This window comes from Granulicatella sp. HMSC31F03 (genome assembly GCF_001807725.1).
Lineage (GTDB): Bacteria > Bacillota > Bacilli > Lactobacillales > Aerococcaceae > Granulicatella > Granulicatella adiacens.
On record NZ_KV790849.1, the window covers coordinates 100072 to 157742 of the forward strand.

Sequence of the window (57671 nt, forward strand, 5' to 3'; positions counted from 1 at the left end):
AAGGAGAGAAATATCACTTCAATAAACAGACGAAGACGGAAAACGGTATTACGACTCACTATTACGATTTAGTAACAGGCGATAAGCCTACGGTTGAGCCAAACGAAAAAGAAGAAAAAGCGGTGACCCGTTTTGTGACGCTTCAAGGCACACAAGAAGTCGAAGTAGCTCCAACTGTCGAAGGAACGCAAGCTGCGCCAACATTCTTACAAGGCGAAAAATACTACTTCAATAAACAAACGAAGACGGAAGATGGTATTACCACTCACTACTATGATTTAGTAACAGGCGACAAACCAGCTGTTGAACCAAACCAAAAAGAGGAAAAAGAGGTGACGCGCTTTGTGACGCTTCAAGACTCACAAGAGGTAGAAGTAGCGCCAACTGTTGAAGGAACTCAACCAGCACCAACGTTCTTACAAGGAGAGAAATATCACTTCAATAAACAAACGAAGACGGAAGATGGCATTACGACGCACTACTATGATTTAGTAACGGGAGAGAAGCCTACTGGTGACCCGAATGAATCTTCACCAAAAATCGTGACGCGTTTTGTAACGATTGAAAATGAACAAGAAGTGGAAGTAGCACCAACCGTTGAAGGCACTCAAGCTGCTCCAACCTTCTTACAAGGAGAGAAGTACTACTTCAGTAAGAAGACGAAAACGGAAGACGGCATCACAACTCATTACTATGATTTAGTGTTAGGGGCTAAGCCTTTAGAAGATCCAAATCGTAAGGAAGAGTTGAAAATCACTCGTTTTGTAACGGTTGAAAACAATCAAGAAGTAGAAATTGCGGAAACGGTCGTAGGAACGAAACCAGCTCCAACCTTCTTACAAGGTGAAAAATACTACTTTACGAAGCAAACAAAAGTAGAAGATGGGATTACAACCCACTATTACGAATTAGTCGTAGGTGAAAAACCAAAAGACGCGCCAAGTGTAGAGTTACCAGAAGGTGTGATTGGTGAGGTGCCAAATGATGCGCCAAGCTATGATCTTCCGGAGTTAACACTGCCACAAGATCCAGACAAAGTAGAAGAAGTTCCTAAGACTGAACTTCCACGAACTAGTGCCCAAGATTTACAAATATTCAATTTATTTGGATGGGCAATTGGACTTTCTGCTTTTGGACTCGTGTTTAAACGCTCTAAAAAGGCAAATCATTAATAGAATTCCCATAAGTTAGGCTCGTTTCTAACTTATGGGGTTCTTTTATTCTATGAGAAAGTGACGGTAAAATTTTACATCAATTGTAACGAGCGTTCAGAACCTTTATAATAGGAATAAATTACTTTTAAGGAGCACTTATGTCACAAGGAGTTATTATTAAAGCGTTGAGTGGATTTTATTACATTGAATCCGATGGAATAATTTATCAGACTCGTGCGCGTGGAGTTTTCCGCAAAAGAGGACAATCGCCTCTAGTAGGAGACGTGGTTGAATTTGAAAGTAGTAATCTTCAAGAGGGAACGCTCACGAAAATCCTACCACGAAAAAACACAATAGTCCGACCACCTGTAGCCAATGTCGATGTTGGCATTATTGTGATGTCTGCGGTTGAACCAGAATTTTCAACGCATCTCGTGGATCGATTCCTCGTATACCTTGAAGGATTACAGGTGCATCCAATCATCATGGTTACTAAGACCGATTTGTTAACAGCGCAAGGTTTAGAAAAGCTTGAAGACATCCGGAAACAGTATCAAAAAATCGGATACCCTGTCTTTTTTGGACAAGAAGTGATGAACGATAAAACTCCATTTTTGGAAGCTTTGAAAGGTCAGAAAGTGATTTTTCTTGGACAATCTGGAGTAGGGAAATCAACGCTTCTTAATGAAATGATTCCTGAATTAAACCAAGAAACGGGAGAGATTTCGAATGCGTTAGGGCGTGGGCGTCATACGACTCGTCACGTATCGCTTCATGAAATCGAAGGCGTATGGATTGCGGATACACCGGGATTCAGTACGGTTGATTTTATGGATATTGAAAAAGAAGACTTACCGCATTTATTCCCAGAGTTTGTCGAAGTAGAGCATGAATGTAAGTTCAGAGAGTGTTCGCACCAACATGAGCCAAACTGCGCTGTGATTGCAGCAGTGGAATCAGGAGACATTTGGCAAGAGCGATACGACCATTATTTGAGTTTCTATGAAGAACTGGACCAAAGAAAACCAGTATATAAACGAAAAAAGTAGATAGAGGAGATAGAACATGAAAGTAGCACCATCAATTTTAAGCGCAAATTTTGCAACATTAGGAGAAGACGTTAAGAAAGTCGAAAAATTAGGAGCAGACTGGATTCATATCGATGCCATGGACGGACAATTCGTTCCAAACTTAACATTAGGACCAAACATCGTTGAAGGATTACGTCCTGTAACTGATTTAGTATTAGACTGCCATTTAATGGTACAAAACCCAGAACGATTCATTCCACAATTCGCAAAAGCAGGAGCAGACTACATCTCTGTTCACGTGGAAGCAACTCCACATATCCACCGCGCGCTTCAAGCGATTAAAGCAGAAGGCGTAAAAGCAGGTGTCGTAATCAATCCAGGAACACCAGTGAGTGCCATCTCAGCAGTCTTAAGCGAAGTGGACTTAGTATTAGTAATGACAGTAAACCCAGGATTCGGCGGTCAATCATTCATTCCAGAAACATTGGATAAAGTGCGTGAATTAGTAGCGTTACGCGAAGAAAAAGGCTACCACTACTTAATCGAAGTAGACGGCGGAGTGAACGGCGAAACAGCAAAACTTTGCTCTGCAGCAGGGGTAGACGTTGCCGTTGCCGGTTCATATGTATACTACGCAGAAGATATCAAAGCTGCGATTGATTCAATCAAAGAAGCATAAGAGGGACGAAGATGGAAGTTGTGATTGTCTTGGGAGGACCAAACACTAAAGAGGACATCAAGGCGCTCTTAGAACATCGATACGGGAAAGTTTATGAAGACTTCCGTTTTGTCGGCGTCGACGGTGGAGCTCTTCGGTTATTAGACCAGCACCTTCTCATGGAAGTAGCGATTGGAGACTTTGATTCTGTCACAAAAGAACAGCGCGACTTGATTCATGAAGCAGCGGGCACTGTTGTCCAGCTCCCTTCTGAAAAAGACGACACTGATTTTGAGGCAGCCTTGCTATGGGTGAAGGAGCATTACGAAGGTGTACCGATTCACGTACTTGGTTCATTTGGCGGGCGCGTGGACCACGCGATTAGTACTTTATGGACGATGATGCGACCTGACTTAGCACCGCTTATTCCATACGTGGTATTCGAAGATGCAACGAATGTCGTTAATTTCATCCAGCCAGGCACATACACGATTGAAAAGATGGACTTTACGAAGTACCTTTCCTTTATTAGTATGACTCCTGTGGAAAATTTAACTCTACAAAATGTTAAATACACCCTCGATTCAAAAAGCTACGCGTACCCAGTGGCACTTGTCAGCAATGAATTTACAAGTGATAAGATGACCATCTCCTTTACAAAAGGACTTATCCTAGTCGCCCAAACCCGAGATCATTGGAGATAAAATAAAATATCGCACAATTAGGATGAATTACCTACACCAAAAAAGAAAAAATAATTAAATCCTTCACTTGTAGAGCTGGGAATTTATAATTTGTCGAGGAGGAAACATGAATTTTAATAGGATGATTCCTGAATTGTCAGTTTTTGATATTGAACGGACTAAAAAATTTTATAGAGAATTAAGATTTAAAATTGAATATGAACGTACTGAAGATAAATTTGTTTTCATGTCATTTCAAGATAGTCAGTTTATGTTTGAACAAATTCACGATGATGGTTGGAATATAGGTGAACTAGTATATCCATTAGGAAGAGGAATAAATTTTTCAATAGCTGTTGATGATATTGAAGAGCTTTATAAATTAGTGAATAATTTGAATATAGAATTATACAGAGAACTAACTAGAAACATATATCAAGTTAATGGGATAGAAGAAATGCAAATAGAGTTTTTAATACAAGATCCAAATGGGTATTTGTTGAGATTTACAAATTAACAAATACCAGTTTCAATGGTTGCAGAGGATAAAGCAACATATAATATAAAATAGAACAAAACATCGCACTGTTTCGTGCGATGTTTTTTCACAATCTTAGTTGAAATTCCAAAATTCACTTATAAGTGAATTTTGGAATTTTTTCGTTCACCGTTGTTTTCAATAATAGAGCCTCTATCATCCTTATTTTTAAGCTTTTTGTAGCGGATAAAACCTCAACAGACGGATAAATTTACAAATAATGAAAATAGATTTCTTTCCTTTGAGACTGCTTCAAACCTCTATCTTATAACCTTTTCACAAACTCCATTTTTTTGAAAAATAAATCAAAAAAATGCACACCCACCTAACTCCATGAGAAGCACCACCCATGGTCCCTTGGTTTCCTGGCATTAATCTCAGGTAAAGTAGAGTTGAAAAGAGTGGCGGATCCTAACTCTTTGGTTTATAAGAGGCTTGAAAAGAGCGAAAACTTCTAGAGACAGAAAAAGATATTTGAGGAAATAGCGGTTAGTGTAATGAATAAGTAACCAATGTGAATTATCAAGGCTTAGCGACTTGTCGCTTAGCCTTGGTTTGAAGCTTGGTAGGCGAGGAGACTTTAGGCTCCTGCCGGTACCATTACACTAAATTCCGCTATGCATTCCTTCAAATATCTTTGAATGTCTTTTAGCAGTTTCATTTATCTTTTCAAGCCTTCGGCTTATTTATTTTTAGAAAAACAAAAAGAGCTTAGGGATATCGCCTAAGCTCTTTTTAATAGTGCTCTGTATTAAACACGTTCTACTTTACCTGATTTTAATGCACGAGTTGAAACCCATACTTTTTTAGGTTTGCCGTCGATTAAAACACGAACTTTTTGTAAGTTTGGTTTCCAAGTACGGCGGTTAGCGTTCATAGCGTGAGAACGAGTGTTACCTGTTTCAGAACGACGTCCAGTGAAATAACATACTTTAGCCATTTTCATTCTCCTCCTTTATTTAATTCATTATCAGCTGATATAATTTTGAACTAAATCATATACTTAAATAATTTAGCATAGTTGAAGTAAGATTGCAAGTGAGTCGGTTATAGAGATTAACCCCTTTTTAAAAATTGATAAAAAGCTAGGTAATCGTGTAGGAATGTGATATTATAGTATAGAAATAATGTGTCAATCTGTCTAAAAATAGGCAGAAACCTTTATACATTCAATGGGAGGTATTCGTATGACAGTAAAAATTCAAACAGAAAATGGACAAATTGAACTGAGCAATGAAGTCATTGCAACGGTTGTTGGTGGAGCTGCAACAGACAACTATGGGGTCGTTGGGATGGCTAGCCGCAATCAAATTCGTGATAACTTAAATGATATCTTGAAGAAAGAAAACTTTTCTCGTGGCGTAGTAATCCGTCAAGAAGATGAAGGCGTTGCGGTTGATGTTTACATTATTGTTGGATACGGTACTAAAATTTCTGCGATTTGTAGAAATGTACAAGAACAAGTGAAATACAACTTAGAAACAATGTTAGGATTCTCTGCGAATACAGTGAATGTATATGTTCAAGGAGTTAAAATCATCGAAGCGTAATGCTTGTTGATTCTAGTCAGGAGGAAGTAAGAAAAATATGGCAACTATGAAAACTATTACGGCTCAAGATTTCCGCGCAATGGTAGAAATCGGTGAAATGCGTTTATCTGAAAATGCAGAATTCGTAAACTCATTAAACGTATTCCCAGTACCAGATGGAGACACAGGAACAAATATGATGCTCTCTTTCAAATCGGGTGCGGAGCGTGTTGCAAACTCTACAGCAACAACTGTAGGGGACTTAGCACAAGATTTAGCAAAAGGATTATTAATGGGTGCTCGTGGGAACTCAGGAGTTATCTTATCTCAATTATTCCGTGGATTCTCTAAAGCGGTTGTTGGGAAAGAGGTTATCACTGGTGAAGAATTAGCCCAAGCATTTACAAACGGTGTGGAAACAGCTTATAAAGCCGTTATGAAACCTGTTGAAGGAACCATCCTTACTGTTGCTCGTGAATCTGCAAAACGTGGTGTTCGCAAACTAGAAACTTCAAACGACATCATCGAAGTAATGGGTTCAGTGTTACGTGGAGCTGAAAAATCTTTAGCAAAAACTCCAGATTTACTACCAGTATTAAAAGAAGTAGGCGTAGTGGATTCAGGCGGTCAAGGTTTAGTATTCATTTACAACGGATTCTTCGAAGCATTAACAGGGGAAGCCGTTCCAGTTCAATCATTACAAAGCAATAAAATCGATTTAACTTCAGTGGCTCACCACGAATCAGGCGTTGACTACGAACATGTGTCAACTGGCGACATCAAATTCGGTTACTGTACTGAAATCATGGTGAAAATCGGTGAAGGTGAAACAGTCGTAGATACTTTTGACTACGATACTTTCCGTAACTACTTAAACGAACTTGGAGATTCTCTATTAGTAGTAGCAGACGATGAAATCATCAAAGTACACGTGCATACAGAGCGTCCAGGTGAAGTGATGAACTACGGACAACGCTTCGGTTCATTAATGAAAGTGAAAGTAGACAACATGCGTCTCCAACACGAAGAAGTGCTAAAAACAGACTACACTGCAAAGGTAAAAGAAGCAGCGCAAAAACAAAAAGCAGAATACGGAATCGTAGCGGTTGCTGCAGGTGAAGGTGTTCAAGAATTATTCAAGAGCATGGGTGTAACAACGATCATCAACGGTGGTCAAACCATGAACCCAAGTACGGAAGATATTCTTCAAGCTGTAAAAGAAGCGCATGCTGAAAAAGTCATCGTATTACCAAACAACAAAAACATTCAAATGGCTGCAAACCAAGCGGCTGAAGTATCAGAAGATGCTGCCGTTGCCGTTGTTGCAACTCGTACTATTTCAGAAGGATTAGCTTCATTATTAGCCTTCAACCCAGAAGCAAGCTTAGAAGATAACCAAGCTGCAATGAGCGAACAAATGGCGCTTGTATCAAGTGGTCAAATCACAAATGCAGTTCGCGATACAAACATTGATGGCGTTGAAATTAAAAAAGACGACTTCATGGGGATTGTTGACGGCAAGATTTTAGTAAGTATTGCGGACCGTAAGGAAGCAACTCTTGCGACAATCGATAAGATGATCGACGACGATTCAGAAATCCTAACAATCATCTATGGTGAAGACGCAGACGCAAGCGAAGTGGAAGAAATCACTGAAGCTGTAGAAGCGAAATACCCTGATGTAGAGGTTGAAGTCCACGAAGGAAACCAACCAGTATACACTTACTTATTATCTGTAGAATAATAAATTTAAAATAATCGAAAGACTAAAAAAGAGTACTAATATCCTTCCGGATATACTTTATAGTCATCATTAAAGCTGTAACGGGACAAGCCTTGGTCTTGTCCCTTTCGAGCCTCAAACAGATGCTAAGAAATAAATTTCCAAGCATCTGTAATTCGCATCGAATACTAGTCGCTATGATGATGACTATAGAATCCGGTAAGGATATTTTTGTACTCTTTTTTTACATAAGTAAATGTATATGGTGGCCGGGACTGCGAAGGGTGTGTGCTTTTCATGCGCAGTTTCCATTTCGATAGAATCCGTAAGTTTCTCCGTCTTTCGCTTTTTCGTCTAATAATAAGTAAGTGTAACTGGTTGGGTTTCGTGCTCACATCAGGGTATTTCGCTTTGATAGAGAGTGCTTTCTAAATTACGCTTGCTTCTGAGTCTTCACTCGCCTCCAAATGGGAAAAAGGGAACTGAGTGAGTGCTCCTCAAGAATCGTAGTGCTGCAAGGGCAAGCTCTGTATTTGGTGGGACGCACATATAAAATCCCTGTACTGTAACGGTCAAGGAGAGAGGAAGGAAAGTTGAAGGAGCGAAGATTCTTTTTGGCTTTACTCGATGTAGACTGGGAAAACTGCACTTTGTGGAATGCACATCAAAACTCCCTGCACTGTAAAGGGTGAGGAGGGAGGAAGGAAAGTTTAAGGAGTGAAGTCTCTTTAGGATTTCATCGGAATCACAGTACCGAGTAAGCAACCAATGTGAATTAGCGAGGTTTAGGAATTTATTCCTTAGCCTCGCTTTGAAGCTTGGTAACCCTGAGACGAAGACTCAGGGAGGTGCCGGATTTGTGATACCGATGAATAAATCCTAAAGAGAATCTTCACGACTGTTGGAACTTTCCTTCCCCTTGACGATTAAACGGAACTTGAATTACACTTATTAAAGTAGAAAGGATGTGATTGGATGAGTGAAGTCTTTCAAAGTGTGCAAGTCTTGCCGGGCGTTGGACCAAAACGATTAGAGCCATTAGCAGAACTTGGCATCGAGACGGTCTATGACCTATTAACGCATTTTCCGTTTCGTTATGAAGATATTCAAATTCGTGATGTGCAAACGATTATGGATCAAGAAAAAGTCACGCTTAAAGGGCTTGTGGCGACGCAACCGGTTGTGAGCTACTACGGCTTCAAGAAGAATCGATTGGCGTTTCGCATGGCGATTGAAAAGCAAGTCATCCAAGTCGCGTTCTTTAATCAGCCGTATTTAAAAGATAAAATTGTTCAAGGTGAAGAGATTGCCATCTATGGAAAATGGGATGCAAAGCGAACGACGTTGATGGGGATGAAAATCTTATCGAACCGAAATGTGGAGGATGAAGAAGGGGACCAAGTTGAGGCGGTTTATCGCACGAATAAATCGTTGAAGCAGGCGACGATTCTAAAACTCGTTCAAACGGCGATGGAGCGTTTTGAAGATAAAATTCCAGAAGTATTGCCGAAAGAGTTGACGGCGTCGCACCACTTGATGGGGCATAGAGATGCTGTACGGGCAATGCATTTTCCAAAAGATGAACTGGAAAGACAGAGTGCGCAGTATCAGCTCGTCTACCAGGAACTCTTCTTATATCAACTGCGCTTGCAATGGATGCGTCAGAAGCGCCACCAGCAAACAAAAGGGCAAGCGGTACTGTATGATAATGCCACGCTGAAGACGTTTATTCAGACATTGCCGTTTGAACTCACAGATGGGCAAAAGAAAGTCGTGAATGAGATTTGCTTTGACCTACGTGCGCCTTACGAGATGAATCGTCTCTTACAGGGGGATGTAGGGAGCGGGAAGACGATTGTAGCAACGATTGCCATGGTCGCAACGGCTCTAACAGGAAAGCAAGCAGCCCTCATGGTTCCGACAGAAATACTAGCGGAACAACATATGCTGACGATTGAAAAATTAATTCAGGGGACATCTTTGAAAGCAGTGTTGTTAACCGGAAGTATGAATCGTTCGCAGAAGAAGCGAAAAGAGTTACTCGCAACGATTGAGAGTGGGGAGGCAAACCTTGTAATCGGGACACATGCCTTGTTCCAACAAGATGTGAACTTTAAAGACTTAGCTTTTGTCGTGATCGACGAACAGCATCGCTTCGGGGTGCAGCAACGTCAGGCGCTCGCTGGAAAAGGTGCAGGCGTGAACGTGCTTCAAATGACGGCAACGCCAATTCCTAGAACACTTGCGATTACGGCCTTTGGGGAAATGGATATATCTATCCTTGGGGAGATTCCTCGTGGTCGTCAGCCAATCAAAACGACTTGGGTTCGTGAGCAAGAAATGGAACAAATTTTTGACTTCGTGGAGCGACAAATTCAAAAAGGGCGCCAAGCCTATATGATTTCACCTTTAATCGAAGAGTCGGAACATCTTGATGTGCAAAACGCCGAAGAGATTTACCGCATGATTTCAGCGCATTTCTCAGACCGCGTCAAAGTGGGACTCCTGCACGGGAAAATGCCAGCTGACGAAAAAGAAGCGGTGATGGCGGACTTCAAAGCCAATAAACTACAAGTGCTCGTCTCTACAACGGTCATCGAAGTTGGGGTGGACGTGCCAAATGCTACGGTGATGGTCATTCTGGATGCGGACCGATTTGGATTAGCGCAACTACATCAATTGCGTGGACGTGTTGGTCGTGGACAACATGCTTCAACGTGTATTCTAGTGGCAAGTCCAAAAACCGAAAATGGGAAAGAGCGCATGCGCATTATGTGCGAGTCGACAGATGGATTTTATCTCAGTCAAAAAGACTTGGAACTACGCGGTTCTGGGGATGTATTTGGCGTGAAACAGTCCGGTATTCCAGACTTTAAGATTGCCGATTTAATACGAGATTATGATATACTAGAACAAGCACGTAAAGATGCAATCCTTTATGCCTCGGAAGATCCAGCAGGAGAAAAAGCCGAGACGAAACGCATGAAGGCATTTATCGAACAAACAACGAAAGAAATCAATGGATAACTTCATGGCCACGTGGCTAGAAGAGGAGGAACAACAATGGTAAGAATTGCAGTAGACGCGATGGGTGGAGATAACGCTCCTAAAGAAATCGTCCAAGGGGTCGTCCTTGCAGCAAAGGAAATGCCAACTGTCGAGTTTCAATTATATGGAGACGAAGCAAAAGTGAATGCATGCTTGGAGGAATCCCTTCCAAATATTCGTGTGATTCACTGTTCAGAAAAAATCAACTCTGATGACGAACCGGTTAAAGCGATTCGTTCGAAGAAAGATGCTTCAATGGTCGTTGCAGCTAAAGCAGTCAAAGAAGGAGAAGCAGATGCGCTCTTCTCTTGCGGAAATACAGGGGCTCTTCTAACGGCTGGTTTATTAGTGGTTGGCCGTATTAAAGGAATCGACCGTCCAGGACTGATGCCAGTGTTGCCTGTTCTTGGAAAAGACAACCGTCAATTTATTATGATGGACGTAGGTGCGAACGCGGAATGTAAACCGAAAAATGTTCACCAATTCGGTATTCTAGGAAGCTATTATTCAAAATACGTTCTTGGTTACGAAAACCCAACAGTCGGCTTATTAAATAATGGAGCTGAAGAAGGAAAAGGGAACGAACTCGCAAAAGAAGTTTACGGACTCTTGAAAGAAGATGATAGCTTAAACTTCGTTGGGAACGTGGAAGCTCGTGACATCTTAACAGGTGCTGCGGATGTCGTGGTGACAGACGGATTTACTGGAAACGCCGTATTGAAAACAATCGAAGGAACAGCGCTTGCGATGATGGGTCTTCTAAAAGAAGGAATCAAGGGGCAAGGAATCCAAGGAAAACTTGGAGCGCTCTTACTCAAGAATACCTTCTACGGATTAAAGAATACATTGGACTACTCACAATTTGGGGGTGCGGTGCTCTTTGGTCTTAAAGGAGCAGTTGTGAAATCACACGGTTCTTCAAAATCAGACAGCGTGTACCATGCCATGAAACAAATCGACACAATCGTATCCAGTGGAGTTATCAACGACTTAGTAGCTCACTTTGAACAAACAGCGGAATAAAGAATGAAGCTCTCTTTCAGATTGGAAGAGAGCTTTTTTATAGAAAATTATAAATTTCATAAAACTGCAATAAATTCTTAGGAATTCTCACAAAAAAAGGGTACAATGGGAAAGTACAAAATGTTGCAAGTGCAACTAAAGGAGGAAAGTCTATGTTCAAAGAAGTGAACGAGCAAATTTTAAAATTAATTGAGAAAAATAGTCGTTTAACTCCAGAAGAAATTGCCTCTCTATTAGAAATGGATGTGGAAGAAGTCACACGCCGTATTAAAGAGATGGAAGAAGCTAAAATTATTTGTGGCTACCATACATTAATCAACTGGGAAAAAACTGATAACGTCAATGTTTCAGCGATTATCGAATTAAAAGTAAATCCTCAAAAAGGGAAAGGATTCGACCGTATTGCAGAAAAAATCTATCATTTCCCAGAAGTAGAAGCAGTGTACTTGATGTCTGGTGGATACGATTTTATGGTGCAATTAAAGAAAGCACCAATGCGTGAAATCGCAAACTTCGTATCTTCACGTCTTTCAGTGATTGAAGAAGTACAATCTACAAAAACACATGTTGTATTAAAACAATACAAAGATCACGGCACTATGTTTGTCGGTAAAGCAGATGATAAACGTCAGGTGGTTACTCCATGAATTTAGAAAATATGTTAAATAATAAAATTAAGGACTTGAAACCTTCAGGGATTCGTCGTTTCTTTGATATGGCGAGTGAATACAAGGATATTGTTTCACTAGGGGTTGGAGAGCCTGATTTTGATACGCCTTGGCATATTCGTCAAGAAGCGATTAAAGCGTTGCAAGAAGGCCGTACATTCTATACAGCCAATGCAGGGTTAAAAGAGCTTCGTGAAGAAGTATGTATCTTTACAGAAGGTCGTCATGGGGTAAAATACGATCCAATGCATGAATGTGTCATCACTGTTGGTGGAAGTGAAGCCGTTGATATTTCAATGCGTGTGCTTTTAAACCCAGGGGATGAAGTGATTATTTGTGACCCAGGGTATGTTTCTTATGTCCCAGCGGTTACAATGGCCGATGGAACTCCAGTGATTCTTCCGTTAAAAGAGGAAAATCAATTCCGTTTAACACCTGAAGATTTAGAAGCAGTGATTACACCGAAGACAAAAGCGATTCTAATGAACTTCCCGAATAACCCAACTGGGGCAATTATGGAACGTGAAGATTTAGAAGCGGTTTGTGATGTATTAAAACGTCATGATATTATCGTTGTTTCAGACGAATTATATGGAGAATTAACTTACACTGGAAAACCTCACGTATCCGTTGTGGAAATTGAGGGTATGCGCGATCGTACAATTTTAATCGGAGGATTCTCAAAAGCATTTGCGATGACGGGATGGAGACTGGGGTATGCTTTAGCTCCAGAGCCAATTATGGAACAAATGTATAAAATTCACCAATTTGCGATTATGTCAGCTCCAACTCTTAGCCAATATGCGGGTGTGGATGCCCTTCGTAATTCTGAAGAAGACATTGTTGAGATGCGCGAAAGCTACAACCAACGTCGCCGTTACTTGGTGAAACGTTTCAAAGACTTAGGGATTCCTTGCTTTGAGCCATTTGGAGCTTTCTACATCTTCCCAAACATTTCTCAATTCGGATTAAGTTCAGAAGAATTTGCTATGCGCTTGGTAGAAGAAGAACGTTTAGCCGTTGTTCCAGGAACCGCTTTTGGGGAATCTGGTGAAGGCTTTCTACGTATTTCTTATGCATATTCGATTGAAGATTTGAAGACAGCGTTAGATCGCATCGAGCACTTCATTACGAAATTAAGAAATGAAAAATAGAGATTAAAATGAGGTACAACTACACCACTTTTGGAGTCGTTTAAATCGATTCCCAAAGAGGCGTAGTTGTATTTTTAATTTTGATTAAAATATGATTAAAATTTAATTGATAAAAGAATGATCCTATGCTACACTATGCTTACTTAAGAGGAAAGGAGACCATGCTTGAAAGAACGTTTTACAAAGTTTATTGATACCATAATTGCTCTCGATAAAGGCGATCATACATTAACGGACAAACAATGGATGAAAAAGCAAAAATGGATGTTCGTCTTGAAGTTGTTTTGGGTGATTGTGCTAGTAGCGACCTTTCTTCTAGCCGTTAATGTCTCCGTGAGTTACTTTGTTTATTTCTTCTATTTTGCTGGAGTTCTCTATGTACTCACTAAAGTACTCGAGTTTTGTATCCAACGAAGAATGACACAATTAGCTAAGGAGGAATAGAACAATCCAATGAGAATTATTTATTTTGTGATAGCTTGGGTTTCATTAGCAATAGGGTTATTAGGAATTGTCCTTCCGGTACTTCCAACAACTCCCTTTCTTTTGTTAACCGTATTTTGTTTCTCAAAGAGTTCAAGGCGCTTTGAAGAATGGTTTCAAAAAACTAAGTTATACCAGCTTTATGTCGCAGATTACCGCGAAACGAAGTCAATTGCGCGTAGTCGTAAAAAGAAAATTATTGTTTATATCTATATTTTAATGGCCATTTCTATTTACTTCGCTCCAATTATTTGGGTGAAAATTGGACTTGGCGCGTTGACAGTGTTTATTACTTACTATCTATTTTGGGTGATTCCGGATAAAAAGTAGGAGGGATTCAGATGGTTGAGAAGTTTAAAGCGTTAATAGAAGATTATAAAGTGACAAGAAATGAAAACGAAGATTTTGTCTGGTGGTACGTCCAACGAGTAGCGCCCTTTAATTTACGCTACGTAATTGCAGCGGTGTTAGTGCTATGTATAGCGGCTATTTATTTGAATATTAAATACGTGCTCACAACGGTGCTCGTCTTATGGGTGATTGCCGCGACGATTACCATCGCAGAATGGGTTTATCGAAAACGAAAACAAAAATAGAAGATACAAAAGAATCTAGTTTACGCTAGGTTCTTTTTTTACCTATCATTAGGAAGAAAATAAGGATAAATAATAGAGAGGAGCCCTTTGAGAAAAAGTGCGAATAGGGCTATAATTTAAGTGTAGAAATAAAGTAAATGGAGGTAATTGTTATGAGATTTGACCAAGAACATGATTCATGTACAACCATTCTTGTTGGCAAGAAAGCTAGCTATGACGGTTCCACGCTTGTAGCCCGTACGGAAGATTCATGTAATGGAGAGTTTACTCCAAAGAAATTCATTGTCGTACGTCCCCAAGACCAACCACGTCACTATAAATCCGTGATTTCAGGATTTGAAACAGACTTACCGGATAACCCAGTTCGCTATACAGCCATGCCAAACGCCATCAATAATGAAGGGATTTGGGGAGCTGCTGGGATTAACGCCTATAATGTTGCTGTCAGTGCCACCGAAACGATTTCGACCAATCCACGTGTATTAGGAGCCGACCCACTTGTGGAAACAGGAATTGGGGAAGAAGACATCTTCACGCTCGTATTACCTTATATTATAACGGCGCGCGAAGGTGTCGAACGCCTAGGACATTTCCTGGAAACGGCAGGAACATACGAGTCAAATGGGATTGCGATTTCTGATGTGAATGAAATTTGGTGGTTAGAATCTATCGGGGGACATCACTGGATGGCACGCCGCGTACCCGATGATGCGTATGTCGTAAATCCAAACCAACTCGGCAGCGATTTCTTTGATTTTGAAGATAAAGAAAACTTCATGTGTGACCCTGATTTGAAAGACTTTATGATTCGTCACCACTTGAACTTGAACTTTGACGGAGAATCATTCAATCCACGTTACGCATTCGGTTCACAACGAGATAAAGACCGCTTGTATAATACGCCTCGTGCTTGGGATATTCAACGCATGTTTAACCCTGAAGTGGAACAATCTCCAACAAGCTTTGAAATCCCTTGGGCACGTGTTCCTTATCGCAAAATTACGGTCGAAGATGTGAAAGAATCGATGAGTACGCATTACCAATTTACACCATATGATCCTTATGGGAACTTAGGCGATGGAAAGAGCAATCGTCGTTTCCGTACGGTAGGAATTAATCGTACGAGTCAAACGGCGATTCTACAAATTCGTCCAAATCGTCCGCATGATACAACAGGAATTCAATGGGTCTCTTATGGGTCAATGCCTTTTACGACGGCCGTTCCTTTCTTTACGCAAGTGGAAACAACTCCAGCGTACTTTGCCAACACTACCGCGAAGGTTTCAACGGATTCCTTCTACTGGTCAAGCCGATTAATTGCAGGACTTGCGGATGCGCATTACTTGGAACATCAAGCGGATATTGAAAGTTATCAAAAACATACATTGTCTCGTGGAGAAGCCATGATTGCCCAAGTAGATGCTCGTCTTGAAAAAGGAGAAGTAGTCGACTTCGAAGCGGAAAATCAACAAATGAGTGATTATATCGAAGAGAAGACAGCTGCATTACTCGATAAAGTATTGCTTCGTGCAAGTAATTTAATGGTCAACCACTATTCAGTGAGTGATTAATGGCAGGTTGGGTTTAGGAGGTTAGAACATGGAAGAAAAAAATGAAAAACAACTGAGTTGGCTGATGATAGCTCTCATTGCATTTAATTTTGTATGGGGGCTCGGGAACGTTGTCAATAACTTCGCCCAACAAGGGATTGTAGTCATTACATCGTGGTTGATTATTTTAGTGATTTACTTTATTCCGTATTCATTGATGGTTGGACAACTTGGTTCAACTTTCCAAGATAGTGAAGGGGGCGTCAGTGACTGGATTAAACATACGTCCACAAAGAAACTGGCTTATTTTGCCGCATGGACATTTTGGGTGGTTCAGATTCCTTATTTAGCGCAAAAACCACAGACGATTTTGATTGCGCTTGGTTGGGTATTCCAAGGACACTCAGGAATTGTGGATGAACTTCCGATTCCGCTACTCGTTACGGTCTGCCTAGCATTCTTTCTTTTCATCCTTTATGTTTCAACGAAAGGAATTCGGGTATTGAAATTCTTAGGAACAGTTGCGGGGAGTGCGATGTTTGTCATGTCTATTTTGTTCATCCTATTAGCCGTGGGTGTTCCACTCATTAAACCGGATTTACAACTAGCGACTGCGAATATGGATAAGCTTGAAACGTATATTCCAAAATTTGATTTCTCCTATTTTACAACGATTGCGCTTCTTGTTTTCTCAGTCGGTGGAGCGGAGTCTATGTCTCCTTATGTTCGTAAGGTAAAAAATCCAACGAAGGAATTTCCAAAAGGAATGATTGCAATGGCTGTCATGGTGGGGATTTGTGCGGTCTTTGGATCCTTTGCGATGGGAATGATTTTTGATAGCAACAATATTCCTCAGGACTTGATGAGAAATGGGGCCTACCAAGCGTTTGCGGTACTTGGAAAGCATTGGAATATTGGGAATGTTCTTGTCACGATTTACGCATTGACGCAATTTATCGGACAAACAGCGACATTGGCACTCTCTATTGATGCGCCACTTCAAATCTTCCTTGGTAGTGCTGACAAAGAATATGTTCCTCGCTGGCTTCGTACACGCACAAAGAACGGAACATTAAAGAATGGATACTTACTTACAGGAATTTTAACAGGTGCACTCATTATCATGCCAGCACTAGGGCTTAAGGAAATTGATACAGTGGTAGTATGGATGACAAACTTGAACGCCATCGTATCCCCAATGTGCTTCTTGTGGGTATTTGTCGCCTTTATGTTCTTGTATCGTCATTGGGACAGATATAAAAATGCCGAATATAAATACATTAGCAATAAGACACTCGGATTCTTAATGGGCCTCTGGGGCTTTGCTTTCACCGCATTTGCATGTATTCTCGGAATGGTACCACAAGTAGATTATGCGCAAAATCCATCTGAATGGTGGTTTGTCTTAATTTCAAATATCATTATGCCATTTGCGCTTCTTGGACTCGGACTCATTCTTCCATGGATTGCACGAAGAGAACAAAAACAACATGCATAAAAATGAGTCTTAAAAAGTCCTCCTTCTACAAAAGGAGGGCTTTATTTTTTTAAATGTAATAGGGTGTCTAACTGACAATTTTACCGAAAAATGGTATAGTAATGAAGATAAATTTACTTGAAACGAGAGGTGCACCCCATGAAATTATTAACCGTTGCAGTCCCTTGCTACAACTCTCAAGAATATATGCATTATTGTATCCAAACACTCCTTTCTGGTGGGGAAGAAGTCGAAATTTTAATCATTAACGATGGTTCTAAAGACGATACTGCTCGCATCGCTGACCAATATGCAGCTGCTTATCCAACGATTATCCGAGCGATCCATCAAGAAAATAAAGGACATGGTGGAGCTGTGAATACAGGGATGGCGAATGCAACAGGGAAGTACTTCAAAGTGGTCGATAGTGACGACTGGGTAGATGTGCGTGCTTATTTAAAAATCATAGAACAATTACAACGCTTCGAAGAAACTGGAGAAGAAGTAGATGTGTTCATTACGAACTTCGTCTATGAAAAAGAAGGCGCGAAAACGAAGAAAATCATGCGTTACACTTCCGCATTCCCTGAAAATCAAGTGTTTACTTGGGATGATGCTAAGTCATTAAAACGCGGGAAATACATGATGATGCATTCGCTCATTTACAATATGAAGTTGCTTCGTAAATCAGGCTTACAACTGCCAGAGCATACGTTCTACGTGGATAATTTATTTGTCTTCGTACCGCTTCAATATAGCAAGACCTTATTCTATATGAACGTGGACTTCTACCGCTACTTTATCGGACGTGAAGATCAATCCGTGAACGAAAAAGTGATGATTAGCCGTATCGACCAACAAATCCGCGTGAATGAACTATTGATGGCGAATTACCATAGCGATAGGCAATTTCCAACCGTCTTGAAGAACTACTTAATAAACCACTTAGAGATTACAACGGTGATTTCTTGTGCGTTACTCAATAAGGGTGGCCAAGTAGAGCATCAAGAGAAGAAGGAAGCCTTACTTGCTGATTTAAAAGAAGCGAATCCAGAAGTTTTCCAACTCATTAGCAAAAATGTGGTCAGTAAAATTGCGATGTCCAAAAATAAACCGGGACAAGTTCTGTCAAACGGAATTTACACCGTCACACAACGATTCTTTGGATTTAACTAAATAGAGTTTCGAACTACCAGGCATGAAGTGCACCCTAAAAGTTAGATTTTCTGTCTACCTTACATAAGCCGGTGGATATTTATTGCAAATCAGACTGAAAGTTCCAAATTCTCTATTTATTTTATTGATATTTCTTATCAGAAGATGTATGATATTTTATATATTTAAACTATACTATATCGGAGGTATTGGTATGAAATTTTCTAATCGTTTATTGTTGTTCCTTACAGGAGTTGTTTTTGTCTTTTTAGGACTTTTGCTATTTACAAACCCAGTAGCTAATCTTGTTGCTTACAGCTGGTGGATTGCATTTGGTTTACTGGTTTCTTCTATAGCAGCTATTTTAGGCTATTTCTCTGCACCAAAAGAGCTTCGCTCACCTGTTTATCTTTTCCAAGGGATTGTTAATCTTCTCTTAGCTCTTTACCTCGTGGCTTATGGCTTTGTGACCCTGCCGGTCGTCATTCCGACCATTGTAGGAATTTGGTTAATTGTAGAAGCCATTATTGCTTTCTTTAAAGGCAATCGTCTAGGATTGATTTTCCCTATTATTGGTAGCAATATCACGTGGGTAGCCTTGCTTGCATTTTTACTAGGTCTAGTGATTCTGTTCAATCCAGTGGCTACAGGTGTCTTTGTCGTTTATGTCATTGCCTTTTCATTTTTAGTTACTGGCTTCACCTACATTATTGAGGCCTTTCGTAAATAGTCTAGTTGCTATTTCTATCGCATTCAAAAAAGCTGGGAAATCATATTCTCAGCTTTTTCGTCTCTTTAATTATCACTTTTTCGCATTCCATTCTGCGTAGAATTGCTCCAAGTATTCTTCCAAAAAGTGATGGCATAGTGCTCTAGCATTCGATAAGTTGCAATAATAACCGGTCGAGAACGGGGCATCGACTCAATCATACCGAAAATAAAAGAGCGAATGTTATCTGCAAAAAGAAAGCTTAGATTCTTTGCGATTTCAACAAAAAAAGCACTGTTTGTTCTGACCACAAAAGTTAAACAAATAATTTAAGTGAAGGATTTAGTTCTGTATTGCACAGGACTAAGTCCTTTTAGTTTTACCTTAATTCGTTTGTTGTTGTAGTAATCAATGTAGTCAACAATAGCTTGTTCCAATTGGTTAAGTGCCTTAAATGTTTTCTCATCTATGTCAGTCATCATGATGACCAAATTCACGCGCGCTATCCTTTCTTGCTCTACATCATTGCTCTTGCGACATTCATCAATATCATTACAGCGATATCTAATATCATTCGTATCCGGAAATTTCATTCTCCAGAGCTCAAATCTAGTAAAAATATCAGTTTTGCTTCCTCTCTCTTTTCTATCTTTTTCTTGCAAACCATGATGATGAAAGAGCATGGAAGTGCCGATATTCCTCAAAAAATTGCTTTTATGAATATCACTTTGGGAAGTGTCGTTTTCTGCGTACTCGTCATTATTGGCGCCTATATGATTGTAAAATCAAGAAAAGCAAAGCGAAATTTATAAAGTGTGAAAAGGAGTGAAAACTTTCTTTTTTCTAATTAAAATAGCGGAACAATTAGAATTGGAAGATCCGTTTACAGGAAAATATAAATAGGTGCTCGTCGCAGGCCACACGAGCGCCTTGAGGCGTCGCTCTGAGATCAGAGCTATGCCCGAAATTGAAAAGCCACCCGCTAAGCCACTGGATATTTATTATGGGAGAAATTATCATATATGATAATTTCGCAAAGTGTGCTTCATCGATTTGGTTCGCCTTGAGGGTCCATGATATAATAAACAAGATAATACAAGAAATGGAGAAACGACATGAAACCATTTGATTACATCGTTGTGGGTGCTGGATTATTCGGTGCGACCTTTGCGCATGAAGCAGCGACACGCGGTTATAAAGTAAAAGTGATTGAGAAGAGAAATCATATTGCGGGGAATATTTATACAAAAGAAGTGGAAGGCATTCAAGTGCACGAATACGGTGCGCATATTTTCCACACGAGCGACAAGAAGATTTGGGATTACGTGCATCAGTTTGCGACATTTAATCGCTATACCAATACTCCAGTTGCCAACTTCAACGGAGAAATCTACAACTTGCCCTTTAACATGAATACTTTCAATAAATTATGGGGTGTGGTGACGCCACAAGAAGCCGAAGCGAAAATTGCTGAACAGCGTGCGGTACTCGGGGACAAAGAGCCTGAAAACTTAGAAGAGCAGGCGATTTCTCTTGTTGGGGAAGATATTTACTACAAGCTCATCAAGGGCTATACGGAGAAACAATGGGGACGTTCGGCTACAGAATTACCAGCATTTATCATTCGCCGCTTGCCGGTTCGTTACACTTACGATAACAACTATTTTAACGATACGTACCAAGGGATTCCGATTGGTGGCTATACGAAGATGATTGAAGCCATGCTGGACCATGAGAATATCGAAGTCGAGTTGAATGTTGATTTCTTTGCGAAAAAAGATGAGTACTTGAATAGTGGTGCCAAAATCGTCTTCACGGGAATGATTGATGAGTTCTTCGATTATGAACTAGGCACATTAGAATACCGTTCGCTCCGTTTTGAAACAGAAGTCGTGGGCGTGGAGAACTATCAAGGAAATGCGGTAGTAAACTATACAGACCGCGAAACGCCATACACTCGTATCATCGAGCATAAGCATTTCGAGTTTGGCACGCAGCCCAAAACGGTGATTACGCGTGAGTATCCTGCCGATTGGAAGGTGGGCGACGAGCCTTATTACCCAGTGAATAATCAAGTTAACAACGACTTATATGCGCAGTATAAGAAATTAGCACAGACGGTTCCGCAAGTCATCTTCGGTGGACGACTTGGACAGTATCGTTATTACGATATGCATCAAGTCATCGCCGCTGCACTAGAAACCGTTAAACATGAATTTGAGTAAATGAAGAAACACCCTATATGAAATATAGGGTGTTTTTGTGTTGTGATGGTTATTTGATTCCTTCGAATCCTAGCGGATTTTATCATAACTACAATAATGGGGTACCGGTTCGAGCCTGTAGTCTCTCACCTTTAAAGCTTCAAAAAGGGCGTAAGGAATAAATCCCTACGCCCTCTAATGAATCTTTAATACGATTTCCCATTATTGTGGCTATGAAATCCGCAAGATTCTTTGGAATCCATACACAATCAATCAAACCAAAAATGTTTTAGATTGTTCATCAAATTAAGCATTTACTGTATCTAGTTCTTCGCCAATGGCTTGAAGACGAGAGACAACTTCTTCTAGTGATAGATTGTGCTCTTGTACGTAGCGGTTGCGTGGGTGAACACGGCATTCATGGCAGCAACCACGTAAGTATTTGTCTTCGTTTTCTTCAGAAGCTAAGATACGACGGTTACATTCTGGGTTACCACAGTTTACGTAACGTTCGCAAGGTGTACCATCGAACCAGTCTTTCCCGATAACCACTGGGTCTACGTGGTTGATGTCAACAGCGATACGCTCATCGAATACGTACATTTTTCCATCCCATAATTCGCCTTGAACTTCTGGGTCTTTTCCGTAAGTTGCGATACCACCGTGTAATTGACCAACATCTTTGTAGCCTTCACGAACCATCCAGCCAGAGAATTTCTCACAGCGAACGCCACCTGTACAGTAAACAACGACACGTTTGTCCATGAATTTCTCTTTGTTATCGCGAACCCATTGTGGTAATTCACGGAAGTTGCGAATGTCAGGACGGATTGCACCGCGGAAGTGACCTAGGTCGTATTCGTAGTCGTTACGAGTGTCTAGTACAACAGTGTTTTCGTCTAAAAGAGCTTCCTTGAATTCTTTTGGAGAAAGGTAAGCACCTGTTGTTTCTAATGGGTTAATATCGTTATCGAAGTCGTTGTCCTCTAAACCAAGGTGTACGATTTCTTTTTTGTAACGAACGAACATCTTCTTGAAGGCTTGCTCGTTTTCTTCGTCGATTTTAAACCATAAGTCTTCCATGCCAGGAAGAGAGTGTACATAGTCCATATATTTTTGAGTGGTTTCATAATCACCAGATACAGTTCCGTTGATTCCTTCGTCAGCGACAAGGATACGTCCTTTTAATCCGATTGATTTGCAGAATGCTAAATGATCTGCAGCGAATTGTTCCGCATTCTCGATTGGAACGTATTTATAATAAAGTAAAACACGAATATCTTTTGCCATATTGTAGTTCTTTCATCCTTTTCTAGTTTGTAATGGTTCTATTGTAACCGTATTGAGAACCATTATCAATGAATTCGATTGTGAAAATCTTCGAAAGGTATTGACATGACAGCGATTTAAGGTATAATTTCAGATGTAACATAAAATTTTGAGAGATTGGAGGAGAAATCAATGAACAACTTAGTAGTAAAACGAGTGAATAGAATGATGAACCTTCCAATTCAAGTGATTCAGTTATAGCGCATTTTTTAGAAATGATTAGGAATGAAGCTGTTACTTTTTCCATGCATGGGGAAGGTAACGGCTTTTTTTGATGGAGGAAAACGATGAACACTTTTTTTAAGAGAATATTTAATTTTATTAAACAACATCCGGTGCGCTATATAGGAAGCCTTATCTTAATGATGGTGAGTAGCGTTGCGGTCATATACCCAGCTCGCATCATTGGACAAGTGGTGGACCAAATCGTAAAAGGGACACTGACAGCAGAATGGCTTATAGCGCAGCTCGTAGTTCTAGTTGGGGTAATTGCTGTGGCTTATGCAGCGGAGAGCGCTTGGACGTACATGATTTTTATTGGGTACTACGAGATTCAGCAGGACTTGCGTGTAAAATTGCTACGAAATAATTTGCGAAAAAAAATTCCTTTTTATGCGCATTTTCGAACTGGTGACATTATCACTCGAAGTAGCGAGGATGTGTCGACTATGGGAGAGGTTATGGGATTTGGTACATATGCGACGCTGAACTCCTCCTTTATGCTGATTGTAACGCTTTCGATGATGATTACGACAGTTTCATTACCGTTAACAATTGCGGCTCTCATACCAATGCCGATTTTGTCGTATTTTGTCTATAAATGGGGCTATGAAGTTGAAGGAGAATATAGTAATGCGCAAGCCGCGGTCTCTGAATTAAATAATGAAGTACTTGAAATGATTGACGGAAACTATGTGGTGCGTGCTTATGGTCAAGAAGAGGCGATGATTGGTGCCTTTCGCGAAAAGACAGAAGTCGCTATGAAGAAAAATATCCGTGTTGGAGAACTGGATTCCCGCTTTATGCCGCTTGCAGAATTTATCGCGATGTTGAGCTTTATTATTGGAATCTCATATGGTGGTTATCTCGTTTCCCATGGAGCAATTCAAGTAGGGGATGTCATTGCTTTTCAAGTATATATGAGTTCGATTATGTGGCCGATTTTTCTACTTGGCGATATTTTGTCGACTTATAAACGTGGAAAAGTTGCCTCCTCACGGATTCAAGAATTAGAAGTTTATGACGATGGATTAGAACGTGGAGGCCAGCGCACTCTTAGACGAATAGAGTCAATCGAATTCCAGCAGTTTTCGTTCACTTATCCAGGGGAAGAACAACCAATGCTGAAGGAGATTGATGTGAAGATCGGCGAAGGTGAAACACTCGGTATTGTTGGGAAAACAGGTTCTGGAAAGACTACTTTATTAACGCAACTTTTACATCAGTTTCCATATAACGGACAGCATATTTCGATAAATGATGTACCTTTTGTAGAGTATCGAGAAAATGATGTTGCACATCAGATTGCTTATGTACCGCAAGAACATATCCTTTTCTCGCGTTCAATTCGGGAGAATATGTATTTTGGAAAAGCAAATGTAACAGATGATGAAATCTGGGTTGCGTTAAAGCTTGCAGCTTTTGACAAGGATGTGAGACGCATGCCAGAAGGTCTTGATACAATTGTTGGCGAAAAAGGAGTCTCGCTCAGTGGAGGACAAAAGCAACGTCTATCAATTGCGAGGGCACTACTTCGAAATAGGGAATGTTTGATTTTAGATGATGCGCTCTCAGCCGTTGACGCAAAGACGGAACGTGAGATAATTGAGCACCTTCAAGCTGAACGAAAAGAGGGGATCAATTTAATTGCGTCACACCGACTTTCCGCAATTCGTCATGCCAATGAAATTATTGTATTGAGTGAAGGACGTATTATCGAACGTGGAACACATGAAGAGTTGCTTGACCAAAAAGGATGGTATTACGAGCAATATAATATTCAAGAACTAGAGGAGGAATTCGAATGAAGACGTTTAGACGCTTACTTAGTTATTTGAAATATGAAATACGCCCATTCGTACTCGGATTGTTTCTTCTATTAGTATCCACGATTGCGACGCTAACGGGGCCAATCATCGCTAAATATCTCATTGACCAGGTGATTACACCGATGGAACAAACGCGTGTATTCGAGTGGGAAACTTTGCTACAAGGGATAGGACTTTACTTTGTCGTGACAGGTATTGGCTATCTTTGCGTTTACTTGAACCGGGTTGTCATGAAAAACCTTTCGAATCGAATCGCAAAACGTCTGCGGGACGAAGTTTTTGAGCATGTCCAAACATTACCAATTTCGTATTTTGATCACTTGCCTGCCGGGAAAGTCGTATCTCGTATTACGAGTGATACGGAATCCGTCCGTGCGAATTTTTATGTGACGGGTATTTCGACATTACTGAGTACGATTGTGACACTTATTGGGGTATATATTGCTATTTTTATGCTACATGCAGGACTAGCAGCAGCTCTTCTAGTGCTTATTCCGTTGATGCTTCTATGGCAAAAGACAATCGCTCAACTACAGCGCAAACTATTTTCGCAAAATCGAGAATTATATAGTCAGCTCAGTGGTCAATTGAATGAATCCCTTCAAGGAGCGGTGATTGTCCAGGCGTTTCAACAAGAAGAGACGATTATCAACGAGTATGAAGAAAAGAACAAAGAATGGGCTCGTGTAGGGCATAGCGAGTTGAGGTTAGATGCGTTTTTCTCGTGGAGTCTTGTCGCTCTTTTGAAAAATATAACACTGTTTTGTATCGTATATTTCTTTAGCATGCAATTTATCGGAGGAACACTTGGAATTTCAGCGGGGCTCCTCTATGCCTTTATCGATTATGTCAATCGAATATACGAACCGATTCAGACGTTCATGAATATCGTCTCCGGGTTGCAGCAATCAATGGCTGCTGGTGACCGTGTGTTTGAACTAATGGATACACCGAGCGAGGAATCGGGAGAAGAGCTCTTCACGTTTGATGAAGGATGTATCGAATTTAAAGATGTGAGTTTTGAGTACACAGCGGGAGTTCCTGTGTTGAAACACTTGAATTTCACGGTAGAACCAGGGCAGACGGTTGCTTTTGTCGGACATACTGGTTCAGGGAAATCATCCATTATGAACTTACTGTTTCGCTTCTACGACCCAACGAGTGGTGCTATCTTCATCGATGGCAAAAACACGCGTGACTTTAACAGACGTAGTGTTCGAAGCGAGATGGGAATCGTTCTTCAAGATCCGTACCTCTTTACAGGAACGATTGCTTCAAATGTAGGGCTCAACAATGAATCGATTGAGCCTGAGACGATAAAAGAGGCGATTATTAAAGTGGGTGGAGGTCATCTACTTACGAAGAGTGACAAGGGCTTGGACTACGAGGTGAAAGAAAAAGGAATGGATTTCTCTTCAGGAGAACGCCAACTGATTTCGTTTGCTCGTGCGATCGTCTTTGACCCGAAAATCTTAATTTTAGACGAGGCAACTTCGCATATCGATACCGAGACAGAAGAGATTATTCAGAATGCAATTAATGTCGTCAAAGAAGGGCGTACAACGTTTATGATTGCTCACCGACTTTCTACGATTGCTCATGCTGACCAAATTTTTGTGTTAGATAAGGGAGAAATTGTGGAACGTGGAACGCATGATGAATTACTTCAACTGCAAGGTCAATATGCCGAAATGGTCGCACTTCAAAAAGGTTAATGTATAAAAAATACAAGACGCTGTTTCCTTTGAAACAGTGTCTTTTCTTTCGTAGCGGTCAACTTTATTTTTTTAGTGTTTTTTCAAGGGAATTCATGGTGCATTACGCCTCTTAGTTTGTTACAATGTGTAGGAAACTGATTGAGGAGAGAACGTATGATTACGAAAGAAGTTATTGAACGTGCAACAACGCACCGCCGCCATTTACATATGTATCCAGAAGTATCCGGAACGGAAGTCGAAACGACTCGCTATATCCGCGAAGCCCTAGAAGCAATGGGACTTACATGCTGGGATTTAAAGTCTAAAACAGGAGTGGTTGCAGAACTCGGAAACGGTGAGGGACCAACATTAGCCTTACGTGCCGACATCGACGCTTTACCGATTGTAGAACAAACAGGATTAGACTATGCTTCGAAAAATGAAGGAGCGATGCATGCGTGTGGACATGATTTCCATACCGCAAGCTTGCTGGGAGCCGTTCAAGTATTGAAAGAGCAAGAAGCGAGCTTAAAAGGAAAAGTTCGTTTTATTTTCCAACCGGCAGAAGAGAGTAACCGTGGAGCACGCGCATTGATTTCTGAAGGTGTGCTCGATGGAGTGGACGCGATTATTGGATTCCATAACAAACCAGAACTTCCAGTTGGAACGATTGGTGTGAAGGAAGGTCCACTCATGGCTGCAGTTGGTCAATTCAAAGCCGAAATTACAGGGGTAGGGACGCACGCCGCAGCACCGCATAACGGGAACGACCCTATCGTTACGGCCTGCCAAGTAATTGCTAACGCCCAAGCGATTGTCGCTCGTCATACTTCTCCACTTGAACCAGTGGTACTAAGCGTATCGCATATCGAAGCGGGGAATACTTGGAATGTGATTCCGGAGAAAGTATTTTTTGAAGGAACGATTCGCACCTTTAATAAAGAAGTTGAGCGACAAATGACGGAGCAATTCGAGAAGATGATTGTTCAAACAGCGGATGTATATGGACAAAAAGGAAGTATTGAATGGATTTTAACGCCGCCAGTCGTGCATAATGACGTAGAAATTACAAAAGTAGTGAGACGTACAACTGAGAAATTTGCAACAGTGGTAACCCCACAAGTAACTTTAGGAGCAGAAGATTTTGCCAATTATATGGAACATGTTCCAGGATGTTTTGTCTTTATTGGAACAGGTTGCCCTCGCGAATGGCATCACCCAGCGTTCTTGGTGGATGATGCAGCATTACCGTTTGCGATTCAATATTTTGTGGACAATACGAATGCACTTTTAGAAGTTCTTTCACAGAAAGGAAACGCGTAATATGAAAACAATGGTGGTCATTAGCCATCCAACGATTCAAACCTCATCGAGCCAACAATTTTTCCTAGCAACGTTAAAAGGCGAAGAAGCTGTAACGATTCGCTACATGGATGAAGTATGGAGTGAGAGAAAACCTCATTTTACAAGAGCGACTGAAGAAAAAGCACTGTTAGAAAGTGGAGCCAAAAGACTCATTCTTCAATTCCCGATGTATTGGTACCAAGCACCTGCTGTCATGAAGGAATGGATCGATACGGTGATGAGTAAGAGTGCGCCTTTTGCTAAGCAAATTAAAGAACTCGGAATCGTTGTAACACTTGGGGTGAAAGAAGAAGCCTTCCGTGCAGGAGGGAAAGAGCAATTTACGATTTCGGAACTTATGCGTCCATTCCAAGCGTTAGCAAATGCAATGGGTTGGAAGTATTTACCGATTTTTGAAGTCCATCAATTTGATTATAAGACTGAAGTTGCTAAACAAACGTTACTCGTGGAATATTTACAATATGTGACGAAAGAACATCACGGAACATTAAAAAATATAGAAGATTGGTTTATCGAACGCGCACAATCAATGAAAGGTGCCGAGTGGGAACAAATCGCAGAGTGGATCAAAGAGAATCAGGATGAAAGACTGGAACTCGAAATGCATCTGAGTGATTGGGAGGAGAGCCAATATGGAGATTATTGAGAAGATTGGGTTACTTGATGCATGGATTGCGGAAGAAAAAGAGTATAAAGAACGCGCTTTGCTTGTGGCTGCAAAAACTCTTCTTTTAGAACAAGCAAAACGAATTGAACAAGCACATGGAGAGTTAGACGGGCGGATGTGGAGTCCAGAAAACTGGTCCAAATAAGGAGAATGAGATTGAAAATAGATAAATTAGGACTACGATTAGTTTTATTAGTCATTTCCTGTTTTTTAATCGGGCTAGGTGCAAAGATGGCTGGTTCGAGTACATTAGGAGCTGACGTTGTCGTTCTTGTGTGGGAAGGATTAAATCGCACCTTTGGGGTTAGTATGGCAATGAGTAACATCATTGTTTCTCTGGTATTCCTGGCGATTACGCTCAGTATTAACTGGAGATATATTGGATTTGGTACGGTGGTAGGGATGTTCTTGCAAAGTTTCTTTATTGACCTGTTCGATTTTAGAGCACTTGCCGAAATGGATATCACCATAAAAATAATTGCGATGGTTGTAGGGATTGCGTTAATTGCCATAGGATGTGCCGTCTATGCCTTAGCAGAACTTGGGGTTGGACCTTATATCGCTGCAACCCTTGCCTTACACGAAAAATTCAAAACGTCTATACCGCGAAACAAATTCTTAATTGATGCTAGTTGTGTGATTATCGCAGCTATTATGGGACAATGGCCAACGATTGGACCAGTTGTTTCACTAGTAATTAGTGGAGTGATTATGGACCAGACAATGGTGATTTTGAAAAAATTGCTTCCCATTAAATAAGAAAGCATATCCTATTTGCAGGAGGAGTACTCTTGTAAATAGGATTTAATTTTTTATAAACAAAAAGAAAAATGAAAATTTTGATGGTATCGTTTTCTAAGACAGCAAAATAGTACAAGTCGAAAGCAAAATAGTTATTGTGAAAGCGGTTTTTCCATAGTAAACTGAAGGTGTCTTAAAAAGTAATAGAAACTAGGGGGAGACAACATGAAAAAGAAAGTATTACTATCAAGTGCAGCGTTATTAGCAAGTGTAACTTTAGCAGCTTGCGGAAATAACAGCAATAACACTAGTAAGGCGGATTCAACAACTAAAGCAGAAAGTAAAGAGAAAACAACTCTTAAATTAGCAGCTTTAGAAAGTGGTTATGGTTCAGAAATGTGGCCAGCAATCATCAAAGCTTATGAAGAAGCAAATCCAAACGTAAAGGTGGAATTGACTCAAGATAAAGAAATTGAAGATAAAATCACGCCTCAAATGAAAGCAGGAGATTATCCAGATATCGTAATGCTTGCATTAGGACGTAAACAAGCATTACCAGAAACTTTAATTAAAGATAAAGCATTAGCTGATTTAACAGACTTATTCGACATGAAAGTATATGGCGAAGATAAAAAAGTTTCTGAAAAATTATTAAACAATGTATTAGGATCTACAGTAACTGACCCTTATGGAGATGGAAAACACTACTTAGCACCAATGTTCTACGCTCCAACAGGATTATTCTACAACGAAGGATTATTCAAATCTAAAGGTTGGGAAGTTCCAAAAGATGTTGCTGGTATGAAAGAATTAGCTGAAAAAGCTAAGAAAGAAAACATTTCACTATTCACTTATCCAACTACAGGATACTTAGATAGCTTCTTCCCAGCATTATTAGCAAACGCTGGTGGTGTTGATTTATTCAACAAAGCAATGAAATATGAAACTGGTGTATTCACTTCTCCAGAAGCAACTAAAGCTTTTGAAGCAATGGGAACATTATTATCAAATGTTGAACCTTCAACAGTTGCAAATGCAAATAAACAAAGCTTCACTAAGAACCAACAATTAATCTTAGACAACAAAGCATTATTCATGCCTAACGGTACTTGGGTAGTTGGTGAAATGGCAAAAGCTCCTAGAGCTGATGGCTTCAAATGGGCTATGACTGCTGCTCCAGCAATCGAAAAAGGTGGCAAACGTTACGTTTACTCATTCTTCGAACACATTTGGGTTCCAAAAGAATCTAAGAATCAAGCAGCAGCTAAAGAATTCTTATCATTCTTGTACTCAGATAAAGCAGCTGAAATCTTTGCTAAATACAATGCAGCACAACCAATTCAAGGCGTAACAGCAAAATTACCAGAAGAATTGAAAGCATTATATAAAGTTGTAGATGAAGTAGATGGTGTTATTAATGGTAACTTCGTAGCTACTAAACCAGTTGAAGGTGTAAGCATGAAGGATACATTATATGGACAAATTGACTCTGTAGCATCTGGTCAAAAAACAATTGCTGAATGGCAAAAATCTGTTGAAGAAGTTAGCCAAAAGTTAAAAGCAGCAGTTCAATAATTCGATAGAAAGAATTAAATAGGAGTGGGATGCGAAGCAATTTTCAAGGGTGAAAATTCCTTCCACCCACTCTCATTTTATCTAAAAATGGTTGGAAAGAGGGCAGAACGATGAAAAATCGTAGAAAAAGAGAGAGAAATTTATTTATTCTCGTGTGTTTATTACCTGCACTAATTTTATTTTTTACGTTCATGATTTATCCAACAATTGAAGTATTCCGTATGTCACTTTTTAGATGGGGCGGATTTTCAAATAATAAGGAATTTGTTGGTTTAGATAATTTTAAAATTTTATGGATGGATGAAAACTTCTTTAGAACAATGCAAAATACAATCTTACTCATTGTAGTTGTAACGATCTTTACAGTTGTATTAGCAGTTGTTTTTGCAGCGATTCTTTCAACAGAAAAGATTCGTGGGAATAATTTGTTTAGAATCATTTTCTATATTCCTAATATTTTATCAATCGTAGTTATTGCAGGGATTTTATCAGCAGTATACGATCCAAAAGCAGGTCTATTAAATGCGATTTTACCAGAAGCATGGAATCGATTATGGCTTGGAGATCAAAGTATTGTCATTTATTCATTAGCTTTCGCACTCATTTGGCAAGCGATTGGATATTACATGGTAATGTACATGGCAGGGATGGCGAATATTCCAGCTAGCTTATATGAAGCTGCAGACCTTGATGGGGCAGGAAAAATTGGAAAATTCTTTAACGTTACATTGCCATTAATTTGGAACAGTATTCGTACAACATTAACATTCTTCATTATTAGTACGATTAACTTAAGTTTCTTACTTGTACAAATCTTGACAGACGGTGGACCAGACGGATCTACGGAAGTGTTCTTAAGCTACATGTTCAAACAAGCTTATACAAACTCTTCATACGGATACGGTATGGCCATCGGGGTAGTTGTCTTTATATTCTCATTTGGATTATCCGGTATCGTAAGTCATATTACGAAACGCGATATTCTTGAATACTAGGAGGGGAGATCATGAAAGGACAAACACGTTCATTTGAAAAGCTTTATAAGGCTTTCATCTATGTTGCGCTAATTACATTAGCGATTAGTATTATTGTACCTGTCGGATGGGTCTTCTTAGCTTCTATTAAAGAAAATAGAGAATTTTATGGTTCGCCATGGACCTTGCCAGAAGGTTTCTACTGGCAAAACTTTTTAGATGCTTGGAATAAGGCGAAAATGGGAGATTACTTGCTCAACTCCGTTATTGTTACGGCTTTAGCATTGGTTATTTTAGTAGTAGTGGCGATTCCATCTTCTTATGTATTAGCTCGTTATAAATTCCCAGGAAGTCGATTCGTGAATTCATTGCTAAAAGGTGGATTATTCATCAATGTAAACTACATTGTGGTGCCAATCTTCTTAATGTTACTCGACTGGGATAAGGGACTAAAAGGCCTTGGAATTAACGGCTTCTTCCTAAATAATATTTTTGTCTTAGCTGTAGTCTATGCTGCGACATCATTGCCATTCACGATTTACTTATTATCGAATTTCTTCAAAACATTACCGACAACCTTTGAAGAAGCAGCATCGATTGACGGTGCAGGATATTTCACAACAATGCTTCGTGTAATGACACCAATGGCACGACCAAGTATTATCACAGTAATTTTGTTTAATTTCCTTTCTTTCTGGAATGAATACATTATTGCTTTGACGTTGATGCCAGGTAAAAATCAAACACTTCCTGTAGGACTTAAGAACTTACTTCAAGCACAACGTGGTGCGGCAGAATATGGTCAAATGTACGCAGGGATGGTAATCGTAATGTTACCAACATTGATTTTATATATTTTAGTTCAAAATAAATTAACACAAGGGATGACATTGGGAGGCTCGAAAGAGTAGTCGTCATCGCAGGAGGAGAGTATATGGGTAAAACAAAAGGGCGTTTAACCCTACCAAGTGAATCTAATTTTTTAGAGCAAACAAAAGAATTACTCGAGCGTTGGGGTGCCGATGCCATTCGTGATAGTGATGGAACAAAACTTGATGAAGCCACTAAACAATTAGACGCAAAAATTTATACAACGTATTTTGTAGCACGAAATCACAATGATTTTATTAAAGATTATATGGAAGAGTGTCAACAAATTTTCGTGATGTCTAAGTTTTGGTTAGCAACTGAAGAAACATTAACGATTCCATTTATGGAAGGGTACTTTGAAGATCAAGTTCAACCGGATTATGTGCATGATCCAAAAAAATATTGGGAAGTCATTGACCGTACAACAGGAGAAGTTGTGCCGGTAGAACGTTGGTCGATTAACCAAGAAAATAATACGGTTACCATCGAAGGGACAAAACCTTTCCATGAATATACAGTGTCGTTTCTAGTGTATGCGATTTGGGATCCAACACAAATGTACAATCATATTACGAATAACTGGGGAGATGTTCCTCATGATATTCCTTTTGATGTACGTGGACCGCATTCAAATCAATTTATGCATGATTATTTAAAACAATGGTTAAAAGAGAATCCGGATACAGATGTGGTTCGTTTCACAACGTTCTTCTATCATTTCACATTGATTTTCAACAACTTAGGAAAAGAAAAATTTGTGGACTGGTTTGGGTATGGTGCTAGCGTTTCAGTCGCAGCGCTAGAAGCTTTTGCCAAGGAAAAAGGCTATCGCTTAAGAGCCGAAGATATTGTGGATGAAGGGTATTACAACTCAACATTCCGTACACCAAGTAAAGCGTACTTAGACTATATCGACTTCATTCAAGCATTTGTTGCCAGAGAAGCCAAAAAACTAGTCGACGAAGTACACGATGCTGGTAAAGAAGCGATGATGTTCTTAGGAGATAACTGGATTGGAACTGAACCATATGGACCATACTTCGAACAAATCGGATTAGATGCAGTGGTTGGTTCTGTCGGCGGCGGAGCAACTCTTCGTATGATTTCAGATATTCCACACGTAAAATATACAGAAGGAAGATTCTTACCATACTTCTTCCCAGATGTATTCCGTGAAGGCAATGATCCTACGATTGAAGCCAATAAAAACTGGTTATCCGCAAGACGTGCGATCATGCGTAACCCTGTAGACCGTATCGGATACGGTGGTTATTTAAGTCTTGCATACAAATTCCCTAAATTTGTCGACTACATTGAACATGTAACAGATGAATTTAGAGAAATATACGATATCGTTAAACATACAAAACCATATACTGGTTTGAAAGTAGCTATCTTAAACGCATGGGGTCGTTTAAGAACATGGCAATCACATATGGTTGCCCATGAACTTCCATATAAACAAATCTATTCTTACCTTGGAATTATGGAAGCATTAAGTGGAGCTAGTGTGGACGTAAGCTTCATCAGCTTTGACGATATCATTCATGATGGAGTTCCAGAAGGTGTCGATGTCATCATCAACGCGGGAGATGTCGGAACTTCATTTAGCGGTGGAGAGGTTTGGAAGAATGAGACACTCATTACACGGATTCGTGAATTCGTGTATAATGGTGGAGGATTTATCGGAGTTGGGGAACCAACAGCCGTTCATCACCAAGGAAGATTCTTCCAACTTGGAGATATTTTGGGCGTTGAAAGAGAAATGGGATATAGCCTTTCAACAGATAAATATTTTACTAAAGAATTGAAAGAACACTTTATTATCGAAGATATTGAAGATGTTCATAAGATTGACTTTGGGGAAAATATTAAAAACGTGTATGGCTTAACGAGTGCAACAGAAGTACTTGAGTTTAGCAATCCGAAAGTGAGCGCAGGTGGCGTTGAAGAAGGAATCGTTCTTCCAGCTAATGCCGAAGGAAAAGAATTCGGGGAAATCCATCTTGCAGCGAATCCATACGGAAAAGGTCGTGGGGTGTACATCGCAGGACTTCCATACACACCAGAAAATACAAGATTATTAATGCGTGCGTTATTCTACGCAGCGAATAAAGAAAGTGAATTAACAAAATGGTATGCAAATAATCCATTAGTCGAAGTACATGCTTATCCTGAAAAAGGAGTGTATGCGATTGTGAATAATACGAATGAAGCACAATCGACACTTGTTTATGATGGTGAAGGAGTATCTAGAACAGTGGAACTTGAGCCAAGTGAAATTAGATGGGAGAAGATATCATGAATCCTAAAGTAAAAAATTGGATCCGCTTCGTATTGATGTTGGTATTCTTTTATGTAGTTATTTTGGGGCATCAGATGGTTGGAAAAGAAGGCGTGGCTACAATGTTAGTTGGTCTTGCTGGATTACTTCTCTTGCTATGGGATTACAATCGTCCGTACTCAAAATCGATGAAACGGTAATAAAACTTAACTAGGAACAGGGGCTTGTTTACAAACAAGCCCCTGTTCTTTTGTGCATAAACACAATATTTAAAAATAAAATAATACAAACCTGAGGTTTGTGATTACTTCAAGGATTTGTGGGTTCGTTTTATAGTAGCTGTAATGAGGGACCGGTTCGAGCCAAGGTCTCTCACCTTCAAAGTTCAAAATGGGAGTAAGGGATAAATCCCCAACTCCCATTTATTCACCTTTGATCCTAATTCCCATTACTGCTACTATAAGAACCCAACAAATCCTCTTTGTAATCACAGTGCTTTTAAATATTGTGTCCTGCCAAGAAAGGGAGATGGTGGAGGAGGATAAAAGGGACCGGTTCGAGCCAAGGTCTCTCACCTTCAAAGTTCAAAATGGGAGTAAGGGATAAATCCCCAACTCCTATTTATTCACTTTAATCCTTTTTTCTTTTACTGCTACTATAAGAACCCGACAAATCCTCTTCGTAATCACAGTGTCTTTAAATATTGTATCTTGCGAAGAAAGTGGATGGAAATCTGGTAAATCTGATGGGAATTTGGTTTATTATAAGAGGAAAATAGCGTATAATAAAAAGAAGATATTGAAAGGGATGGAGGATAACTATGGAAGGATTGTTTATTACAATGGAAGGGCCGGATGGTGCTGGGAAAACAACAGTCATCAATCAACTGATTCCTTTGTTACAAAAACATGCCTTAGTGGATATCGTTTCAACAAGAGAGCCTGGTGGAAGTCGTATTGCGGAAGATATTCGGAAAGTGATTCTGGATGTGAATAATACCGAAATGGACGAAAGAACAGAAGCCATTTTATATGCAGCAGGACGCCGTCAGCACTTAAAAGATCGTATTTTACCGAATTTGGAAAAAGGGAACATTGTATTTTGTGACCGATTTGTAGATAGCTCATTAGTGTATCAAGGGGTTGCTCGTGGCATTGGAGTAGAGGAAGTAGCTGAACTGAATCGATTTGCCACAGATGGACTTTCGCCGAGTACGACACTGTATTTAGATGTGCCTGCCGAAGTTGGTTTAGAGCGAATTCATAAAGCAAGAGGCAATCGTCAGTTTGATCGATTAGACCAAGAAGGTTTGAGTTTCCATACGATGGTTCGAGAAGGGTATTTAGCGTTACTAGAGAAATACCCTGAAAGAATGGTTTCCATTGATGCGACTCAAACGATTGAAGAAGTGGTTAATGAGTGTTTCAAAGTGTTAGTAGAACGTTACCCAAATTATTTTACAAGATAGGAGAATGAAAAATGAAATTATTAATTGCTATTGTACAAGATAAAGATGCACATTTATTAGGAGATGAGTTCGCACAAGCTAATATTCGTGCCACTCGTCTATCAACAACTGGGGGATTCCTACGTGCAGGAAATACGACTTTCCTAATCGGTATCGAAGAAGAAAGAGTGGATGAAGCATTAGATATCATTAAAGAAAACTGTCAATCACGTGAACAAATGACGATTCCTCCTGTTCATATTGATAGCATGTTAGATAGCGCAATTGCTACACCAGTTTCTGTTCGAGTAGGTGGGGCTACGGTATTTGTTTTACCAGTAGACTCATTCTTACGTTTCTAAGATGAAAAAGAAGCAAGAAGCATTTATTCGTACCATTGATAATGGGCAATTCAGCCATGCCTATTTGTTCGAAGGAGCAAAAGGGATTGGAAAATCGGAAATGGCGAAAGAAATTGCTAAAATACTAAACTGTACGAATCGAAACGTTGGAGAAGGTGCTTGTCAGGTTTGCGAACATTGTCTGCGAATTGAGCATGGAAACTTTCCCGATTATATCGTTGTGGAGCCAGAAGGGACTACGATCAAAGTAGATCAAATCCGTTCCTTAAAGGCGCAATTAACCAAAACAGCAATGGAATCGAGTGCAATTATTTGTGTGATTCATGCGGTAGATACATTGACTCCAGGTGCTGCCAATAGCTTACTAAAATTTTTAGAAGAACCGACAGGAAACATTCACTTTATTTTATTGACGGAGCAATTAAGCAAAGTGCTTATTACTATTCAATCTCGTTGCCAAATTATCAGGTTTCAATCCAATCAAGAGGACACAGTGAATGGGCTTTTAAAGGAAAAAGGTGCCTCTAATGCAACTGCTCAGTTAGTATCACAGTTAACCAATAGTGCCGATCAAGCCCTATTATTACTTGAAAGTGAAAGCTTTGGACAAATCCGTCAAGAAAGTTGGAATTGGTTTGTTCGTATCTTTACGAATCGAGCGATGACTTTTATTACGATTCAATCGCAAGTTCTTCCGTTGTTAGTTTCTAAAGTAGAAAGTGAGCAATTTTTAACGTTATTGCAGCTCTATATACGAGATGCACTTCTTTGTGCGCAAGGGTTAGAAGGACAACTAATTCAAAGTGATAAGATTGCAACCGTAAAAACCATTGCTGGAAAACTGAGTGTGAAGCAATGGATTCAAGAACATGAAAAAATGACAAAGGCTCTCTCCAAAATACAATCCAATGTAGGAGTTCAGGCCGTATTAGAACAATGGGTTTTACAAATCCCAAAATGAAGAAAGAGGAGGTGCGTGAATGCCAAATAGACAGTTATATGATCGAATCGAGAAATTAACGAAACAAACATTATTACAACTGCATGAGCTAGAGCAGATTTCTTTGGAATTACAAAAGGTCATAGAAGAAAATCATAATTTGATTATGGAAAATCACCACTTGAAAGATCGCTTGGATGCGATGAATTCAAGCACGCACATCTCGAATCAAGTCGTTGAGAAAAAAGAACGTAGTCAATCTGTGATTAATTTAGAGAATATTTATAATCAAGGGTTCCATATTTGTAATTTATATTATGGAAAACGTAGAGAAAATGACGAGAATTGCATGTTTTGCACCGAAATCTTATTTGGTGAACATTAAATCTTGGAAGAAAGCAAGATAGTCATAGAAAATACCAATAAAATCATCAAGAGAGCCTATCGAAGGATAGGCTCTTTTGTTATAATAAGAGTGACTTTGTTTTATAGATGGAGGATAAAAAGATGGTAAGACAAGATAAAAAACCAAATGTCATCTTAATTGTCGTGGACCAAATGCGTTCCGATGCATTGTCGATAAACCGCGAAGATGATTTAGTGGTTACACCAACATTAGATATGATGGCTAGTATGGGCTATAACTTTGAAAATGCGTATTCTCCCGTACCAAGTTGCGTACCGGCAAGAGCAGCCCTTTTAACAGGGATGGATCAAGCTTCGAATGGTCGTGTAGGCTATGAGGATGAAGTTCCTTGGAACTATACGAACACCCTTCCTCAAACCTTCAAAGATTTGGGGTATCAAACGGAATGTATCGGGAAAATGCATGTGTATCCAAGTCGTAAACGATTAGGATTTGATCATGTTCTCTTACATGATGGGTATTTACATGTCGACCGTAAGTACAATAAAGCGTATGGAGAAACATTTGAACATTCGAGTGATTATTTAGACTGGATTAAAAAAGAACTTGGAAGCGATGCGGATATCATTGATGATGGAGCAAACTGTAATTCTTGGGATGTTCGTCCATTTGATTGGCCAGAAAAATATCATCCAACGAATTGGATTGTTAGCGAGAGTATTCGCTTCTTGAAGAGACGTGACCCAAGCGTTCCGTTTTTCTTGAAGATGTCGTTTGAGAAACCTCATGCGCCGTTAAATCCTCCTCAATACTTCTTTGATTTATATATGCAAAAGCTAGATGAAAATCTAGATTTACATATCGGAAACTGGGAAAAATTGGAAGAAAAAATTCCAAGTCTCTATGCGAAACGTGGCAAAATTCCTAAAGATGCTCAAAAGCGAATGATTGCTGCGTATTATGCGTTAATCACCCATATCGATAATCAATTAAGTCGCTTCCTAACGGCAGTGGAAGAGTTTGATTTATTAGAAAATACGATTTTTTGGTTTGTGAGTGACCACGGGGATCAGTTAGGGGAACACTATTTATTTAGAAAAGGATATCCATACCAAGGAAGCATTAAAATTCCAGCATTCATTTTCGACCCAGGTAACTTAATCGCTGGGACTAAGAAGAGTGTTAAACAACTCATCAAGATTCAGGACGTATTCCCTTCACTTGTCGAGTTAGCAACAGGCAATACCGTACAAACGGACGGAAAGAGTGTACGTCAATTATTATTTGGTGAATTTGCAGGATGGCGAAACGAATTCCACGGTGAACATAGCCTAGGCGTTGATTCAAGCCAATATATTTTAACCGATGAATGGAAATTTATATGGTTCCCTGTGACAAACGAGTTCCAATTATTTCATATGACGGAAGATCCAAATGAAAAATGGAATCTGATTGCTGAAGAAAAATATACTTCATTGATTCACGAATTTAAAGTGAAACTCGCTCGTTATTTGGAAGGACGAGAAGAAGGATTTGTTCAAGAAGGCAAACTTTGCCCAGTTCCATTAGAAAAAATTGTGTCTACATTAAAAGGAGGAGAGTAGCATGAACTATATTCCTTTAAAAGCAGGCACTTTCCAAATGGGAGATACTGAAAATAGAGGATTTGTTGAAGATCACGAATCTCCTTGCGTGACAAAAGAAGTTCAAGCATTTGAAATGGCTGATACGACGGTAACGAATGAAGAGTTCAAACGATTTGTCGATGAGACAGGCTATCAAACAACAGCAGAACTCATCGGGGATTCCTACGTATTTCATTTGCTTGTCTCTCCAGAGAAAAGAGAAAACTATTCTCATGTATCGGGTTCTTCATGGTGGCTGTTGGTTCCTGGGGCTTGTTGGAAGCATCCTTTTGGACCAGAGTCATCGATTGAGGAAATATTAGATCATCCAGTTGTTCATGTATCTCTTAAAGATGCGTTGGCTTATTGTGAGTGGGCTGGAGCTGGGCTTCCAACCGAAACACAGTGGGAATATGCGGCGCGTGGTGGAACGTCCACTCAGTATCCATGGGGAGAAGAACTTGAACAAGATGGAAAATACCATGCGAATACTTGGCAAGGAGAGTTTCCAAATCAAAATAGTGAATTAGATGGCTTTTTAGGAACGGCTCCTGTAAAGAGTTTTGAACCTAATGGATACGGCTTATATCAAATGATTGGGAATGTATGGGAGTGGTGCATAAATCATCGCGGAATTCCTTTTGAAGATATTGAGGCAAATGCCGAAGCTCCTCTAAATCTTGAGGTAGAGTATGCCATTCGAGGTGGCTCGTTCTTATGTCATTGTTCTTATTGCAATCGATACCGTGTTGCAGCAAGAAATGGTTCTCCTTGGAATTCTACAGCGAGTCATTTAGGATTTAGATGTATTCGACCGCTCGGAGGGCAATAAATGCAACTCATTATTTATAGCATCATTGTTTTATGTGCCACAATGATTGGAGCCATTACCGGATTAGGTGGTGGAATTATCATCAAACCTGCCTTTGATGTTGTGGGAATGGACACGACGAGTATGATTAGCGTGTATTCTACGGTGGCAGTCTTTACAATGTGCTTAGTCTCTATTTACAAGAGAAGTAAATTAGGTTTTCAAGTGGATAAACACATTGTATTTGGACTGGCATTCGGCTCCATTATCGGTGGGAAAATAGGAGATATTGTCTTTCTCCAAGCTGTTGAAATGATGGGGAATCAATTTGTCAGCATCACTCAATCCATCATTTTGTTTGTGTTATTAGGAGGGATTATTTTATTCACTCTGAACAAAGAGAAGATTCAAACATTAACGGTTTCGAATCTAATAGCCATTATCACTATTGGTCTATGCGTTGGAATCATTTCTGTCTATTTAGGAATCGGAGGGGGACCACTCAATATTGCTTTAATGGTATACTTCTTCTCCATGAAAGCAAAAGAAGCTGCGGCCTATTCAATTGTGATGATTTTCTTTGCACAAATGATGAAGATGACAACAGTGATTTATGAATTCGAAAACTATCAGTCTGTCTCCTTCATCATTCTAGCAATTGCGATATTTGCTGTGCTAGGTGGTTGGATTGGAACGAAAATTCAAGCCAGATTAACCCATGAAACGGTTGAAAGACTTTATTTAGGACTAATGATGGTTCTTCTTATCATGACGGCTTTCAATGTATTTAAATTTATCGTAATATAAAATACCGCCCAAGCAGGATGTGTGTGCTTGGGCGGTATTTTTGTCGAAGCATTCTACTGAGAATGAACTTCCTTATACACGTCTTGTTTTTTGAGGCCAAGATGTTTTGCGACCGCTTTGATGGCTTCTTTTTGTGATAACTGTTGGTGCTCTATAAACCATTCCACTTGTTGAGTAATCGAAAGAGAAGTGTCTGGTGTGTTCTCTTCAGTACCTCCAGATAGTGCTGTTGTCACTTCTTGAGGATTTTTATGACCAATCAAAATACAACATTCGCCTTTCAGTTCTTCTTCCTGGAGTAAATGAACAAGTTCAGAAGCAGTACCTCTAATGAACTCTTCATAACTTTTGGTTAACTCTCGACAGAGAACCACGGATTGACTTTCCCCGTAAACGGTTTGAATGGCCAAAAACGTATCTTTTAGTCTAAACGGTGATTCGTATAAGATGACGGTCTCGCTATGAGTGCGTAACTGTTCTAATGCTTCGATTTTTTCTTTTTTCTTTCGAGGTAAGAATCCATAGAAGTAAAAAGGCTGTGGAACGAGTCCACTGGCAATCAAAGCCGTAATCCCAGCATTTGCTCCTGGAAGGGGAATGACAGGAATAGAGGCTTCGACACAGGCTTGAACCAGTTCAAATCCAGGGTCGCTGATTGAAGGGGTTCCTGCATCGCTCACTTGTGCAATCTTTTTTCCTTCTTGGAGCCACTCAATCACTTGAGGGATGCGTTCCTGCGTATTATGTTCATGAAAACTCTTTTGCGGAGTTTCAATTCCAAAGTGGTTGAGTAATTTTTGTGTATGACGTGTATCTTCGGCTAGAATTAAATCCACATCTCGTAGAGTATTCACAGCGCGGAATGTCATATCTTCTAAGTTTCCAATGGGAGTAGGGACAAGGAAAAGTTTGCCAATTCCTTCAGTCCGATAACTCTTTTGTCTCATCTTGCTTGTCTCCTTCTAAATAGATAATCACTGGACAAGTGACACTTGCGCCAATCGTTTGTAGAAACATTTCTTTTTTGGGGCGAGAGAACTTCTTGAACGCTGCTTCTGCCTTCATCGCTTCTTGTTTCGTGGCGAATTCTTTAGCATAGAGCAGTGTGACGGGGGTTCTCATCCTTGTATATTTGGCACCTTTACCAGCATTATGCGTTGCGATTCTTTTTTCTAAATCAACGGTATAACCGGTGTAAAAGGTTTGATCCTTGCAGAGTAGAACATACATATAGAATTGACTCATGCTTTGTCCCCCCAGAGGATACTTCTGATTTTTTCAGTATATTCTTGTTGCTCATTGAAAACAGTAATCGGTGGTAACACTTTGAGTCCACCAGGAAGGCCGTCCTTCATTAATTCAATAAGGACAATATTGCTGTCTTTTCCTTCTTTCGGATATACAAATTGGACACGTTTAGCTTCCAGTCTGTGCTGCCTTGCTTCTGTTAAGATATCGCTCAATCGGTCAGGTCTATGGACAAGATAGGCTTTTCCTTTCATCTTCAAGAGCCCAGAAATGGTTGAAAGTAAATCTTCTAGTGGCAGGTGCACTTCATGACGAGCAATCGTATAGGCCTCCTTGAGATTTGTCAGATTGGTTTCCTTTACCTTGAAATAAGGCGGATTACAGGTGATGAAATCGACTGAATCTTTGGGAATAATGCCTTTTAAATTTCGAATGTCCTGATGAATAAAAGTAATGCGGTCTTCTAAACCATTTAGTTGAGTGGTGCGCATTGCCATATCATAGAGTTGTTCTTGAATCTCAACAGCGGTAATAGGATTAGTGGTTTTATGACTAAGTAGAAATGCTACTGCTCCATTACCTGAGCAGAGGTCGACGATGGTTGCCTTTCTACGCTCTGCGATAGTTGCAAAATCGGCTAGAAGGACTGCATCCAAAGAAAAAGAGAACACTTCGCGACTTTGGATAATATCGATATTTTCTTTCTCGAGTCGATCAAGTCGTTCATGCGATTTTAATGTAATGGTTTTCTTTCTCAAATTCCTTCCAACTCCTACTATAAACTGTATTCAAAGTGTATCAACAAAACAGCAGTAGCGCAAGATAAAGAAAGAGTGAAGACTTAATTAGAATACAACTTTAGGTTTAGAGAAGTTTGGGATAAAAATCAACCTTAGGACCTATGTTTTTATTTTTAACTTCCTTTACACTAAGGATGTAATCAAGAAACGCCTAAATTTTAAGGGGGAAGAAAATAATGAACCAAAAAGATAGAATTTTAGAACTAGTAGATAAAGGTATTATTTCAGCAGAAGAAGCGGTAGTCCTTTTAGAAAAAATGGGAGACAAGGCAGTAGAAGAGAAAGAACAACCTACAACAAGTCAATTGGATTCTATTATGGAAGGTGTGGCGAGTGCTTTCACTAAGTTTTCAGCAGAAAGTGATCAAACAGACGAAGCCATTCAAACAATTTTAAAACGAACAAAAGAAATTGATCGTCGAATCGACGAAATCAGAACCGCTAGCCAATTAGAATCGTTAACGGTAGATGAAGAAATGGAACTCGTTCGATTAGAAGAAGAAGCGGAGCAATTAAGTAATCAATATAAGAGCTTACTTCAAGAAAAGAAAAAAGCTGATGAAAAAATGAAGGCAAAGAAAAAAGAAGAATGGGAAGAAACCATTCAAAAAGCGAAGAAGAAAGTACAAGAAACAGACTGGGAAGAAAAAACAAGAAGAACAGCAGGAAGCATTACTTCATGGGCTGCTAAATTTACAGATTCGATTGCAGCTACTGTTCAATCTGTTATAAACTCTGTAGAAGTCAACAAACCTTATACACAAGCGAAAAATGGTAAGAAAGTTCCTTATCATTTCCACCAAGTCATTGATGAAGCAAGTATCCTTGATTTTAAAGTCGCAAACGGAATTATCCGTGTGAAGTCAGTTCCAGGAAATGAAATGACAATTGAAGGGGAATGCCGAGTAGCTTCACAAGATGAAGAATATTTCGATGCGGAATCGTATATTAGAGACCGTGTAAAGGTTGAGGTAGATGAAGATACCATCTTTATTAAGAGCTTGAGTAAACAAGTTTACTGCGATTGGACCATCTCTTTACCAGAAAAAGAATATGATTATGTTTCGATGAAAGGCTTAAACACAACGCTTCATCTAAAAGAATTAAAAGGGAAAGATTATTACTTAGAAAGTAATAACGGAAATATTTTCCTAAAAGATGTCACAGGGGTTTTATTAGAGTCTGAAATTGTTAATGGGAACCTAAAATATGAACAATTAGATTTTAAAGATATCGTTTCTGAAACGGTGAACGGAAATATTAGCTTAGAAGGAGATTTCCGTGGAGCAAAATTTGAAACGGTAAATGGTAATATTAAAGTAGAAATTACTAGTCCACAAACAAAAAAAGTGGATGTTGAAACAGCAAACGGAAATATAAAAATTAGTTTAGCCGAAGAATTAGGATTAGAAGCGAATTTAGAAACATCTCTAGGCAGTCTCCACTTTGATGAAACAATCTTTGAAGTCATTAAACAAAGAAAAGATTTAACAGAAAGAACAGCAGTGATTTGTAAGCAAAAGGAATTTATGCCACAAGTAGTTGCAGAAACAACAACTGGTAATATTCATGTAAATCAGCTACAATCAAAGACAGATAGTAAGAAAGAGGGATAAATAAAATGAAAAAGTTGAGAAGATCCAGAAATAACCGAATTTTTTGTGGGGTAATGGGAGGAATTGCGGAATACTTTGAAGTAGATCCAACAATTGTCCGTGTACTATTCTTGATTTTTTGCTGGACAGGTTTTCCAATCTTCCTCTATATATTACTTGCTATCATAATTCCAGAAGGGGGTTCTGAGTACCGTCGTCGTAATCGACAAGATACTTACTACTATACTTCTAGAAATAATCGTCCTCGTAAAACTGCTCGAAAAGTAGAAGATGAGGATAATGATGATTGGAGTGATTTTTAGTGTCATTTACTAAAAAAATTGCCATTAATACATTAGGATTTTTGGTGATTGCATGGTTTGTTCCACAATTTATCGTTACAAACTGGGTAGCAGCGCTTATTGCAAGTATCGTTCTTGCGGTACTAAACTTATTTGTTAAACCGATTTTATTCCTTTTAACATTACCAGTAACGATTGTAACGTTTGGATGCTTTAGCTTTGTGTTAAATGCGATGATGTTAAGTATTACATCATGGTTTGTCGGACCGGGATTCTCATTTTCAAGTCCGCTGATTACCTTAGTCGTCAGCATTCTATTAACGATTTTCCAACGTTTTGTTGAAAATCTAACAGATTAATGCAACAAAAAAGCGCCTTAAAGGCGCTTTTTTTGTTGATTTCATTTAATATTTTACAACCATCAATTGACCATTATTGTATTCTGCAAGGAATACTTCAGAAGGATCTTGAATATCTTGGGCAGCAAGTTGTTCAGTCACCCATTCTTCAGTTTTATCAATAACTTCTAAAATGTTATGTTGAATAACGCCATCTGTAATGAGAGGATATTTTGGATTTTCTTCTCCAGTTTTCGTAAGAATTAATTGTCCATTTTGCTCTAAAATGGCACTTTTTACATCACGAATGGAGTAGACGCCTTGTGCACGTAATTTAAAGGCTACTTCTTGTGCTGTTAGACCGGCTAGGCGGACATTTTCAACATCCATTTTTCCTCGTTTAATTAATTGTAATGGTTCCCCGTCAATCATTTTTTTCACTTTACTGTTGTTTGTTTTCATCCAACGAAGTGATAATACTAAAGCAAACCATATTAATAGAATGATGCAGTATTGTAGGATTGTAATGGATGGATTGTAAATCACACCCCCGATAATTCCCCCGAGTACATAGTTTTGAACTTGGTCACTGGCAGATGTAGGAGCCAGATTTCCTTTTCCTGTATAGTTAATAACAACGATTAAAGATAAAAGTCCAAGGGCAAGTTTGATTGCGACGTCGATATATGAAAAGTTCAAATTATTCAGCCTCCTTAATCGTCACTTTTGGATTATGTACTTCCATTTTTTCAAGTAGGTAATGATCAGGGCTATCCCCTGTTAATACGCGATAGAATTGATCCCCAACTTTTACAATGGCACCATCTTTTGCGGCTTCCGTATTAATATAAATGTCTTCTTTATTGACGTGTAAGTCTGAAGCGATCGTTTCGACAAAACGAAGAGCTCCGGAGTATTGGTTTTCTGAATTTTTAGAAGATTGTAAGTCAGAAATCTTAGAACCAGCCAGTATCAGAATACCGATGACTGCAATTAAAGCTAATTCACGAAATTTAGTATCTTGTTTGTTTTTAAAATATCGATAGAGAGCAATTGCTAAAACTGCAATGACAAATAGAATTAATCCAAGTTGAATATAGTCGATTTGTTGTACTTTACTTTTTAGAAAATCATATGAATAAAAGACCATTTTATGTTTCCTCCTTTATGAAACTGAAATTTATTATATAGAAATGCATGGAAATAGCAAAAAGTTTGATTTTAGATTATTGGTTATTGAATTGAAAATAGAAGTGGGAATTGTTTAATTAAATCTAAAACCGTACAAGAAAGCGCTAAAATATGGTATAGTAGAAAGGAATGAAGAAAAGAGGGATGTTATGAAACCTGTTACGGTGAAAGAGTTAATCAAAAATATTCACTTAAAACCAATTTATGGGGAAGAGTATTTAGATAGACCAATTGTTACAAGTGAAATTTCAAGACCGGGATTAGAATTAGCCGGCTATTTTAATTTTTATCCATCGGAGAGAATTCAATTATTAGGACGAACTGAAACGTCTTTTGCGCATGAGATGGATTCGCAAGCGAGATATGAAGTAATGGAGCTCCTATGTACTCCAGATACGCCATGTTTTATTATCTCTCGTAAATTAGAACCGCCAAAAGAGCTTGTTGAAGCAGCAGAAAAAGCACAGATTCCTATCTTGCAAGCTTCTTCTAAAACAACGCAGGTTTCTAGTAGTGTGACAAATTTCTTAGAAGGAAGATTAGCTGAACGTTTCTCAATGCATGGGGTATTGCTCGATGTATTTGGAATTGGATTACTCATCACTGGGGAAAGTGGAGTGGGTAAATCAGAAACGGCCTTAGAATTAGTTCAAAAGGGACACCGCCTTGTTGCGGATGACCGTGTAGAACTGTATCACTACGATGAATTAACCTTAATCGGGGAAGCGCCAGAGATTTTAAATAACTTGATTGAAATTCGTGGTGTCGGGATTGTTGACGTGATGACGCTATTTGGAGCAGGAGCTATTTTAGATTCTAAGCAAGTAGACTTAGTGGTTCATCTTGAAAATTGGACTCCTGAAAAGAGATATGATCGATTAGGTGGAAATATGGAAAATGTCGAAATTTTAGGAGTTGAAATTCCTAAAATTCGTATTCCGGTGAAGACAGGTCGAAATGTATCGATTATTCTTGAAGTAGCCTGTATGAACTTCCGCGCTAAAAAAATGGGCTTTGATGCTACAGAAAACTTTACCAATCGATTATCTAAATTGATTGAAGAAAATAAAGAAGTTTAGGAGTAAACAGTAAATGAATTTATTAGAAATGGCTTTGACCATTAATCCAATTGCTTTTGAAATTGGAGGATTACAAGTACGATGGTATGGCATTATTATTGCCTTTGGAATCTATTTAGCAACGACTTTAGCAGATAGGGAAGCTACCAGAAAAGGATATCGAAAAGATTTTATCATTGATTTGGTATTCTGGGCAGTGCCTCTTGGATTTGTTGGAGCAAGATTGTATTACATTCTTTTTGAATGGCAATATTATTTAGCAAATCCAGCCGAAATTATTCAAATTTGGCATGGTGGTATTGCCATTTACGGGGGAGTCATTGCAGGGGCTGCAACGGTGTATTGGTTTGCTAAAAAAGAGAAAGTTTCTTTTGCGTTACTTCTTGATATTTTGGCCCCTGTTGTATTGCTGGCTCAGTCAATTGGTCGCTGGGGGAACTTTACGAATCAAGAGGCTCATGGCGAGGTTACAACCCGTGCTTTCTTAGAAGGATTGCATTTACCAAACTTCATTATTGAACAAATGCATATCAATGGAGCTTATTACCAACCAACGTTCTTATATGAATCACTTTGGTCGTTTGTCGGAGTTCTTATTTTATTCTATCTTCGTAGACGTAAAGGGGTAAAAGTAGGAGAAATAGCGGCTGGCTATTTAATTTGGTATTCATTTGGTCGTTTCTTCATCGAAGGAATGCGTACAGATAGCCTCTGGATGTTTAACGTCATCAGAATTTCTCAACTGGTTTCAATCGTATTATTCCTACTAGGAATTGGTCTGATTATTGTAAGAAGACGTCGAGTGCCAGCGGTTCCGGATTATGTCTCTATCGATAATCCACAATCTCCAATATTATTCGGAAAAGTGTAAAGGGGTTTTGATATGAAAAAAATCGCCATTTTAGGAGCTGGTTCTTGGGGAACTGCATTAGCGATGGTGCTAGCAGAAAACCAACATGAAGCTCGACTTTGGGGAAATAATGAAGCTCAAATTAAAGAAATTAATGAGCGCCATACGAATGAACATTTCTTACCTGGGGTTTTCTTAGATCCTTCGATTAGAGGTTACTTAGATTTAGCAGAAGCGGTAAAAGATGTGGATGCGATTTTATTTGTACTTCCAACAAAAGCGATTCGCATAGTGGCTAAACAATTAAATGAATTGCTCAAGAATAAACCGATGATTATTCATGCAAGTAAAGGGTTGGAGCAGGAAACGTATAAACGTATCTCAGAAATTTTAGCAGAAGAATTGGACCGTAATCGCTACGAGGATATCGTAGTATTATCCGGGCCAAGTCATGCAGAAGAAGTTTCAAGACGCGATATTACGACGATTACTGCTGCGTGTGAAAATATAGAGTCTGCCAAATATGTGCAAAAACTGTTTAGCAATTCATTTTTCCGTGTATATACGAATACTGATTGCGTCGGAGTTGAAATGGGAGCTGCACTTAAAAACGTGATTGCTGTTGGAGCAGGGGCTCTTCATGGTCTAGGCTATGGGGATAATGCAAAAGCGGCCTTGATGACAAGAGGATTAACAGAGATCAGTCGTCTTGGAGTTGCTTTTGGAGCAGATCCGCTGACTTTTATTGGACTGAGTGGGGTAGGAGACTTAATTGTTACTTGTACAAGTATTCATTCTCGTAACTGGAGATGTGGGGATCAAATTGGGAAAGGCGTTCCACTTCCAACGATTTTAGAAAATATGGGAATGGTTGTTGAAGGGGTAGAAACTTGTAAAGCAGTTTATGCATTAGCAAAAGAGAAAAATATTGAAATGCCAATCACAACTGCTGTTTACAATGTGTTATATAACGGACACGATGTTCGTAAAGAAATCCAATGCCTAATGGGGCGTGAATATAAATCAGAAGCATCCATCAAAGAACACCAATAAGCTGATCGGAGGACAAACAGATGCAAAAAGTGAGAAAAGCGGTCATTCCAGCTGCAGGACTTGGAACTCGTTTCCTACCAGCAACTAAAGCGATGGCAAAGGAAATGTTACCAATCGTGGACAAACCTACGATTCAATATATTGTAGAGGAAGCTCTAGCATCAGGAATTGAAGATATTTTAATTGTGACTGGTAAGAGCAAACGTCCAATTGAGGATCATTTTGACTCAAACATCGAATTAGAGTCAAACCTTGAAGCCAAAGGAAAGAAAGAGTTATTAGAACTCGTTCAAGAAACAACAGGAATTAACTTATACTTTGTTCGTCAATCCTATCCAAAAGGATTAGGAGATGCGGTACTTCAAGCAAAAGCCTTTGTCGGTGGAGAACCATTTGTAATCATGCTTGGGGATGATATTATGCGTGACGAAGTTCCATTAACCAAACAATTGATTGAAGGCTACGAAAGAACTCATGCTTCAAATATTGCCGTGATGGAAGTTCCTCATGAAGAAACGTATAAATATGGAATTATCGATCCAGAAAGTGAAGTAGAAGATGGATTGTACAATGTTCGTCGTTTTGTTGAAAAACCAAAACCTGAAGAAGCACCAAGTAACTTAGCGATTATTGGACGCTACTTATTAACACCAGAAATTTTTGAAATTTTAGAAAAGCAAGAACCTGGTGCAGGTGGAGAAGTTCAATTAACAGATGCCATTGATACATTGAACTTAACGCAAAGAGTATTTGCTAAGCAATTTAAAGGTGAACGCTTTGATGTGGGCGATAAGTTTGGATTCATGAAGACGAGTATTGAATTTGGATTAGAACATCCAGAAATCAAAGATAGCTTAAAAGAATACGTGATTGCATTAGGGAAGAAACTAGAAGGAAATACTAGTGAGCAATAAAGTTGCCCAATTGATGTTCGTATTTTAAACTGAAATGGAAGGAGAGCGTTGGACTATGTCTCAGCGCTCTTAGTTTATACAAAAGGAGAATCTCTGATGGAAGAAAGAACAATTTATGATGTAGTCATTATCGGAAGTGGCCCTGGTGGGATGACAGCGGCACTTTACACTTCTCGTGCGAATTTAAAAACGTTAATCTTAGAAAAAGGTGTTCCTGGAGGAGAATTATTAAATACTTCAGATGTAGAAAATTACCCTGGTTTCCCTACAATTTCTGGGCCAGAATTAGCGGACAATATGTATAAAGGTGCGATGCAATTCGGCGCAGAATATGCTTATGGCCAAGTGTCAAAAATTGAACTAGACGGAGACGTTAAAGTGATTACTGCTGGTAAGAAAACTTACTATGCATATGCAGTAGTGATTGCGACCGGTTCCTATCACCGTAAATTAGACGTTCCTGGTGAAGAAGAATATGCCGGACGTGGGGTTTCTTACTGTGCTGTTTGTGATGGAGCGTTCTTCAAAGATAAGAAAATCTTCGTGATTGGTGGAGGAGACTCAGCGGTTGAAGAAGGAACTTATTTGACGCAATTTGGGAAAAGCGTGACTATCGTTCATCGTCGCGATCAATTACGTGCACAAAAAGTATTACAAGACCGTGCATTCGCCAATGAAAAAATCGACTTTTTATGGAATTCAACCGTTGAAGAATTCGTAGGAGACGGTTCTAAAATCACAGGAGTACGCGTAAAAGATGTGAATACAGGCGAAGTAACAACGCATGACGCGGATGGTGTCTTCATTTACGTTGGTTTATTACCAGTTTCAGATCCATTTAAAGACTTAAATATCACAAATGCAGAAGGTTGGATCGTGACAAACGAGCAAATGGAAACTTCTATTCCTGGTATCTTTGCAGTCGGCGATGTTCGTCAAAAAACATTACGTCAAATCACAACAGCTGTTGGGGATGGCGGACAAGCAGGACATATGGTCTATAATTACGTGGAAGAAATTAAAGAAAAACAATAACATTCACAAAATGGCCCTATCATAGTTGTAGCTATGATAGGGCATTTTTTATTGGAAATAAAGTGGAAAGAAAAAGAGAGAGGTGCCCCGCTTTTCAATATAATTACAATAATGTGAAATGAAATACTTTTCAGAAAAATTATGATAGAATAATAAAAATGTGAAAGGTGGTGTATGAATGAGCAAAAATATCATAAAAGGACTAGTATTTACATTTTTGGGATTAACATTAATAGCGTGTTCACGTAGGTCAGGACAAACAGCAGATAATTCTGCTCCGGGAGTTCAAATTTCCAATAATCAATCTTCAACGACAGAGTCCAAAGGGGAAAAAGTAGAAAATACGACAAAATCTCCAGATACAACAAATTCTTCGAAGGTTGAAACAACTACTGTAGAGCAAACAACTACTGTAGAACAAAAGAACGGGAATGTACTTGCTAAACAAGCGATTGCTGAGATTGAAAAAAGAAAGAAAGTCGTTCTAGATGAGAACTATGATATTCTTATTCAAGCTCAAACAAGTGATACCATCGATTTACAAATTCGACATGAGGAACGTTCTTCGACGTCAATTTATGGATTTTTTAGATATCATGCTAAAGACCATAAGTTAGAAGAGATGGATAGTCTCACAGGAGAATATAAAGTAGTCGAGTAATTTAGGAAAGAAGGGGTCAATATGACAAATACAGTAAATTTAGATTGGAATAATTTAGGATTCGATTATATTAAGACAGACTTACGCTTCATCAGCTATTACAAAGATGGACAGTGGGATGAAGGCGCATTGATTGAAGATAATGTATTAAAGGTTGACGAAGCTGCAACTGCACTTCACTATGGACAACAATGTTTTGAAGGGTTAAAAGCTTACCGTTGTAAAGATGGCAGCATTAACTTATTCCGTGTGGATCAAAATGCGGCTCGTATGGCACGTTCTTGTCGTCGATTACTCATGCCAGAATTCCCAGAAGAACGCTTTGTTGAAGCTGTGAAAAAAGCGGTGAAGGCAAACGAACAATGGCTACCACCTTACGGAACTGGAGGAAGTTTATATATCCGTCCATTCATGATTGGGGTAGGGAACAATGTAGCGGTTCGTCCAGCAACGGAATATATTTTCTCAATCTTTGTAATGCCTGTAGGAGCTTATTTCAAAGGTGGATTAACTCCAACAAACTTCATCGTTTCTGAATACGACCGTGCAGCACACGTAGGTACAGGGGCTGCTAAAGTCGGCGGGAACTATGCGGCAAGCTTACTTCCTGGTAAAGAAGCAAAAGAACGTCATTTCAGTGACTGTATTTATCTTGATCCATTGACACATACAAAAATTGAAGAGGTAGGAGCTGCAAATTTCTTCGGAATTACAAAAGATAATCAATTTATTACGCCATACTCTCCATCTATCTTACCAAGTATTACGAAATATTCATTACTATGGTTAGCAGAACACCGTTTAGGAATGACTGTAAAAGAAGCAGATGTGTATGTCGATCAATTAGATATTTTTGCTGAAGCAGGTGCCTGCGGTACAGCTGCAGTTATTTCTCCAGTAGGCGGAATTCAAAATGGAGATGACTTCCATGTGTTCTATTCAGAAACAGAAGTTGGACCAGTCACAAGACGTTTATATGATGAACTAGTAGGAATTCAGTATGGGGACGTAGAAGCTCCAGAAGGTTGGATTCAAAAAGTAGAGTAGTTGAAGCATAGGGTTTTAGAAAAAAAGGAGATATCGCTTTAATGAGTTTAAAAGGTAATGGGAATGAAAAACAAAGGTTCTCGCTTCGAAAATTAAATTGTGGTTTAGTTTCTGTTTTAGTAGGGATGGCCTTTTTTGGTCCAGTAGCTTTTTCTAGCGAAGTCGATAGTGAGAAGACAGCAACAACTGAAACAGTAGTTCAAAAGGATGTTCAACAAACAACTCAAGAAAAAGACCTTGTTGAAACAACGACTCATTCTGAAACGACAGAGGAAATAACTACAACAACAAGTCACACAGAAGAGACTCAAGCACCAAAAACAAGGGCTAAAAGATCTGCGGAGGAAGGTAGTAAATCGAAGGCTGATGGGTTTACGTTAACGGTAAAAAGTCCGTCTCATCCAGACCATATCATTACCAATAATGAACAAAAGATTCAGTCTGTCATTTCGATTGGCGCAACGGCTCCAAAGTTTTTAAGTCCGAATGCAGAACTTCGTGTGAAGTATTGGAGTAATGACCCGCATGAAATTATTAATTTATCGATTCCGTCAAATACGGAAGGGCAAAGAATTCCTTATTTGAACACTCCAAGTCCAATCGATAAAGCCAAAGACCCAACCGTAATGTATACAGCAAAAATTAGTGTAGGTGAAGTGAAATCAGGAGACGCAATCTCTATTAAAAATACGGTCTTTGCTCAATTTCTTTCACAAGGGCAAACCTACAATGTAACGTATGAATTAGTCGATAATGGGGAAGTGATTACAAGCGTTACGGAGACCTTCACAACGAATCTTCCAGATCCTCAGTTTTGGGCGATGAAGTATACGCAAACGGAATATTTAACGAGTTTTGATTCTAATGGGAAAGTGAAAAGCTCAGTTCCACTCCCGTTTTCCGTAGTGCAACATCCAAATTACACGACTGGGTTAATTGAAAAGGTTACTTTAACCGTTCCTGAAGGATTTAAGATTACCGAAGATTCCAAGAAAAATGGTTGGAAGCAGAATGGAAATACGGTCACTCGTGATCATTATTTCAATGCTGCAGGTGAAGTGCCAAATTCAAATTTTGGTAGAGCCAACCTGAGTGAAGGCTATGCAAAAATGGAACGCTTATTCACGAATGCGTACACTTCAGGGCTATCTTTTGATACTTCTACTTACGGAACTAGAGAGGAGCTCAGCTCACCTTCTGGAAAAGCTTGGACGATTACTTCAAGAGTAGATACGCTTGATGAAATGGGATATAAGACGACTCAAACGTTTGATACGTCAGGAGTGTTACGCGCACAAGATCCTGAAAATAGCGTGGGTAGTGCATCTGTCTCTTCGTATGTCAATGATTTAAAAGAGTATAATGCATCTGATAAGTATCCTACGGAAGATTTTTATAGAGATGAAATTACCATGGATGAGAGCGACTATGTTTCAGGTAAGTCTGTGGAACTCTCTGATATTGTGATTAAATTTGATGAAAAGAAAACCGTTGGAAAATATAGAGCGATTTTTCATGAAATTCAAGGATTAGATGTGAATTTATCGGCTTTGAAATATGATGAAGCAACTTTCGATGTGTATTCATTAGATGATCCGACGCAAAAAATTACGAGCGTCCATTTGTTTAAATTTACGAATTTAACTTTGCCGGAAAATATATCGGGGATTATTTTAAAACCGACAGGAAAAATGACGCAATTATCGGCTGCCCAAGCAAAAGGATTAAGAATCTTTACGAGATTCCAACCAACGAGTGAGGCAGATTTACCTTCTAAAGCTCCTGTTACCCTGAATCATACGATTTCGATGGGCGATGGAAAGAGCACTTCTATTACAAAATACCAACGTCAAGAAGTCATTTTAAATACTAAACACTATTGGGGAACGGATACAACAAATTCCTCAACGCCATTTTACTCTCAACAAATTGCGATTGAAGCATCCAATTATAAAGACAATTCTAATAAATTAGTGAAGTTAAAGTATGATGAAATTGTAGAAAAAGCCAATGCCATGGTGACATTTTCAATTCCACCAGAGCTTACGATGACTCTTAAAACTGGAGAAACGCTGTCTGGTGGAACCTACACTAGAGCGCTAAGTGATTTTGCGGAAATTGGATTTGATGCGAATAATGTTTGGAGATTTGATTTCCAACTAAAACCGACAAGCCCAGATGTGAAAGATGGTCGCTATGATTTAACTTGGTACTTAACATGGGGAAGTGCGAATGAAGAAATTAGACGAGCGACTTACGGAAGAAACCCGATTTCTGGAGATGAAGAAACGACAAAAAATGTAAAGACTTATGTGATTTCGAATCATTTAACGTTTGGTTCACAAACAAGTGCTTCTAATAGAATCGGGTCTTACACATCCGCTAAAACGGATGTAGAAAAAGATGTAGATTTTACTATCAAATCCACTTTAATCAACACGTATGATTCTTCTATTACTGGAGGAATTGGAATTCAGTACTTACCGAGAAAAGGGGTTGAAAACTCTACTTATGATGTATTGTTGACGGGTCCAGTAACCCCAGCTCCTGGTTTTAAAGTCCAGTATACAGTTGACGAACCGACAAGAGATCGTGATCAAGATAATAATCGCTTAACTTGGACGGATTCTGTTTCTGATTACTCCAAAGTGACAGCTGTAAGATATGTTCAAACTGGAAATGATTTCCCGAAATATAATGATTTTATCTTGCCGGTGAAGACAACTGATCCATTGAAAGTGGAGGATGTCGCATATACGCAAGTAGGGATGAAAGCGTCAGGATTTGATAAGTTCATCATGTCAGATCCAGTACAAATGACGCCACGAATTTGGACGGAAGATTTTGTGGCTCTAGATAAGACTGGAAATAAAGTTGCAAATCTGGTGGAACAAAAGAAAGCTACTAAGAAATTCGTAGCTTCAACGGATAAAGAGTTCCCAGGGGTCCACTATATTCGTTCAGAAGAAGATCCTAATGGCAATGTAACGCATGTCTATGTACAAACAGGTTCAGTGAAAGTAAATTATCAAGACGAAGCAGGTAATACGATTAAGGATTCTGTAGTAGATACACCGAATGACCCTGTAGGAAACCTTTATGATACAACGGACCATAAACTAACCCTGATTAAGACGGCTGAAGGTAAGTTGTATGATTTATTGCCAGATGCCACAAAAGGGATTGAAAAAGGGGAAGTCGTAAAAGGTGAAACAGAAGTCACCTATGTCTATAAAGAACGTGCTAAAGGGGAAGTCGTTGTTAAGTATGTCATTGAAGGGACTTCTGAGGAGATTAAAGACGCAGTGACAGACACACCGTCGACTTATCTTTTAGATGAGAACGGAACTCAAGCGACGTATGATACGACGGATCAAAAGCCATCGACCATTACAAAAGATGGAAAAGAATATCAACTCGTTGAAAAAGCTGTTCCAAACGAAAAAGGAAACTTAACGGAGGGAACAACAACCATTACGTATGAATACAAACTAGTTACAGGAACCGTGACAGTGAAGTATGAAGATGAAAATGGTCAACCGATAAAAGAAGATACTATCATCACTCCGGCAAACACGCCGAAAGGAACTGCTTACGATACCACGACCGAAACGATTCGTCCGCAACAAATCGAAAAAGATGGAAAGACGTATGAACTAACTTCAACTACTCCTAAAGCAGGATCTGCATCAGAAACAGGAACTGTAGAAGGCGATAAAGTCGTGACGTATGTTTACCGGGAAGTGAAAGGCTCTGTGACGGTTCATTATGTCGATACGCAAGGGAAGACCATTAAGGCTTCTGTAAAAGATGTTGAAAATGGCTCTGCAGGTTCGGACTATGATACTACAGACCATAAGCCAACGGTAATCAAATCAGAAGATGGAAAGCTTTACGATTTAGTTCCAGATTCGACCAAAGGACAGGAAAAAGGAAAAGTAGCTAAAGGTGAAACAGAAGTCACCTATGTCTATAAAGAACGTCCGAAAGGTGAAGTCGTTGTTAAATATGTCATTGAAGGGACTTCTGAGGAGATTAAAGACGCTGTGACAGATACACCATCTACCTATCTTTTAGATGAGAACGGAAGTGTAGCGACGTATGATACAACGGATCAAAAGCCATCGACCATTACAAAGGATGGAAAAGAATATCAGCTCGTAGAAAAAGCTGTTCCAAACGAAAAAGGAAACTTAACGGAGGGAACAACAACCATTACGTATGAATACAAACTAGTTACAGGAACCGTGACAGTGAAGTATGAAG

General features: G+C 39.3%; 54 protein-coding genes and 2 pseudogenes (1 of these 56 running past the window's edge). 48 read left to right on the plus strand and 8 right to left on the minus strand.

The features are described from left to right. The 5 genes and pseudogenes from HMPREF3106_RS03080 to HMPREF3106_RS03100 all read left to right on the plus strand — a co-directional run. Positions 1-1172 (plus strand): annotated as a pseudogene (locus HMPREF3106_RS03080) (hypothetical protein); the annotation flags it as partial. A gap of 140 nt (positions 1173-1312) precedes the next feature. Then, positions 1313-2203, plus strand: a complete 891-nt coding sequence (gene rsgA / locus HMPREF3106_RS03085; RefSeq protein ID WP_070438644.1) for a ribosome small subunit-dependent GTPase A — start codon at positions 1313-1315, stop codon at positions 2201-2203. 16 nt (positions 2204-2219) lie between these two features. After that, a complete protein-coding gene (rpe, locus tag HMPREF3106_RS03090; RefSeq protein ID WP_070444361.1) occupies positions 2220-2864 on the plus strand; it encodes a ribulose-phosphate 3-epimerase in 645 nt (214 codons plus the stop codon). An 11-nt stretch (positions 2865-2875) separates the two neighbouring features. After that, positions 2876-3547 carry a thiamine diphosphokinase gene (locus HMPREF3106_RS03095; protein ID WP_070444363.1) on the plus strand — a complete coding sequence of 224 codons (672 nt, stop codon included), beginning with the start codon at positions 2876-2878 and terminating at the stop codon, positions 3545-3547. 106 nt (positions 3548-3653) lie between these two features. Further along, entirely contained in the window at positions 3654-4043 is a 390-nt protein-coding gene (locus HMPREF3106_RS03100; protein WP_070444365.1) for a bleomycin resistance protein, read from the plus strand. Positions 4044-4815: 772 nt separating this feature from the next. Here HMPREF3106_RS03100 and rpmB read toward each other — a convergent pair. Then, positions 4816-5004, minus strand: coding sequence for a 50S ribosomal protein L28 (gene rpmB / locus HMPREF3106_RS03105; protein WP_006703478.1), 189 nt, complete (start codon positions 5002-5004; stop codon positions 4816-4818). A 247-nt stretch (positions 5005-5251) separates the two neighbouring features. Between rpmB and HMPREF3106_RS03110 the strand changes: the two genes are divergently transcribed. The 13 genes from HMPREF3106_RS03110 to HMPREF3106_RS03170 all read left to right on the plus strand — a co-directional run bounded on the left by HMPREF3106_RS03110 (position 5252) and on the right by HMPREF3106_RS03170 (position 19200). Then, positions 5252-5614 (plus strand): Asp23/Gls24 family envelope stress response protein, encoded by a 363-nt coding sequence (locus tag HMPREF3106_RS03110; RefSeq protein WP_039849201.1) that lies wholly within the window; start codon positions 5252-5254, stop codon positions 5612-5614. A gap of 37 nt (positions 5615-5651) precedes the next feature. Then, the gene (locus HMPREF3106_RS03115) at positions 5652-7337 is read left to right on the plus strand and encodes a DAK2 domain-containing protein (protein ID WP_148129397.1); all 1686 of its coding nucleotides are present in this window, start codon (positions 5652-5654) and stop codon (positions 7335-7337) included. A 954-nt stretch (positions 7338-8291) separates the two neighbouring features. Then, positions 8292-10343, plus strand: a complete 2052-nt coding sequence (gene recG / locus HMPREF3106_RS03120) for an ATP-dependent DNA helicase RecG (protein ID WP_070444367.1) — start codon at positions 8292-8294, stop codon at positions 10341-10343. 36 nt (positions 10344-10379) lie between these two features. After that, a complete protein-coding gene (gene plsX / locus HMPREF3106_RS03125; protein ID WP_049554499.1) occupies positions 10380-11387 on the plus strand; it encodes a phosphate acyltransferase PlsX in 1008 nt (335 codons plus the stop codon). A gap of 152 nt (positions 11388-11539) precedes the next feature. Then, positions 11540-12034, plus strand: coding sequence for an Lrp/AsnC family transcriptional regulator (locus HMPREF3106_RS03130; RefSeq protein WP_049554498.1), 495 nt, complete (start codon positions 11540-11542; stop codon positions 12032-12034). Next, complete coding sequence (locus tag HMPREF3106_RS03135) at positions 12031-13209, plus strand: pyridoxal phosphate-dependent aminotransferase (RefSeq protein ID WP_049554497.1); 1179 nt, start codon at positions 12031-12033, stop codon at positions 13207-13209. The genes HMPREF3106_RS03130 and HMPREF3106_RS03135 overlap by 4 nt, the downstream gene beginning before the upstream one ends. A gap of 165 nt (positions 13210-13374) precedes the next feature. Beyond that, positions 13375-13653: a hypothetical protein gene (locus HMPREF3106_RS03140; protein WP_049554496.1), complete on the plus strand. Its 279-nt coding sequence runs from the start codon at positions 13375-13377 to the stop codon at positions 13651-13653. Positions 13654-13662: 9 nt separating this feature from the next. After that, on the plus strand, positions 13663-14022 hold the full coding sequence (locus HMPREF3106_RS03145; RefSeq protein WP_070444369.1) for a YbaN family protein: 360 nt from the start codon (positions 13663-13665) through the stop codon (positions 14020-14022). Between the two features lie 11 nt (positions 14023-14033). After that, positions 14034-14288, plus strand: a complete 255-nt coding sequence (locus tag HMPREF3106_RS03150; RefSeq protein ID WP_070444371.1) for a hypothetical protein — start codon at positions 14034-14036, stop codon at positions 14286-14288. A 152-nt stretch (positions 14289-14440) separates the two neighbouring features. Beyond that, the gene (locus HMPREF3106_RS03155; RefSeq protein WP_070438632.1) at positions 14441-15859 is read left to right on the plus strand and encodes a C69 family dipeptidase; all 1419 of its coding nucleotides are present in this window, start codon (positions 14441-14443) and stop codon (positions 15857-15859) included. A gap of 28 nt (positions 15860-15887) precedes the next feature. After that, positions 15888-17336 (plus strand): APC family permease, encoded by a 1449-nt coding sequence (locus HMPREF3106_RS03160; RefSeq protein WP_070444373.1) that lies wholly within the window; start codon positions 15888-15890, stop codon positions 17334-17336. Between the two features lie 138 nt (positions 17337-17474). Beyond that, positions 17475-18491, plus strand: a complete 1017-nt coding sequence (locus HMPREF3106_RS03165) for a glycosyltransferase family 2 protein (RefSeq protein ID WP_070444375.1) — start codon at positions 17475-17477, stop codon at positions 18489-18491. 193 nt (positions 18492-18684) lie between these two features. Then, the gene (locus HMPREF3106_RS03170; protein WP_049554491.1) at positions 18685-19200 is read left to right on the plus strand and encodes a DUF308 domain-containing protein; all 516 of its coding nucleotides are present in this window, start codon (positions 18685-18687) and stop codon (positions 19198-19200) included. A 308-nt stretch (positions 19201-19508) separates the two neighbouring features. Here the strand turns inward: HMPREF3106_RS03170 and HMPREF3106_RS03175 are convergent. Continuing rightward, positions 19509-19643 (minus strand): annotated as a pseudogene (locus HMPREF3106_RS03175) (IS3 family transposase); the annotation flags it as partial. A gap of 651 nt (positions 19644-20294) precedes the next feature. Between HMPREF3106_RS03175 and glf the strand changes: the two are divergent. Beyond that, the gene (glf, locus tag HMPREF3106_RS03180; protein ID WP_070444377.1) at positions 20295-21404 is read left to right on the plus strand and encodes a UDP-galactopyranose mutase; all 1110 of its coding nucleotides are present in this window, start codon (positions 20295-20297) and stop codon (positions 21402-21404) included. A 285-nt stretch (positions 21405-21689) separates the two neighbouring features. Here the strand turns inward: glf and HMPREF3106_RS03185 are convergent, their stop codons facing one another. Next, entirely contained in the window at positions 21690-22673 is a 984-nt protein-coding gene (locus HMPREF3106_RS03185) for an oxygen-dependent tRNA uridine(34) hydroxylase TrhO (RefSeq protein WP_049554489.1), read from the minus strand. Between the two features lie 326 nt (positions 22674-22999). On the opposite strand from HMPREF3106_RS03185, the gene HMPREF3106_RS03190 reads away from it, so the two are divergent. The 18 genes from HMPREF3106_RS03190 (at position 23000) to HMPREF3106_RS03275 (ending at position 41292) form a co-directional block, all read left to right on the plus strand. Continuing rightward, positions 23000-24739, plus strand: a complete 1740-nt coding sequence (locus tag HMPREF3106_RS03190; RefSeq protein ID WP_070444379.1) for an ABC transporter ATP-binding protein — start codon at positions 23000-23002, stop codon at positions 24737-24739. Further along, on the plus strand, positions 24736-26475 hold the full coding sequence (locus HMPREF3106_RS03195; protein ID WP_070444381.1) for an ABC transporter ATP-binding protein: 1740 nt from the start codon (positions 24736-24738) through the stop codon (positions 26473-26475). Before HMPREF3106_RS03190 ends, HMPREF3106_RS03195 begins: the two co-directional genes overlap by 4 nt. Before the next feature lie 156 nt (positions 26476-26631). Next, entirely contained in the window at positions 26632-27780 is a 1149-nt protein-coding gene (locus tag HMPREF3106_RS03200; protein WP_070444383.1) for an amidohydrolase, read from the plus strand. A gap of 1 nt (position 27781) precedes the next feature. Beyond that, positions 27782-28468: an NAD(P)H-dependent oxidoreductase gene (locus HMPREF3106_RS03205; protein WP_070444385.1), complete on the plus strand. Its 687-nt coding sequence runs from the start codon at positions 27782-27784 to the stop codon at positions 28466-28468. Then, on the plus strand, positions 28455-28634 hold the full coding sequence (locus tag HMPREF3106_RS03210; protein ID WP_070444387.1) for a hypothetical protein: 180 nt from the start codon (positions 28455-28457) through the stop codon (positions 28632-28634). The genes HMPREF3106_RS03205 and HMPREF3106_RS03210 overlap by 14 nt, the downstream gene beginning before the upstream one ends. Positions 28635-28645: 11 nt before the next feature. Next, positions 28646-29248 carry a YczE/YyaS/YitT family protein gene (locus HMPREF3106_RS03215; protein ID WP_070444389.1) on the plus strand — a complete coding sequence of 201 codons (603 nt, stop codon included), beginning with the start codon at positions 28646-28648 and terminating at the stop codon, positions 29246-29248. Positions 29249-29455: 207 nt separating this feature from the next. Further along, positions 29456-30805, plus strand: coding sequence for a carbohydrate ABC transporter substrate-binding protein (locus HMPREF3106_RS03220; protein ID WP_005607201.1), 1350 nt, complete (start codon positions 29456-29458; stop codon positions 30803-30805). 110 nt (positions 30806-30915) lie between these two features. Then, positions 30916-31800, plus strand: a complete 885-nt coding sequence (locus HMPREF3106_RS03225; RefSeq protein WP_005607200.1) for a carbohydrate ABC transporter permease — start codon at positions 30916-30918, stop codon at positions 31798-31800. Between the two features lie 11 nt (positions 31801-31811). After that, a complete protein-coding gene (locus tag HMPREF3106_RS03230; protein ID WP_005607199.1) occupies positions 31812-32690 on the plus strand; it encodes a carbohydrate ABC transporter permease in 879 nt (292 codons plus the stop codon). 23 nt (positions 32691-32713) lie between these two features. Then, positions 32714-34954 (plus strand): 1,3-beta-galactosyl-N-acetylhexosamine phosphorylase, encoded by a 2241-nt coding sequence (gene gnpA, locus HMPREF3106_RS03235; protein WP_070444391.1) that lies wholly within the window; start codon positions 32714-32716, stop codon positions 34952-34954. Then, positions 34951-35133 (plus strand): DUF6903 family protein, encoded by a 183-nt coding sequence (locus HMPREF3106_RS03240; RefSeq protein WP_065427280.1) that lies wholly within the window; start codon positions 34951-34953, stop codon positions 35131-35133. The genes gnpA and HMPREF3106_RS03240 overlap by 4 nt, the downstream gene beginning before the upstream one ends. Positions 35134-35753: 620 nt before the next feature. Further along, positions 35754-36401 carry a dTMP kinase gene (tmk, locus tag HMPREF3106_RS03245; protein WP_049554508.1) on the plus strand — a complete coding sequence of 216 codons (648 nt, stop codon included), beginning with the start codon at positions 35754-35756 and terminating at the stop codon, positions 36399-36401. Between the two features lie 11 nt (positions 36402-36412). Continuing rightward, positions 36413-36742 (plus strand): cyclic-di-AMP receptor, encoded by a 330-nt coding sequence (locus HMPREF3106_RS03250; protein ID WP_005607194.1) that lies wholly within the window; start codon positions 36413-36415, stop codon positions 36740-36742. 1 nt (position 36743) lies between these two features. Then, entirely contained in the window at positions 36744-37703 is a 960-nt protein-coding gene (holB, locus tag HMPREF3106_RS03255; protein ID WP_070444393.1) for a DNA polymerase III subunit delta', read from the plus strand. Between the two features lie 19 nt (positions 37704-37722). Beyond that, the gene (locus tag HMPREF3106_RS03260) at positions 37723-38067 is read left to right on the plus strand and encodes a DNA replication initiation control protein YabA (RefSeq protein WP_005607192.1); all 345 of its coding nucleotides are present in this window, start codon (positions 37723-37725) and stop codon (positions 38065-38067) included. Between the two features lie 122 nt (positions 38068-38189). Continuing rightward, a complete protein-coding gene (locus HMPREF3106_RS03265) occupies positions 38190-39653 on the plus strand; it encodes a manganese-dependent arylsulfatase (RefSeq protein WP_039849197.1) in 1464 nt (487 codons plus the stop codon). Between the two features lies 1 nt (position 39654). Then, entirely contained in the window at positions 39655-40506 is an 852-nt protein-coding gene (locus HMPREF3106_RS03270; RefSeq protein WP_049554510.1) for a formylglycine-generating enzyme family protein, read from the plus strand. Then, positions 40507-41292, plus strand: coding sequence for a sulfite exporter TauE/SafE family protein (locus HMPREF3106_RS03275; protein ID WP_005607189.1), 786 nt, complete (start codon positions 40507-40509; stop codon positions 41290-41292). It begins immediately after the preceding gene. Positions 41293-41345: 53 nt separating this feature from the next. On the opposite strand, the gene rsmI is transcribed toward HMPREF3106_RS03275, so the two are convergent. From rsmI to HMPREF3106_RS03290, 3 genes are read right to left on the minus strand one after another with little or no spacing between them, the layout of a single operon-like run. After that, positions 41346-42239 (minus strand): 16S rRNA (cytidine(1402)-2'-O)-methyltransferase, encoded by an 894-nt coding sequence (gene rsmI, locus HMPREF3106_RS03280; RefSeq protein WP_049554511.1) that lies wholly within the window; start codon positions 42237-42239, stop codon positions 41346-41348. Further along, on the minus strand, positions 42214-42537 hold the full coding sequence (locus HMPREF3106_RS03285) for a GIY-YIG nuclease family protein (protein ID WP_049554512.1): 324 nt from the start codon (positions 42535-42537) through the stop codon (positions 42214-42216). Before HMPREF3106_RS03285 ends, rsmI begins: the two co-directional genes overlap by 26 nt. After that, the gene (locus tag HMPREF3106_RS03290; RefSeq protein ID WP_049554513.1) at positions 42534-43298 is read right to left on the minus strand and encodes a tRNA1(Val) (adenine(37)-N6)-methyltransferase; all 765 of its coding nucleotides are present in this window, start codon (positions 43296-43298) and stop codon (positions 42534-42536) included. Before HMPREF3106_RS03290 ends, HMPREF3106_RS03285 begins: the two co-directional genes overlap by 4 nt. A 218-nt stretch (positions 43299-43516) precedes the next feature. On the opposite strand from HMPREF3106_RS03290, the gene HMPREF3106_RS03295 reads away from it, so the two are divergent. Genes HMPREF3106_RS03295 through HMPREF3106_RS03305 form a run of 3 tightly spaced genes read left to right on the plus strand, consistent with a single transcriptional unit; the run spans position 43517 to position 45596 of the window. Next, complete coding sequence (locus HMPREF3106_RS03295) at positions 43517-44956, plus strand: DUF4097 family beta strand repeat-containing protein (RefSeq protein WP_070444395.1); 1440 nt, start codon at positions 43517-43519, stop codon at positions 44954-44956. A gap of 5 nt (positions 44957-44961) precedes the next feature. Beyond that, on the plus strand, positions 44962-45258 hold the full coding sequence (locus HMPREF3106_RS03300) for a PspC domain-containing protein (protein WP_039849196.1): 297 nt from the start codon (positions 44962-44964) through the stop codon (positions 45256-45258). Continuing rightward, positions 45258-45596, plus strand: coding sequence for a phage holin family protein (locus HMPREF3106_RS03305; RefSeq protein ID WP_049554515.1), 339 nt, complete (start codon positions 45258-45260; stop codon positions 45594-45596). Before HMPREF3106_RS03300 ends, HMPREF3106_RS03305 begins: the two co-directional genes overlap by 1 nt. Positions 45597-45641: 45 nt before the next feature. Here HMPREF3106_RS03305 and HMPREF3106_RS03310 read toward each other — a convergent pair whose 3' ends face one another. Both HMPREF3106_RS03310 and HMPREF3106_RS03315 read right to left on the minus strand, forming a co-directional pair. Then, a complete protein-coding gene (locus HMPREF3106_RS03310; protein WP_070444397.1) occupies positions 45642-46274 on the minus strand; it encodes a DUF421 domain-containing protein in 633 nt (210 codons plus the stop codon). A gap of 1 nt (position 46275) precedes the next feature. Then, complete coding sequence (locus tag HMPREF3106_RS03315; protein ID WP_070444399.1) at positions 46276-46725, minus strand: DUF3290 domain-containing protein; 450 nt, start codon at positions 46723-46725, stop codon at positions 46276-46278. Positions 46726-46915: 190 nt separating this feature from the next. Between HMPREF3106_RS03315 and hprK the strand changes: the two genes are divergently transcribed. The 8 genes from hprK to HMPREF3106_RS03355 form a co-directional block, all read left to right on the plus strand. After that, entirely contained in the window at positions 46916-47845 is a 930-nt protein-coding gene (hprK, locus tag HMPREF3106_RS03320; protein ID WP_070444401.1) for an HPr(Ser) kinase/phosphatase, read from the plus strand. Positions 47846-47858: 13 nt separating this feature from the next. Next, positions 47859-48716, plus strand: a complete 858-nt coding sequence (gene lgt / locus HMPREF3106_RS03325) for a prolipoprotein diacylglyceryl transferase (protein ID WP_210384821.1) — start codon at positions 47859-47861, stop codon at positions 48714-48716. Positions 48717-48728: 12 nt separating this feature from the next. Further along, entirely contained in the window at positions 48729-49748 is a 1020-nt protein-coding gene (locus HMPREF3106_RS03330; protein WP_070444403.1) for an NAD(P)H-dependent glycerol-3-phosphate dehydrogenase, read from the plus strand. A 20-nt stretch (positions 49749-49768) separates the two neighbouring features. Then, a complete protein-coding gene (galU, locus tag HMPREF3106_RS03335) occupies positions 49769-50662 on the plus strand; it encodes a UTP--glucose-1-phosphate uridylyltransferase GalU (protein ID WP_070439150.1) in 894 nt (297 codons plus the stop codon). 96 nt (positions 50663-50758) lie between these two features. Further along, positions 50759-51697 carry a thioredoxin-disulfide reductase gene (gene trxB / locus HMPREF3106_RS03340; protein WP_049554522.1) on the plus strand — a complete coding sequence of 313 codons (939 nt, stop codon included), beginning with the start codon at positions 50759-50761 and terminating at the stop codon, positions 51695-51697. A gap of 178 nt (positions 51698-51875) precedes the next feature. Beyond that, entirely contained in the window at positions 51876-52358 is a 483-nt protein-coding gene (locus HMPREF3106_RS03345; RefSeq protein WP_070444405.1) for a hypothetical protein, read from the plus strand. A 21-nt stretch (positions 52359-52379) separates the two neighbouring features. After that, positions 52380-53405, plus strand: a complete 1026-nt coding sequence (locus tag HMPREF3106_RS03350; RefSeq protein WP_070444407.1) for a branched-chain amino acid aminotransferase — start codon at positions 52380-52382, stop codon at positions 53403-53405. 41 nt (positions 53406-53446) lie between these two features. Continuing rightward, positions 53447-57671: the 5' portion of a MucBP domain-containing protein gene (locus HMPREF3106_RS03355; protein WP_070444409.1), read on the plus strand. 1163 nt of this gene lie beyond the right edge of the window; 4225 of the gene's 5388 nt are visible here — the first part of the coding sequence; it begins with the start codon at positions 53447-53449; the stop codon falls past the right edge of the window.

Coding starts and splice junctions, on each gene's coding strand:
- rsgA (WP_070438644.1), top strand. CDS start 1,313: ATGTCACAAGGAGTTATTATTAAAGCGTTGAGTGGATTTTATTACATT.
- rpe (WP_070444361.1), top strand. CDS start 2,220: ATGAAAGTAGCACCATCAATTTTAAGCGCAAATTTTGCAACATTAGGA.
- HMPREF3106_RS03095 (WP_070444363.1), top strand. CDS start 2,876: ATGGAAGTTGTGATTGTCTTGGGAGGACCAAACACTAAAGAGGACATC.
- HMPREF3106_RS03100 (WP_070444365.1), top strand. CDS start 3,654: ATGAATTTTAATAGGATGATTCCTGAATTGTCAGTTTTTGATATTGAA.
- rpmB (WP_006703478.1), bottom strand. CDS start 5,004: ATGGCTAAAGTATGTTATTTCACTGGACGTCGTTCTGAAACAGGTAAC.
- HMPREF3106_RS03110 (WP_039849201.1), top strand. CDS start 5,252: ATGACAGTAAAAATTCAAACAGAAAATGGACAAATTGAACTGAGCAAT.
- HMPREF3106_RS03115 (WP_148129397.1), top strand. CDS start 5,652: ATGGCAACTATGAAAACTATTACGGCTCAAGATTTCCGCGCAATGGTA.
- recG (WP_070444367.1), top strand. CDS start 8,292: ATGAGTGAAGTCTTTCAAAGTGTGCAAGTCTTGCCGGGCGTTGGACCA.
- plsX (WP_049554499.1), top strand. CDS start 10,380: ATGGTAAGAATTGCAGTAGACGCGATGGGTGGAGATAACGCTCCTAAA.
- HMPREF3106_RS03130 (WP_049554498.1), top strand. CDS start 11,540: ATGTTCAAAGAAGTGAACGAGCAAATTTTAAAATTAATTGAGAAAAAT.
- HMPREF3106_RS03135 (WP_049554497.1), top strand. CDS start 12,031: ATGAATTTAGAAAATATGTTAAATAATAAAATTAAGGACTTGAAACCT.
- HMPREF3106_RS03145 (WP_070444369.1), top strand. CDS start 13,663: ATGAGAATTATTTATTTTGTGATAGCTTGGGTTTCATTAGCAATAGGG.
- HMPREF3106_RS03150 (WP_070444371.1), top strand. CDS start 14,034: ATGGTTGAGAAGTTTAAAGCGTTAATAGAAGATTATAAAGTGACAAGA.
- HMPREF3106_RS03155 (WP_070438632.1), top strand. CDS start 14,441: ATGAGATTTGACCAAGAACATGATTCATGTACAACCATTCTTGTTGGC.
- HMPREF3106_RS03160 (WP_070444373.1), top strand. CDS start 15,888: ATGGAAGAAAAAAATGAAAAACAACTGAGTTGGCTGATGATAGCTCTC.
- HMPREF3106_RS03165 (WP_070444375.1), top strand. CDS start 17,475: ATGAAATTATTAACCGTTGCAGTCCCTTGCTACAACTCTCAAGAATAT.
- HMPREF3106_RS03170 (WP_049554491.1), top strand. CDS start 18,685: ATGAAATTTTCTAATCGTTTATTGTTGTTCCTTACAGGAGTTGTTTTT.
- glf (WP_070444377.1), top strand. CDS start 20,295: ATGAAACCATTTGATTACATCGTTGTGGGTGCTGGATTATTCGGTGCG.
- HMPREF3106_RS03185 (WP_049554489.1), bottom strand. CDS start 22,673: ATGGCAAAAGATATTCGTGTTTTACTTTATTATAAATACGTTCCAATC.
- HMPREF3106_RS03190 (WP_070444379.1), top strand. CDS start 23,000: ATGAACACTTTTTTTAAGAGAATATTTAATTTTATTAAACAACATCCG.
- HMPREF3106_RS03195 (WP_070444381.1), top strand. CDS start 24,736: ATGAAGACGTTTAGACGCTTACTTAGTTATTTGAAATATGAAATACGC.
- HMPREF3106_RS03200 (WP_070444383.1), top strand. CDS start 26,632: ATGATTACGAAAGAAGTTATTGAACGTGCAACAACGCACCGCCGCCAT.
- HMPREF3106_RS03205 (WP_070444385.1), top strand. CDS start 27,782: ATGAAAACAATGGTGGTCATTAGCCATCCAACGATTCAAACCTCATCG.
- HMPREF3106_RS03210 (WP_070444387.1), top strand. CDS start 28,455: ATGGAGATTATTGAGAAGATTGGGTTACTTGATGCATGGATTGCGGAA.
- HMPREF3106_RS03220 (WP_005607201.1), top strand. CDS start 29,456: ATGAAAAAGAAAGTATTACTATCAAGTGCAGCGTTATTAGCAAGTGTA.
- HMPREF3106_RS03225 (WP_005607200.1), top strand. CDS start 30,916: ATGAAAAATCGTAGAAAAAGAGAGAGAAATTTATTTATTCTCGTGTGT.
- HMPREF3106_RS03230 (WP_005607199.1), top strand. CDS start 31,812: ATGAAAGGACAAACACGTTCATTTGAAAAGCTTTATAAGGCTTTCATC.
- gnpA (WP_070444391.1), top strand. CDS start 32,714: ATGGGTAAAACAAAAGGGCGTTTAACCCTACCAAGTGAATCTAATTTT.
- HMPREF3106_RS03240 (WP_065427280.1), top strand. CDS start 34,951: ATGAATCCTAAAGTAAAAAATTGGATCCGCTTCGTATTGATGTTGGTA.
- tmk (WP_049554508.1), top strand. CDS start 35,754: ATGGAAGGATTGTTTATTACAATGGAAGGGCCGGATGGTGCTGGGAAA.
- HMPREF3106_RS03250 (WP_005607194.1), top strand. CDS start 36,413: ATGAAATTATTAATTGCTATTGTACAAGATAAAGATGCACATTTATTA.
- holB (WP_070444393.1), top strand. CDS start 36,744: ATGAAAAAGAAGCAAGAAGCATTTATTCGTACCATTGATAATGGGCAA.
- HMPREF3106_RS03260 (WP_005607192.1), top strand. CDS start 37,723: ATGCCAAATAGACAGTTATATGATCGAATCGAGAAATTAACGAAACAA.
- HMPREF3106_RS03265 (WP_039849197.1), top strand. CDS start 38,190: ATGGTAAGACAAGATAAAAAACCAAATGTCATCTTAATTGTCGTGGAC.
- HMPREF3106_RS03270 (WP_049554510.1), top strand. CDS start 39,655: ATGAACTATATTCCTTTAAAAGCAGGCACTTTCCAAATGGGAGATACT.
- HMPREF3106_RS03275 (WP_005607189.1), top strand. CDS start 40,507: ATGCAACTCATTATTTATAGCATCATTGTTTTATGTGCCACAATGATT.
- rsmI (WP_049554511.1), bottom strand. CDS start 42,239: ATGAGACAAAAGAGTTATCGGACTGAAGGAATTGGCAAACTTTTCCTT.
- HMPREF3106_RS03285 (WP_049554512.1), bottom strand. CDS start 42,537: ATGAGTCAATTCTATATGTATGTTCTACTCTGCAAGGATCAAACCTTT.
- HMPREF3106_RS03295 (WP_070444395.1), top strand. CDS start 43,517: ATGAACCAAAAAGATAGAATTTTAGAACTAGTAGATAAAGGTATTATT.
- HMPREF3106_RS03300 (WP_039849196.1), top strand. CDS start 44,962: ATGAAAAAGTTGAGAAGATCCAGAAATAACCGAATTTTTTGTGGGGTA.
- HMPREF3106_RS03315 (WP_070444399.1), bottom strand. CDS start 46,725: ATGGTCTTTTATTCATATGATTTTCTAAAAAGTAAAGTACAACAAATC.
- hprK (WP_070444401.1), top strand. CDS start 46,916: ATGAAACCTGTTACGGTGAAAGAGTTAATCAAAAATATTCACTTAAAA.
- lgt (WP_210384821.1), top strand. CDS start 47,859: ATGAATTTATTAGAAATGGCTTTGACCATTAATCCAATTGCTTTTGAA.
- HMPREF3106_RS03330 (WP_070444403.1), top strand. CDS start 48,729: ATGAAAAAAATCGCCATTTTAGGAGCTGGTTCTTGGGGAACTGCATTA.
- galU (WP_070439150.1), top strand. CDS start 49,769: ATGCAAAAAGTGAGAAAAGCGGTCATTCCAGCTGCAGGACTTGGAACT.
- trxB (WP_049554522.1), top strand. CDS start 50,759: ATGGAAGAAAGAACAATTTATGATGTAGTCATTATCGGAAGTGGCCCT.
- HMPREF3106_RS03345 (WP_070444405.1), top strand. CDS start 51,876: ATGAGCAAAAATATCATAAAAGGACTAGTATTTACATTTTTGGGATTA.
- HMPREF3106_RS03350 (WP_070444407.1), top strand. CDS start 52,380: ATGACAAATACAGTAAATTTAGATTGGAATAATTTAGGATTCGATTAT.